Here is a 56,951-nt window from a genome sequence, read left to right as displayed (position 1 = left end):
GGAGAAAGCGCCGTGCAGGTCGCCGACGCGCCGCATCATCCGGTTGTCGGCATAGCGGCCGCTGGCGTTGAGGATGGGTTCCATCCGCTTGCCGATGCGCTCGAATTCGACGACGCTCGGGTACAGCACGCGGAACGACTGGCCGACCAGCACCTCGCGCGCGGTGCCGAACATCTCGCACACGCGTGCGTTGCAATCCACGATGATCCGGTGGCGTGAGAGCACCATGCCCACGGGGGCCTGCTCGAAGGCGAGGCGATAGTCGATGGCCGCGAGGTCGACTCGAGCGATGCCTGGTGTTTTGGCGGTGTCCGGTGTGTCCATTACGAAATACTACGTATGCGCATACGTAGTATCGTCGGGGTTTCCGAGCGGCCCTTAATCTTTCTTCTTTCACCCTTCACTTCAACCATCTCCGAACGAGGAACCATGGCGAACAAGATCTATCCCTCTGCCGACGCGGCGCTCAAAGGCGTCGTTGCCGATGGCCAGACGCTCGCGGTCGGCGGCTTCGGCCTCTGCGGCATTCCCGAAGCGCTGATCGACGCGCTGCGCGATTCGGGCGTCAAGAACCTCACTTGCATTTCCAACAACGCCGGCGTCGACGGCTTCGGCCTGGGCAAGTTGCTGGAAACGCGCCAGATCAAGAAGATGGTCGCCAGCTACGTGGGCGAGAACAAGGAGTTCGAGCGTCAGTTCCTGGCGAAGGAACTGGAGCTCGAATTCACCCCGCAAGGCACGCTGGCCGAAAAGCTGCGCGCGGGCGGCGCGGGCATTCCGGCGTTTTTCACCAAGACCGGTGTGGGCACGCAAGTGGCCGAAGGCAAGGAACTGCGCGAGTTCGGCGGCGAAACCTACGTGATGGAGCATTCGCTGGTGCCCGACGTGGCGCTGGTGAAGGCCGACGTGGCCGACAAGTCCGGCAACCTGCGCTTTCGGCTGACGGCCCGCAACTTCAACCCCGCCGCCGCCATGGCCGGAAAGATCTGCATCGTCGAAGTCGAGAAGATCGTCGAAGTGGGCGAACTGGCTCCGGACGACATTCATCTGCCGGGCATCTACGTGCACCGCATCGTGCTGAATTCGAAGCCCGAAAAGCGTATCGAGAAGCGCACGGTCAGCGCTGCTGCGCCGGTCGACGTGGCGGCCGCCAAGGTCGAGGCGCAGGCCGCGATCGCCCAGGCTGCTGCCGGCATCGAAGTGCCGGCACCCGTCAAGAACCAGACCAAAGGAGCCTGAGATGCCCTGGACCCAAGACCAGATGGCGGCGCGCGCCGCTCAAGAGCTGGAAGACGGCTTCTACGTGAACCTCGGCATCGGCATCCCGACGCTGGTGGCCAACTTCGTGGGCGACAAAGAGGTGTGGTTGCAAAGCGAAAACGGCATGCTCGGCATCGGCCCGTTCCCCACCGAAGACCAAGTTGACGCCGACCTGATCAATGCAGGCAAGCAGACCGTCACCACGCTGCCGGGCTCGGCCATCTTCGGAAGCCACGACAGCTTTGCCATGATCCGCGGCGGCAAGATCAATCTGTCGATTCTGGGCGCCATGCAGGTCAGCGAGAAGGGCGACCTGGCGAACTGGATGATCCCCGGCAAGATGGTCAAGGGCATGGGCGGCGCCATGGACCTCGTGGCCGGCGTCAAGCGCGTGATCGTTCTGATGGAACACGTGGCGCGCAAGAAGGACGGCACGGAGGATCTCAAGATCCTGGAGCAATGCACCTTGCCGCTGACGGGCGTGGGCGTTGTCGACCGGATCATCACCGACCTCGCGGTCATGGATGTGACGCCCGAGGGCTTGAAGGTCGTCGAACTGGCGGAGGGTGTCAGCTTCGAGCAGCTGCAGTCCAAGACCGGGGTCAAACTGGTGGCTTGAACGCCTTGCGCGGTCAAGCCCACGAGGCAGGTCCATGCGTGGGCCCGGCCTCGGGGCCCCCGACGGGGCCCCGTTGTTAGATGGGGTAGGCGATTGCCGAAACGAGCATCGACAGGGAGAAGCTGCAGGAGATGATCGCCATGCCCGTCAACAGAAGTTGAGTGCGGCGCGAGCGGCGATACCAAGTCCGGATGGCCCAGTAGGCGACTTGGCCCGCGACGTGAGAGAAAAACACAGCGATCCCGGTTTCGTTGGACGGAGGCGCTTCGAGCGGCTGGAGGGACGAAGGGTGGGTTTGCGCAGGTGCGGCGACGACCGGGCTCATGTTCAATTTCTCCGTTGAAAGCGCGTCGGGAATCGATTTGTTCCTCCGTACGCTTAAGAGAATTTTTCAATTTCAAGGCGGGCGACGCATCGACCAGAGGAGCCATCGCCGCGCCAGGCGATGGGCCAAGCCGATGGGCCACGCGGACCCGGCGCCTCAGGTCGGCAAGGTCACGGCGTGACAGGTGGCGTGAAACCCGTCACGAAACGCATTGGCTCCGCACCGATGTTGGAGATGCGGGCGTCGACGCCGGCCGGCAGCACCAGGCTGCAGGGCGCGTGAAAGCGCTGGGAGCCGGTGTCGGTGAGGAGCTTGCCGTGGCCGCTGAGCACCAGCAGGACGCGCGGACATTCGACCGGAAGGACATCCGCTGCCGCGTCGATCTCCAGAATCTCCATCCACAGCTCGAACGGCGCAAAGCCGAGGTTGGCGCGTGCCGCGGCAAAGCGCTGCAGGCCGGCCGAGTGAAGGCGTGGAAGCGTAGTGTGGTCGATGACGTGCATGGTTCCGGAGAGCGATGACCTGCGCTAGAGCCCCTGGCGCGGCGCTGCGTTGGGTTGTTGTTCTCGCGCCAGTGTTCACCGTGGCGTCCCCGTTGTGGGGGCAGCGAAGAGCCAACGACGGGCCAACACATCGGTCTACGCGAAAAAAATGCGTACGTTCGTGTTGGTGCCTTGGGCGGCGGGCAGTGCCTTTCGGCCGCGAGTAGGTGCCTGCCAGCACGAAGTCGCTGGCGGGTCCAAACTTGCTTACCACCGCCTGAACGTTGCGATACCGCTGCTGCCCTCGCGCGCAGGAACCCATTTTTTCATGCCGATCGTCAGCCGAGCCCTCGTCAAAATCCGGCGTCCACGCTTTCGCTCCGGTCTGATCCGTCGAAGTGGGCCGGAACCACAAACTGCTGCAGCCTTGCGGAAGCGCCGATTGGTTCTTCTAGTCGCGCCGGCCGGCTATGGCAAGACGATAGCGCTGGCCCGCGCGTTGGAGGGGCTCGAAGGCGAGGAGTCCTGCAGTGCGTGGGTGACGCTGGATGACGGGGATGACCTCCAGCGGCTGGTGGCTTACCTTATCGATGCGTTGGAGCCCTTCGATCCGCCTTGGCGCATGGCACCGGAAGTGTTGGTGGAGCGCGCCGCTGGCTCGGCGCTGCCAGAGGTGGCGTCGATCCTGCTTGCCGCGATCGAGGCCATCGGGCTCACGCATGGCGTGATCGCGCTGGACGACGTCCATGCAGTCGCAGATCACCGGGTCTTCGAGCTCACACAGCTGATGCTCGATGGCTTACCGGAGCGCTGGACCCGCCGGCGCAAGCGCAGCCTGAAGACATCGCGGCCGTCCGCGCGTGGGCCGCGACGGCGCGCGCTTGGCGCACTTGTGCTGAACAGGCGATGCAGCAGACGCAGGCGCCTGGCGTGCAGGTCGCAGCGCCGTTGACGGCTCGCAAGCTCGAAGTACTCGGTCTGATTGCCCAGGGCCAAAGCAACAAGCTGATCGCCCGGGCGCTGAATCTCAGTCCGCACACCGTCAAGCGGCACGTCACGCGAATCCTCGATGGTCTGGACCTGTCGTCGCGCCTCCAGGCATCCGCCTGGTTTGCCAAGTACGCCGCCTCAAACGTGCGCTGAGTTTCGAGCCTCGTCCGGCAGCAGCAGGCCCCGTTGCGCCTCGACGGTCGCGCGCAGAAACCCCCATACCGCCTGGATGCGCCCGAGGTGCTTGCTTTCCGCGGGCATCGACATCCAGAAGGTGCGCGTGAAGTTCGCCTCCTTCGGCAGCACGCGCCGCAGCGCCGGATCGCGCTCGGCGATGAAGGCCGGCAGCACGGCGATCCCGGCGCCGGCCACGGCCGCATGGTGTTGCGCCAGGATGCTGGTGCTTCGAAGGGCGAAGGCGTCGGGGCGGTATAGCTCGTCGAGGAACTGCAGCTCCTTGCTGAAGAGCAGATCGTCCACGTAGCTGATGAACACGTGGCCGCGCAACCCCTCGCGCGATGCGATGGGCGGGTGGGAGTCGAGGTAGTCGGCCGAGGCGTAGAGGCGCAACACGTAATCGGTCAGTTTGCTCACCACCACCGGGCCGCGCGCGGGGCGCTCCAGGGAAATCACGATGTCGGCCTCGCGCCGCGACAGATGCACGAGCCTCGGCATCGCGAGCAGGTCGATCACCAGGCGCGGATGCTGCTGCGCGAAGCGCGCGAGCTGCGGCGCGAGCACCACCGTGCCGAAGCCCTCGGTGGCGCCGATGCGCACCAAGCCCGACAACCCTTCGTGCGCTCCCGGCGATGCGCTCTCTATCGCGAGGAATGCGTTCTCCATCGCTTCCACTTGCGGCTGCAGCCGACGGCCCGCGTCGGTGAGCCGGTGGCCGCCGGCTTCGCGCGCGAAGAGGGTGGTGCCCATCTCCTTTTCGAGTGCCTGGATTCGCCGTGCCACGGTCGTGTGGTCCACCGCCAGCCGACGGGCCGCGCTCACCAGCGTGCCGGTGCGCGCGAGTTCGAGAAAGAAGCGCAGGTTGTCCCAGTCCATGCTTTGCAATTATGCAGATCGTGAATGCGTATTTGTCTATTGCTACGGCAAAAGTGCAAAGCTAGGATGGCTCCCAGAGCGATTCCTCATCGGATCCCGCACCCGGCCTTCAACAGGAGACAAGTTCATGGACGCCACCACCACGCCCGCCACCCAGGTCGCCACCGTCAAGCTGCTGATCGGCGGCCAGTTCGTCGAATCGAAGACGAGCGAATGGCGTGACATCGTCAACCCCGCCACGCAGGAGGTGCTCGCGCGCGTGCCCTTCGCGACGCAGGCCGAGGTCGATGCAGCCGTCGCCTCGGCCAAGGACGCCTTCAAGACCTGGCGCAAGACCGCCATCGGCGCCCGCGCACGCATCTTCCTCAAGTACCAGCAGCTGATTCGCGAGCACATGGGCGAGCTGGCCGCCATCCTCACGGCCGAGCAGGGCAAGACGCTGCCCGATGCCGAAGGCGACGTGTTCCGCGGCCTCGAGGTGGTCGAGCACGCCGCCGGCATCGGCAACCTGCAGCTGGGCGAGCTGGCCAACAACGTGGCCAACGGCGTCGACACGTACACATTGCTGCAGCCGCTGGGCGTGTGCGCAGGCATCACGCCCTTCAACTTCCCGGCCATGATCCCGCTGTGGATGTTCCCGATGGCCATCGTCACCGGCAACACCTTCGTTCTGAAGCCCTCCGAGCAGGACCCGATGGTGACGATGCGCCTGTGCGAGCTGGCGCTCGAAGCCGGCATCCCGCCGGGCGTGCTCAACGTCGTGCACGGCGGCGAGGCGGTGGTCAACGCCATCTGCGACCACCAGGACATCAAGGCGATCTCCTTCGTCGGCTCCACCAAGGTCGGCACGCACGTCTACAACCGTGCCACGCTGGCCGGCAAGCGCGTGCAATGCATGATGGGCGCGAAGAACCACGCCATCGTGATGCCCGACGCGCACAAGGAGCAATCGCTGAACGCGCTGCTGGGCGCGAGCTTCGGCGCGGCTGGCCAACGCTGCATGGCCGTGTCGGTCGCGGTGCTGGTGGGCGATGCCCGCAAGTGGATCCCCGACCTGGTCGAGAAGTCCAAGGGCCTCAAGGTGGGCGCAGGCATCGAGAAGGGCGTGGACGTGGGGCCGCTGGTTTCCTGCGCAGCCCACGACCGCGTCACTGGCCTCATCGACCGCGGCGTGGCCGAAGGCGCCAAGCTGGAGCTGGACGGGCGCAAGCACAGCGTGCCCGGGTACGAAAAGGGCAACTTCGTCGGCCCGACGATCTTCTCGGGCGTCAAGCCTGGCATGACGATCTACGACCAGGAAATTTTCGGCCCCGTGCTGTGCCTGGCCGGCGCTGACAGCATCGACGAGGCAATCGAGATGATCAACGCCAACCCGAACGGCAACGGCACGGCCATCTTCACGCAGTCCGGTGCGGCGGCGCGCCGCTTCCAGGAAGACATCGACGTGGGGCAGGTCGGCATCAACGTGCCGATCCCGGTGCCGGTGCCGATGTTCTCCTTCACCGGTTCGCGCGCCTCCAAGCTCGGCGATCTGGGGCCCTACGGCAAGCAGGTCGTGCTGTTCTACACGCAGACCAAGACCGTCACCGCGCGCTGGTTCGACGACGACACGGCGCACGGCCTCAACACCACCATCAGCCTGAAATAACCTCGGCTGCATGGACTTCGAACTTTCCGAAGAGCAGCGCGCCTTCGCCCACACGGCGCGCGAGTTCGCACTGGCCGAATTCGCGCCGCACGCTGCCCGCTGGGATGCGGAAGCCATCTTTCCCAAGGAGGCGATCGCCAAGGCCGGCGAGCTGGGGTTCTGCGGGCTCTATGCGCCCGAGCGCGTCGAGGGCCTCGCGCTCCCGCGCCTCGACGCCGCGCTGGTGTTCGAGGAGATGGCGGCCGTCGACCCGTCGACCACCGCCTTCATCACCATTCACAACATGGCGACCTGGATGCTCGGCACCTGGGGCACGCCGGCGGTGTGCGAGCGCTGGGGTGCCGACCTCACGAGCGGGCGCAAGTTGGCCTCGTACTGCCTGACCGAACCGGGCGCGGGTTCCGACGCGGGCTCGCTCAAGACGCGGGCCGAGCTGAAAGACGGCGAGTACGTCATCAACGGCAACAAGGCCTTCATTTCCGGCGCGGGCTCCACCGACGTGCTGGTGCTGATGGCGCGCACGGGCGGCGGCGGGGCGGGGGGCATCTCGGCCTTCGCGGTGCCGGCCGATGCGCCGGGTATCGCTTACGGCAAGAAAGAGCACAAGATGGGCTGGAACAGCCAGCCCACCCGTACCATCAGCTTCGACAACGTGCGCGTGCCCGCCGAAAACCTGCTGGGCAGCGAAGGCGAGGGCTTCCGCATCGCCATGAAGGGCCTGGACGGCGGGCGCATCAACATCGCGACCTGCTCGGTGGGCGCGGCGCAGGGCGCGTTCGATGCGGCCCGCCGCTACCTGCACGACCGCCAACAGTTCGGCAAGCCGCTCGCCAGCTTCCAGGCCCTGCAGTTCAAGCTGGCCGACATGGCGACGGAGCTGGTGGCAGCGCGCCAGATGGTGCGACTGGCGGCCAGCCGCCTCGACGCCGGCCATGCCGATGCCAGCACCTATTGCGCAATGGCCAAGCGCTTCGCCACCGATGCCGGCTTCAACGTCTGCAACGATGCGCTGCAACTGCATGGCGGCTACGGCTACCTGGGCGAATTCCCGCTCGAGCGGCTGGTGCGCGATACGCGCGTGCACCAGATCCTCGAAGGTACCAACGAGATCATGCGGGTGATCGTCTCGCGCAAACTGCTCGAAGGCGACAGCGACATCCGCTGAAGCACGAGCCTGCAAGCCTGTATCTTTGCCGTATGACCGACCCCGTAGTTCTCTTCGACTCCATCCCCTCCGCCAACGGCAAGCGCTTCGGCGTGGCCACCCTCAACTCGCCTGCGTCGCTCAACTCGCTGTCGATGGACATGGTTCGCCTGCTCACGCCGAAGCTGCGCGAATGGGCCCAGGACGCGTCCGTCGCAGGCGTGCTGCTGCAAGCCTCGGGTGAAAAGGCCTTCTGCGCCGGCGGCGACCTGCGCCAGCTCTACCAGACGCTGCGGGACTGCGGCCCGGCCCGCAACACCTACGCGGAAGACTTCTTTCGCGAAGAATACGAGCTCGATCACCTGATCCACACCTTTCCCAAGCCCGTGCTGTGCTGGGGGCACGGCATCGTGATGGGCGGCGGCGTGGGCCTGATGGCCGGCGCCTCGCACCGCGTGGTGACGCTGCAGAGCCGCGTCGCCATGCCCGAGATCAACATCGGCCTATATCCCGACGTGGGCGGCAGCTGGTTCCTGCGGCGCATGCCGGGGCGCGTCGGGCTTTTCCTGGCGTTCACCGCGGCACCTCTCAACGCGGCAGACACCATCTTCTGCGGCCTTGCGGACATCCTGGTGCCGCATGAGCGCAAGGCGCAGGTGCTCGAAGCGATCGCCGCTGCCCGGTGGCGGGGTGACAGCGCAGCCGATCGCGCCACGCTGTCGCGCCTGCTGGCCCGGGCCGGCGAGGGTGCGGAGCCGCCGGCTTCCAGGCTGCGCCAGCACTTCGACACCATCAACGCCCTGATGGCCGGCGACGACCTGCTGGAAATCGCCGGGCGCCTGCGCGCACTGACGTCCGACGACCCCTGGCTGCAGACCGCTGCCCAGACTTTCGCGAAGGGCGCGCCCAGCACGGCGGCCGTTTCCTTCGCGCTCTGGCAGCGCGTGACGCGCATGTCGCTCGCGGAGGTGTTTCGCCTGGAGTACCAGGCCTCGCTCGGCTTCTGCGCGAACAAGGACTTCGCCGAAGGCATCCGCGCGCTCCTCATCGAAAAAGACCGCAACCCGAAGTGGAGCCCGGCCACGCTGGAGGAGGTCACGTCCGCCTTCGTCGAGGACCACCTGCGCCCGCGCAGCGAGATGCCCGCCGAGCTGGCCCGCCTCGCCTGAACTCATTCAATCAACGAACAACGGAGACAACGACATGAAGATCGCTTTCATCGGCCTGGGCAACATGGGCGGCCCCATGGCGCTCAACCTGCACAAGGCCGGCCACGCGCTCAGCGCCTTCGACCTCTCGGTCGAAGCCTGCGGCAGGCTGGCTGCCGAGGGCGTGGCCATCGCCGCGTCGGCCGCCGACACCCTCGACGGCGCCGAGGTGGTGATCAGCATGCTGCCCGCCAGCCAGCACGTGGAATCGCTCTTCTTCGGAGGCGAAGGCCGGCCCGGCCTGCTGGATCGCATCACGCCTGGCACGCTCGTCATCGACAGCAGCACCATCGCCGCCGCCACTTCGCGCAAGGTGGCGCAGGCCGGTGCGAAGCGCGGCGTGGCAGTCATCGATGCGCCGGTGTCGGGCGGCACCGGCGGCGCGATCGCCGGCACGCTGACCTTCATGGTGGGCGGCGCCGCGGCCGACCTGGAGCGTGCGCGTCCGGTGCTCGAGAAGATGGGCGCCAACATCTTCCATGCCGGCGAGGCGGGTGCCGGCCAGACCGCCAAGATCTGCAACAACATGCTGCTCGGCATCTTGATGATCGGCACCTCCGAGGCGATCGCGCTGGGCGTGGCCAACGGCCTCGACCCGAAGGTGCTGTCGGAGATCATGCGCCGCAGTTCGGGCGGCAACTGGGCGCTCGAAAAATACAACCCGCTGCCGGGCGTCATGGAGAACGCGCCGGCCTCCAAGGGCTATGCGGGCGGCTTCGGCACCGACCTGATGCTCAAGGACCTGGGCCTGGCGCAAGAGAACGCCGCGTCCGTGCGGGCGGCCACGCCGCTGGGCGGGCTGGCGCGCAGCCTTTATGCAGCGCACAGCCTGGCGGGGCATGGTGCGCTGGACTTCTCGAGCGTGATCAAGCTGGTACAGAAGGCGGGGTGACCCGCATTCCGCCCGGCTCGAAGGGCGGGGGATTCGACGACCAAAGAGTTCCAAGGGGTGTCGGCACGGGCGCGCAGTAATGCACGGTCGAGGGCAGTTACCTGGCGTCGTGTAGGACAAGGCGCACAACGACGGCGTTCTTGGCCTAGCATCCGCGCCGCCCTGCCTGATTCCCATGAAGCAATTCCATCGATTCATCCGGTCGAAAACCAGTCGCCTCATCGTTGCCACGGCCCTTGGCGTGGCAATGCTCATCGCCATCTTCTTCGTCTACCAGCGCGACACGGCTCCCGAGCCATCGCTGGGCGGTGCCGCGCACGACATGCGGCAGTCACCCAAGGACTGGACCGGCGTCGAAAAAGACGGCTCCTCGCTGTTGCGCGACCTGCGCGACGGCCGCATCGAAGCGGTGGGCATGGCGCCCCACGCCCTGCTGGTGTCGGCGGCCGGCGGCGAGCGCTACTTCGTGGTCGATGGCCGCGGCTCCTTCGCCTCGCTGGTGGTGGCCGAAGCCAAGACGGCCGGGGCGCATCCCTTCCAGCTCTTCGTGCTGCCCGACAGCACCGTGGGCGCACCGGCCGACGACAAGCGCGCGCTTGCGACCGCCCGCGACCTGGCCGGCATCTTCTTACCCTTCTTTCTGCTCGCATTGATCGTCTACGCCATGCGCGACAGCATCGGCGGCGGCGCCAAGGTCGTCGAGAAGCCGGCCGGCATCGGCTTCGGCGACGTCATCGGCGCCGGCGAGGCCAAGCACGCGCTGCAGGACATCGTCGACTACCTGAAGGACTCCAGCCGCTACCGCGACATCGGCGCGCGCGCCCCGTGCGGCGTGCTGATGCTGGGCGGCCCCGGCGTGGGCAAGACCCTGCTCGCCAAGGCGCTCGCCGGCGAATGCGGCGCGCGTTTCATCGCGACCAACGGCAGCGAGTTCACGTCCAAGTTCTATGGCGTCGGCGTGCAGAAGGTCAAGAAGCTGTTCGAAACGGCCCGCAAGAACGCCCCCTGCATCCTGTTCATCGACGAGATCGACGGCATCGCCAAGCGCACGTCCTCCGGCGCCGGCCCGGCCGAATCGGAGAGCAACCGCATCATCAACCAGCTGCTGGTGGAGATGGATGGCTTCGAAGCCAACGAGGGCGTGATCGTCGTCGGCGCCACCAACCTCGCCGACAACCTCGACGAGGCGCTGCTGCGTGAAGGTCGCTTCGACCGCCGCGTTCACGTCAAGCTGCCGGACGTGCGCGACCGCGGGGCCATCTTCCGCCTGTACGCGGGCAAGCTGCGCACCGAGGGCGACATCGACCACGACCAGCTCGCCCGCCTGACCACCGGCCTGTCGCCCGCCACCATCGCGCACATCGTCAACCACGCCGCGCTGGTCGCCGCGCGCGCCGGCAGCCGCAGCGTGGCCATGGGCCACCTGATGGAAGCCATCGAGACCACGCGCATCGGCGAACTCAACGGCGCAGAGCGTGCCTTGCGCGAGCGCGAGCGCCGCTACATCGCCGTGCACGAAGCGGGGCATGCGCTGGTGTCCGCCGTGCTGGGCTACGGAAAAGTCGAGAAGGTCACCATCCTGCCGCGCGGCGGCGCGCTCGGCGTGACGCTGGTCACACAAGAGGAAGACCAGACCCTGGTGCTGCGCAGCGACATGGAAAAGCACATCCAGATGCTGCTGGGCGGGCGCAACGCCGAGCTGGCGGTGTTCGACGAGGCCTCCAGCGGCGCGAGCCAGGATCTTCAGCAGGCCTCCAAGCTGGCGCTCGACATGGTGGGCCGCTACGGTTTCGGCGAAGACGGCGCCTTGTTCAGCATCGGTGCCCTGCCGGCTCAGCACGCGTCGCGCCAGATCGCCGTGGCTGTGCGCCAGGCCAACCGCATGCTCGACGGCCTCAACTTGCAATGCCAGCAACTCATGCGCACGCACCGCGGCGCGCTGGACGCGATTGCCGATGAACTGCTGGCCAACGAGACGGTGTCCGGCGAGCGCGTGCAAGAACTGGTTGCCCAGCGCGCCCCGCTGGCGCTGGCCGCCTGAGGCCGGGGCGCGCGTCGTTTTGGGTCCGCTCGCCGACAGCGGCGGGTCGTCGGGCAGGGCGCTCCGGGACGTGGCGACGCCTGCTGCTCGGGGGCCGCAACTGACGTGCCGCGTGCTATCCTGTCTCGCCCCCCCCGACTAGCGTCTCTCGAACATGGCTTCACCCAGGGAAAAGCAGGCAGATCGCGTGCCCCGCGCGCGTGACGACAAGTTTGCCGAGCGCCGCGCCCAGCTCGGTGAAGCGGCGCTGCAGACGCTGGCCACCTTGGGCTACGCCCGCACCAGCCTTCGCGAGATCGCGCAGAACTCGGTGTTCTCCCACGGCGTACTGCACTACTACTTCAGCGACAAGGTCGACCTGATCGTCTGCAGCGTGCGCCAGTACAAGGCACGCTGCGTCACCCGCTACGACCGCGTCACCGCCGACGCGGCCAGCTACGGCGAGATGATGGACGGCTTCCTGCTGGCGCTCGGCGACACGCTGCGCAACGAGGCCCACATGCACCGCCTGTGGTACGACCTGCGCGCGCAGGCATTGTTCGAAGACGCCTTCCGCGCCGACGTGACGGCCATCGACAAGAGCCTGGAGAACATGGTCGTGCGCGTCCTGACCCGTTTCTCCGAACTCGCCGGCGTGCCGATGCCGCTGGCGCCTTCGGTGCTCTATGCGCTCTTCGACGGCCTGTTCCAGCAATATCTTCTGCGCCATCTGTCGGGCGACGAGCAGGCTGTCGACGCACTGCGCAACGATGCACGGGCGGCCATCGATTCGCTGTTCGGCATCACGGCGCCGGCCGGTTGAGCCGCTCGCCGGCCCATTGCTGCCCGGCGCCGCCTGGCGTCTAGTCTGCGTAGACTCGCGGCTTTTCCTGGCTGCGGACCCTTCGGTCCGCTGGAGCTTCCGATGAAACTTTCACTGTCCGTTCTTTCCCTCGGCCTTGCCTTCGCGTGCAGCCTGCCCGCCGCGGCCCAGACCCTCAAGAAGCCCGAACTCGACCGGCTGGTCGCGGCCCAGCAGGGCAAGCCTTCGCCGAACTTCCGCGCCTTTCTCGCGCAGGCCGCGAAGGCCGACCCGAAGCTCGCGCGCAGCGTCGCGGCCTACGGCAAGAAGGCGCCGCTCCAAGGTGACGACCTCACCAACATCGCGCGCCTGCTGGGCCTGTACAACCGCCTGCACAACCATGACGCCGTGATCGCGAGCATCGATGCCATGGTGGCCCTGCCCACCGTGCGCATCGACAAGGTGCCACAGCACGAGAGCAAGGCCATCGTCGAGTTCGGCCAGATGGTCGAGAAGATGTCGATCGACTTCGGCCTGCAGTTCCGCAACGTCGACAACCGCATCTTCGAAGTCAAGCTGCCGGGCCGCGGCAGCGAAGAATTCGGCATCCTGACCCATGCCGACGTGGTGCCCGCGGTGCTGGAGGAATGGGTGCTCGACGACGGCACCCGGCTCGACCCGTTCAAGATGACCCGCGTGGGCGACATGCTCTACGGGCGCGGCACCATCGACGACAAGGGCTCCATCGCAGCCGTGCTCTACGCGATGAAGACGGTACGCGAGAGCGGCCTGCCGCTCGCGCGCACCATCCGCCTGATGATCGAGACGACCGAGGAAACCGGTGGCGACGCGATGAAGTACTACCGCGACCGGACCACGCTGCCCGACTACAACATCGTGCTCGACAGCAAGTACCCGGCCGTGGTCGCCGAAAAAGGCTCGGGCGGGCTGCGCGTGCTGTTCCCGGTGCAGGCCGCGGATGGCGCGCAGACCGCCATCACCGCAATGGCCGGCTCCGCCGCGGCCAACGCGGTGCCGCAAACCGCCACGGCGACCCTGAAAGGCGGCGACCTCGCGCAGGCCGCGAGCCGGCTCGAGTCGGCGAAGGCAGCCTTCATCCAGAAGTACGAAACCCAAGGCGGCAAGTTCGGCATCGACATCGCCCGCGCCAACGATGCCATCGACATCAAGGTGACGGGCGTTTCGGCCCATGGCTCGCGGCCGGAGGAGGGCGTGAACCCGTTGCCCCGCCTGGCGCTCTTCCTGCAAGAGTCGGGCATCACGCTGGCCGACAACCACTACGCCAAGGCCATCCGCTACCTGAACGGCCTCTACGCCCTCGATTACCTCGGCGAGAAGATGGGCGTGGCCTACAAGGACGACTTCATGGGCCCGCTGACCATGTCGCCCAACCTCATTCGCGAAAAGGACGGCAAGCTCGAAGTCACGGCCAACGTCCGCATGCCGCGCGGCAACACGCCCGCCGAGCTCACGTCATCGATCAACGGCAAGATCAAGGCGTGGGCCGCCGCGAACCAGGTCGCCGTCGACATCGACTACCAGCAGGGCGACTGGATGGCCCGCGATCCCAAGGGCGCCTGGCTCTCGACCCTGCTCAACATCTACGGCGACACCACTGGTCTCGAAGCCAAGCCGGTGCCCACCGCCGGCAGCACCACCGCCAAGCTGATGCCCAACGCCATCAACTTCGGCCCGGCCATGCCCGGCAAGAAGTACACCGCGCACAACGCCAAGGAGTTCAAGGAGGTGGTCGATCTCGATGCCGACATGCAGATGTTCACCGAGATGCTGGTGCGCATCGGCAACCTGAAGACGATGCAGTGATGCCGCCAGCGACGCCGGCGCCACGAAGCGCCGCCGCTCAGTAGCCGAGCTGCAGCGGGTTGCGCCGGGCCACGTCGCGCCGCGTCTGCTCGCGCACCACGGCGCAGTGCGGGTGCTTGTAGAACTGCGGCTTCGCGCACTGGTTGGCCTCGCAGCGCGACGCGGCGATGAAGTGCAGGTGCGAGCAGCCGGGGCGCGGGTCCGATGCCGCCGCGCGATGCTCCGGCTCGGTCTGCCGAACGGCGGCCACCTTGCGCGGCTGCTGATCGACCCGCTCGACATAGACCTCGTTCTGAGGCACGCGCGTGGGCTGATGCATCGGCTGCATCGGCTGAATCGGCTGAATCGGTTGCATCGGCTGCGATGGCGGTGGCGCCTGTACCGGCTGCATCTGCCGCGTCGGGCCCAGCGCGACGATGCGTTCAGTCGGGTCCAGCGCCTCGGTCGCGCGCACCGGCTCGGGTGCGCCCACCTTGGGGGCGTCCAACGGCGCCAGGGGCTCCCTGGCCGCCGCGACGGACACCGGCGACGCCGCCTTGGCCAGGGCGGGAGGGGGTACGGGATTCACCGGCACCTTGCGTGTGACGTAGGCGTACCAGCTGACGAAGACGGCGGTGACCAGCACCGACAGCACCGCGAAACGCACCCAGAAAGATTTGGTCTCGATCGGCAACTGTCCCGCGGGCGGCAGGGCCGCCGCCACGGGCGCGGCACGGGCGCCGCGCAGCGACTTCATGCCTTCGAGCGCCGAGGGGCCGGTGGCGATGAAGGCCGGCAGCTTGGCTGCGCAGCCCTTGCAGAACTTGGCCGTCTCGCGGTTCTCCGTGCCGCACTGATCACAAACAATGGGCATCTCAGATCTCTCGGCCGAGCCCCCGTGCGCTCATCAGGGCCTTGAGGCGCCGCACCTCATGCTCCAGATCGAGGATCAGGGCGGCCGCGTCCAACCCCACACCGAAATCGCGCTCCAGCCGTCGCGCATCCAGCGCGCACTGCAGGTCGGCGCTATGGAAGCACCAGTCGTCGGGTCGCTCGGCAGGGGTGCGCACCTCGACGATGCCGACCTCGACCAGCTGGACGACCCAGCCGACTTCGGCCCCGCAGGCATGCGCCAGCTCGTGCGCGCGCAGCGGATGCGCGCTGCCCAGGGCGGTGCTGTCGTAAGAAGGGCGGGTCATGGCGTCTCAGACTCCCAGGTGGCGGCGTGGATCGAAGGGGGCTGCCTGAGCGAGCTGCTCGTAGGCCTTGCGGGCGGCGTCGGTGTCGGCGGGCGGCAGTGCGATCTCCAGCAGCAGGTAGAGGTTCCCCGGCGGCTTGCCGGGCAGGCCGCGTTCCTTGAGCCGCAGCTTCAGGCCGCTGCGGGCGTTGGGCGGCACCTTCACCTCGACCACGCTGCCGGCCGGCGTGGGTACCTGGACCTGGGCGCCCAGGGCCGCTTCGCTCGGTGTCACGGGCAGCGTCATGTAGAGATCACGGTCTTCGATGCGGTAGAGCTTGTGGGGTGCGATTCGCACCTCGAGGTACAGGTCGCCCGCCGGCTCGCCCCCATGGCCCGGCATGCCCTGGCCGGCCAGCCGGATGAACTGGCCCGGGTGCACGCCGGGCGGGATCTTCACGCTCAGGGTGCGGGCCTTCCATTCGGGCCGGCCCTGGTCGTCCAGCACTTGAGAGCGCAGGGCGATCTCGCGCTCGGCGCCATGCAGCGCATCTTCCAGGGCGATCTCGATGGCCGCGTGGTGGTCTTCGCCACGCGCCCGGTAGTGGCGGCGCTCGGCGCCACGGCGTTCGGCCGCCCCGAACATCGACGAGAAGAACTCGCTGAAGTCCGCATGGTCGGCCGGCCCCTGGCCCGGGCCGCGGTGGAATTCGAAGCCCTCGTCCCAGCCCGGCGGCGGCTGAAAGCCTTCGCCAGGTCGGCCGCCTGCATGGCGGCCCTGGGCGACTTGTTCGGCCAGGGCATCGTAGGCGGCGCGCTTCTCCTTGTCGCGCAGCACGTCGTTGGCCTCGTTGATCTCGCGCATGCGCTGGTCCGCGTCGGGCTCCTTGCTGACGTCGGGGTGGTACTTGCGCGCCAGCTTGCGGTAGGCCTTCCGGATGTCGTCTTCCGACGCGCTGCGTTCGACGCCGAGTGCCTGGTAATAGTCCTTGAAGTCCATGTGAAAGTGGGGCGGAAGGCGAAAGAGATGTGCGTGATGCAGCTCAGCCGCTATGAGTGGCGCCGGCCCCCGAATGTTGCAGGAGCGGCATCACGGTCGTTGTAGGACCGCTTCCACGGCGTGACAAATCGTGACCGACATCTCGTGTCGTCGTCATGCCGCGAGGTGCTCGCGATACCAGTTGGCCGCCTGGGCACGCGACGTCAGGTCGAGGCGTTCGAGGATGCGGGCCACGTGCCGTTTGACCGTGTGCGGGCTCAGATCAAGGCAGCGCGCGATGAGCTTGTTGCTCTGGCCTTCGGTCAGCAACGCGAGCACCTCCAGCTCGCGCGGGCTGAGGCCTGCGGTGTCGATCGCAAGATCCGCCTCGGCCCGTGGAGGTCCGGGCCGGCTGCGCACGGCGGCGTCGACCCATCGGCGCAGATCCGCCAGAAGCCCGGCGTTCGCGACATCGCCCCAGGCTGCGGCGGACAAATCCCGCAGGCCCTGCACGCCCGTGATGAGCAGCTCGCCGACGTTCCCGTGAATGGCCGCGCGTTCGAGAAGCGGTTGGAGTGCGCGCCAGGCCGCCCCGGGCGAACCATCGGCGAGTTCGGCGAGCGCCAGTCGCGTCCGTGCCATGGCTTCGACGTGGATGTACCTCGGCAGGTCCGGATTGGCGGCCAGTTCGCGCAGGATCGCCAGCGCCTCGCCGATCCGCCGTTCCTCCAGCGCCAGCGTGGCTTTGAAGATCAGAAGGTACTGGGACATCGAAGGATTCCCGCGCGCGGCATCGGCTTCGAGGCGGGGCAGGTGCATGCGCACGGTCGGCCAGTCCTCGATGGCGATGGAAGCGCGCAGCCCGAGGGCGACGTACGAGAGGTGCACGTCGCTGGAGGGATCGATCGATTCGATGTGCTCGAAGAGCTTGTCCCGTTTGATCCGCGCCGCATCGCGGTCATCGACGATCACGTCGCGGTTGAGCTGCTGGTTCAGCAGCATCAGCTGCAGGGCCACCGGCTGGCCCAGCCAGCGCGCGTCGTCCTCGACGCGCTGGAACGACTGCGACAGTTCCGCGGTGCGGCCCTGCCAAAGGAGGAGCCACCCCTCCGTCACGTTCGCGGCGGCCTGGAGCGCCCAGTGTGCGCCGCCCGCGGCCGCTCTGGCGCCATCGACCAGGCGCTGGAAATGCGCACTGACGCCCGGACGGTTGATGAACACGTTGATATGCGGCATGCAGCGCGCCCAGAACTCGGCACTGGCTCCGCGAAGCAGCAGGGCGACCACGTTGCCGAGGTGGCGACCCGGGCCTTCGAGCGAACCGACCCGACCCTCGATCCAGAAATCGAGCATTTCCACGAGCGTCTCGGTCTCCAGGTCCATCGGTCGTGCGCGCACGCGCTGGCCGAGACGGCGCGCCTCGTCGACGCGTCCACAAAACACGCTGCCGAGCGCTTGCATGGCACGGGCGCGCTGGGCTTCGTCGTGCCGCTGTAAGGCGTCGAACCCGGACGCGGCATGCTCCATGATCGCCGCGACCTGGGCGTGTTGCGATTGCGGCCAGGCGCACAGACCTCGGACGTAAGCGAGCACGGCCGACGTATCACGGATCTCGGATGGAAACTGGTCCACGATGCGAAGCACCTGGCCGACCCCGTCGCTCGTCAGCAGGTCCGGGGTTGCGTTGCCAAGACTCTCCTGCGCTGCGTCCCAGGCCCCGGCGCGCAGGTGCATCAGCGTGCGGCGCACCGGGTCGGGTTCACCCGCTGCGGCGACGCGCAGCAGCGCCGGTACCTCCAAGGGGAAAACCCGGCGCAGGCGCTCCTCGAGGAAGTCGCGAAAAAGGTCGTGCAGGCGCATCGTCAGCTCGTCGCCATTCAGCACCGACACGAACAGGCGCCGCCGTTCGATGTCTTCCAGCAACTCGTACGTGTGCGGACTGCCGCTGACCTCGCTGCATCGCGACAGGCTCAGTTCCGACAGCACGGAGCAGCGCAGCAGGAAGTCCTGCAACTCTTGCGGAAGGCCTGCGAGCACTTCGCTTGCCAGGAACTCGAAAAGATACCGGCGGTTCTGCAAAGCGCCCTTGGCGGCGGATGCTCCGAAGCGTTCGCGGGCTTCGAGGCTCAGGCAGAGCCCGGCGGCCCAGCCTTTGGTTCGGGACAGCAACTGCTCGGTCAGTGACGGATCGTCGCTTCCCATGGCGTGCCGGCAAAGCGCACCTACTTCGCTCCGGCTGAACTCCAGCGCTTGCTCGTCGAACTCGGTCATTTCACGGCGAACACGCCAACGCCTCAGCGTCAGGGGTGGCTCCGTGCGGGTCGCGATCGCCATCGTCCACCGTTGCGGCAGGTCGTCGAGCAAGTGATCCAGAAACTCGAACACGCGAGCATCGGCCACAGCGTGGAGGTCGTCGATCACGATGACGCCGCCCTCGGGGGCGTCCGTGGCGTGCAGGGTGCGCAGCAGCGCGGCTGCCGTCTCGCGCAGCCGCCCGCGCGCCACCAGATCGAACAAGGCTTCGGGCGCCAGGCGCCAGGGTGGATCGAGGGGTTCGAGCGCTTCGATCAGGTGGGAAAGAAAACGCTGCAGATCGTCGTCCTCGTCGGCGGTGAGCCAGGCGAAAACGCAGCCCGTCGGCAGGCGCTGCAGTTGGCGCGACAGCGCTGCCGTCTTGCCATAGCCCGCCGGAGCCACGAGCAGCACCAGGCGCTGGTGCGCCATCGCCTCACCCAGCCGCTGCTCGAGCCCGGTACGCTGGATCAAGCCGCTGCGGAAGTGCGGCACCTCGATCTTCGCCTTGACGAGGACGTGGGACTGCATGGGGTGGTGGACTGTTCAAGCGGGCCCGACCCGTGCCTGCTCAGGCCAGGGCCGACCCACCTCCATCCGCTTGCTGCAGCAGCGGCTTCACCGACCAGGCCCCGCCGTCGCGCTCGAAGCGCAACGGCTGTGCATTGCCCAGCACGGCCGCATCCGAGGGCACGTGCAGGGCGGCGGCCAGCACATGGAGTGATCCCCCGTGCGCCACGATCAGCACCGGCGCCGGATGCTCGAGCGCAGCCGCCAGCGCAGCGCGCTTGCGTGCGACGAATTGCGGCAGCGTCTCGCCGCCCTCAGGCTCGCAGGCCCAGTCCAGGTCGGCCGACGAGGTGCCGATCAGCGCGCCGAAATTGCGCTCGCGCAGGCCTTCGAAGTGCAGTGGCGTCAGGCCCAGCCCGGCCGCCACCGTGTGCGCGGTGTCGAAGGCGCGGCGCGCGTCGCTGCAGACCACGCTGCGGATCGGCTCGCCGGCCAGCCGCTCGGCGGCGCGCGTGGCCTGCTCCAGGCCCAGTTCGCTCAATTCGATGTCGACGCCCTGGAAGATGCGCTTCGCATTGCCTTCGGTCTGGCCGTGGCGCAAGAAGTAGAAGTGGTCGCAGGCCGGAGCCAGGGGCTCGGCGGCGGAGAGGCGGATCAGTTCGGCCAGACCGGGATGCATGGATTCCTTTGTGTTTCGCAGTGGGTTCGATTCAGTAGGCGAGCCGGAGCGGTGCGCCCACGCGCTGCGCCTCGACGTCGGCGCGGTGGAAGGGCAGCGGGTGCCATTGCTTGGCCGCGAACAGCGGCAGCTGGTCGTAGGCGCGGGGCGAGGCGGGGTCGCTGCTCTGTCCGTAGGTCAGGATAGCGTGCGCGACCGGCCCGCGCTCGTCGAAGCCCACCACCTGCATGTAGCTGCTGCCGTAGTTGATGCGGTAGCCCTGCGGGTCGATCAGCGACTGGCCCTGGCTCTCCACCTTGTTGAGCACGCCCTCGAACTCGTCGCCGCCGTGGATCGCGACCTTCTGGCCACGCACCAGGCGGGCCTGCACTTCGCCCAACGGCACGTCGGCCGCGAAGCCGGCGGTGCGCACGATGCCCACTGCCTCGCCCAACGCCTTGAACACCGCGTCGCGGGTGGCCGGCGTCGCCATGTCGAGCCCCGCCGGCGTGACCACCGGCCGCGCCGGGTCGAAGGGCACGCGCCAGACGCGCGGAATGTCCTTGGCCTTGCGCCAGAACTCGCGGAACAGCGGGGCGCCCTTCGAGGCGCTGTTGCTGGTGCGGTCCCAGGCCGCGAGCACGCGGCAGCCCAGTGCCTGGTCCTGCACCAGGGTGGCGGCGTTGGCGGCGCAGGCGGCGGCCAGGTCGTCCATCACCAGCATGCCGGCCAGGTTGCGGTCGCGGAAGATCACGCTGCGCAGGTCTGCCGCGCCCATGCGGTTGCCCGGCAGGCCGTCGGAGCCGCCCAGCCGCGATTCGATTTCCATGACGCCGCTGCGCGTGCGCAGCCGCTGTGGCGTACCGACCAGGCCGACCAGCGGCGAGATGTTCGGCGGCGGCGCCAGGCGCGGGTTGGAGAGCCAGTAGCTGTCGTTGCTGTTCTGCACCCAGTCCGGCGTCACCACCACCGGCATGCGGGCCGGCGGCGTCACGCCCGGCATGGCCGCGCCGGCGTCGCGCTGCCAGGCGCAGGCCGTGCGCGAGCCGTCGAGCACCGCCAGGCCGGCCGAGCGCCAGAGCGCCGCCGCATTGGCCGAGGGGGCGCAGCGCTGCAGCATGTCGGCCGGCACGTCGGGCACCACCGACAGGTCGGCATACATCGCGTTGCCTTCGCGGTCGGCCGCGATGGTGTTGATCCACGGCATGCCCTGGTTGCCCATGGCCGCCCGCAGCTCGGCCACGTTGCGCGCCACGGCCATCTGCATCCAGCTCTGGGCCGAGCGCACGTTGCCGGCATTGGCATCGCGAATCGCATAGGCCCGGCTCGTGGTCCAGCCCAGGCCGGCGCGGGGCAGCGAGATCACCGGGCCCCAGTCGGTGTAGTAGAAGGTGCGCGGCGGCAAGGCGGGGTCGACGCCGGGCACGACGACGGTGCGCGTGCTCATCTTGCGCGTCTGGCCGTCGACGACGTAGGCCGTGGGGTCCGACGGATCGAGCTGCAGCTCGTACAGCGTGAAGCGCTTGCCGGTCGACACCGTGTGGGTCCAGGCCACGTCCTTGTTGAAGCCGATCGCCACCACCGGGCTCAGCCCGCCGGTGGCACCCATCACGTCGAGCCTGCCCGGAATGGTCAGGTGCATCTCCCAGAAGCGGTTGGTGCCGGTCCAAGGGAAGTGCGGATTGCCCAGCACCAGGCCGCGGCCGTCCGGTGTGGCGTTGCGGCCGAAGGCCCAGCCGTTGGAGCCCAGCTCGCCACCTTCGGGGTTGGCATTGAAGCTGTGGCGGCCGATCTCTGCCACGGCCTGGTCCATCGGCACCGGCGCTTCGGCGGTGCGCGTGCCGGGCGCGGGCGGCGTGGCTGCCAGCACCGCGCCGGCCAATGCACCGAGGCCGCCCTGGATCATCGACATCTCGGTGGTGCGCGATAGGTCGGCCGCCGTCATGGGCCGCACCCACGACTTGTTGCGGCAGGCCTCGGGCAGGCCGCCCGGACCTGTGTCCTGCAGGTAGCGGTTGTAGCCGGCGACGTAGCCGCGCAGTGCGGCCTTCACCTGCTCGCTGGTGGTCGCGCCGGCGCGCGCCAGCGCGGCGTCGTCCATGTGCGCGCGCACGAACTGGTCGATCTGTGCATTGGGCAGTCGGCCCAGCCCCAGTTCGCCCAGGGCCTGGGGTCCCAGGAACTGCGAACGCTCGCCGCGCACGGTGAGCAGGTGCTCGGCGGTCTGGCAGACGTTGTCCTGCGCATGCGCGTAGGCCACGCCGTAGGCAATGCCTTCGTCGTCGGGGGCGGTGATGTGGGCGATGCCGTAGGTGGTGCGCTCGATGGTCACGCTGCGGCCACCGGGGGCCGGGGGTGTCGCGCATGCAGCGAGGAGGGCGACGGAGGCGAGCGCCAAGGCTTGGGGAGCGAATCGCAGAGAAGTCATGAGCCGGGTTGAACTGTGAACATGTTCAACATTGAAGCCGGCCCGGTGCGAGGGCGGGTAAGGGCTAACCCGGGGCAGGGTTGCCGGAGGACGTGACCTTGGCGCGGGCAAAGGACGGGCCAACGGTCGGCACGGGCGTCAGATGCCTGCCCCGAATCCATGCACGGCCCAGATGACACCAAGTAAGCGCAAGCCGCACAACATGTCGAACAGCCGTCGTTTCATGGGGCAACCGTATCGCGCGGTCGTTCGACGCACGTCATGGGGACGAGTAACGTGAAGCACGAGCCCTTTCCAAGAACGGATCGAACCTCTATCGCGTAACCAAGCCGATCCGCGAAGCGCTTGACGATGGCGAGGCCCAGTCCCGAGCCTTTTCGGGCGCTTCCGCTTTCGTCCTCTCGATGAAAGGCTTCAAAGATTCTTTGGTGTGCGTCCGCACGGATGCCCGGGCCTTGGTCCCAGACCTGAAGCGCCATGAATGAACTGCGTCGCCGCGCACAAACCAACACGCCTCCGCGCGTGAACTTCATGGCGTTCGAAACCAAGTTCTCGAGTATGCGCAACAGCATCGAAGGGTCGGTGCGAATGACAACGGACGTTCTGCGGAAGCGCAGGATGGCCCCATCCTCGATCGATGCATTCTCGAAGGTCAGGTCCAGGCTTTGGAACATCGATTGGATGGTCGTTCGTTCAGGTTGAGCCTTGGTGTCCAGCGCCTCGATGCGAGCGAAGTCGAGCACCTTGTCGATGTATTTCTGGAGTGCATTCAACTCCTGTCCCAGGCGCTCCAACGGCCGCGCTGCATCAGCGTCGCCCTTGCTGGCCGACATGGCCGAAGACACCCACAACTTGGCCGCGTGCAGTTGCTGTCGAAAGTCGTGACTCGCCTCGGAAAAAAAGACCGATCTTGTCTGGAGCGTGTTCCAGGCCGCGTTCTTCAACGCTTCAAGCTCTTGGTTGGAACGTTCAAGTTCGGCGAGAGCCTGGCCGCGCGCGAGTTGCGCATCAACTTGCCGGATCGAAACAAGCACGTTGAGCCAGATGATGGCCGTCACGCTCGCGTTCACAGCCATCAGGGCGGGCGCCGTCGCAGTCTTATTGACCCAGAAAGCGTAAGAGATCCCGGACCAGAGAAGCAGGTAGTAGCTCATCGACGTCACAGGCGTCACCGGCCACATACCCGTCATCGAGATCGAAATGCCAAGGAAGCCGATGAACAGCATGAGTTCGCGCAGAGAAAGCTCCGGCCCCACGAACAACTGCGTCGTCCATATCCAGAACGTGCAACCTACCAGGCCGCTGGCCAACGGCAGGCTCTTGAGCAGCGCAGACTTCTGCACGGCAGACGGTGGCAATCGTTGCAGCGGCGCCACCATTCCCATCCGCAACACCCAGCTGGCCAGGAAGACACCAACCCATTGCCAAAGCGAGGCGGGCGTCATGATCGGGTAGAAACGATGAACGGCGATGAGCCCCAAGACCGTCGTCCAGTTGACGACCTGCTGGATCGCAAATGCACGCATGGCGAGATGCTTGTGGGCCGGACTCACCGTCAGCAGCAGTCGACCACGCGGCCGCGCTCGCAGCTCGCCATCGCTCGTCGGCGTCTCATCCAGGCATGGCTGCGTATCGAGACGCGCATTCACGCGAGCACTCCGCGCAACGTCACCAAACCAAACCTGAGCGCGCGCTGCACAGCGTGGGCGCGCGAGTTCACATCGAGCGCGTCCATGGCCGAATCGATGTGGTAGTTGACGGTACCCATGTGCAGCTTGAGGATCTGCGCAATCTGCTTGGTCGACTTGCCTTCGCTGACCAGTTGCAAGCATTCGGTTTGCCTCGCAGTCAGGCGGGGCACACCTGCAGTTGTCGAGCAGGCAGCGGGAAACGACTTTTCCCCGGCGAGCACGGTATCGAGCGCGCGGACCAGGGGCTCGACCTCCATGGCCTTGAGGATGTAGCCAAGAAAGCCGGCGGCGCGGATCTGCGCGATGTAGTCCGGCCGCGGCGAGCCGGTGAGGATGCATGTGATCGGCGCCTTGCCTGCGCGTGCGATCTCGGTTGCGAGAGACAGGCCCACGGCGCCGGGCACGTCGAGGTCCAGGAGGATGAGGCCCCAGTGCGCCGGCTGTGAACTCAGCGCTTGAAGCGCCTGCTGCGCTGTATTGCAAACATGGATCGATGCCACGCGAGGGTTGCGGGAAACCTTGTCTGCTGTTGCTTCCGAGACGACCGGCTGGTCTTCGACCAATAGAACATTCATGTTGTTTGCTTCTCCCCGAACCGCATTGTGCAAGACGCCTGCGTGCGGCTCCGCGGCCGGATCATCCACGTCCTTGGCTTTTTGTCCCTGGTAATCCTCACTAGTTGCCAGAAGCCTGGCGATTCATAGATTCAGTTTTCGTTGCAATCACAACCAAGGAGTACTGAATGTTCGACGATCGCGAAGCCATGAATGGCTATGGACGCGCGCAGATGCTGGCCGAGGGCATCCTGATGGACATGAGCCGATGGGCGAGCAAGGCCGGCATCACGGTGCCTGTCGCGATGACGCGGAACGCGTGGACCGCATGCGTCGAGGGCATGGATATATCGGTCGAGAGCGATGCCGCTTGCAGGGCTTCCGATTTGCTGCTTTGGGCCACGTTGCTGATTGCCCACGCAGAGGCACTCCGGCAAGACGGGCCGACGGTTCAGTTCCCGCTGCATCGCAGAGTGCAAAGCGGACCGCGCCTGTCGCTGATCATGGAACGCCATGCCGGCGACGATGGGGAAGAGGTCATGACGATCATGCTGCCTTGGCAGGATTGAGAAGGCGATGGCCGCCATCGGCCATCCTCGCGGACAAGTGCTCCCGAGGACTGCAGAAGGGCGACGGTCCGCCCATTTCAGGTGCCGACGCGGGTGCGATACCAGTCGGCCGCCTGCACGCGCGAGGCCAGGTCCAGCCGGTTGAGGATGCGTGCGACATGGCGCTTGATGGTGTGCGGGCTCAGGTCCAGATCTCGCGCGATCAGCTTGTTGCTCCGTCCGTTGGCCAAGAGCGCAAGCACCTCGAGTTCACGTTCGCTGAGGCCGGCATGGTCTTTTGCCGATCCCGTGGCCGGCCTGGCTTCGGCGCCGACCTTCAAGCGTCGGGACGTGTCGACCCAGTTTCGCAGGATGGCCAGGCCATCGTCGGACGCTGCGCCCCGCCATGGGGCGGTGGCCAGCTCGGTCAAGGTCTTCGAGCCGGTGTACATGATCGGGCCGAGTTCGCCGCCCGCGCCGAAGCGCTCGATCAAGGGCGACAGCGCCTGCCACGCGGCGCTCGGTGAACCGACGGCCAGCTCGGCCCGTGCGAGGTGCACCCGCGCCATGACGCCGACGTAGGTCGCCTCGAGCAATCCCGCATTGGCGACCACCTCGCGCAGCGTGATCAGGGCGTCGTCGACGCGGTGCTCATGCAGCGCCAGCATCGACCGGGTGGTACGCAAGAGCAACTGCATGGGAGGCGCGTCGTGGCCGGGCTGCGCTTCGAGCGCGGCGATATGCGTGCGCACGGTCGGCCAGTCGCCGATGGCGGCGAAGGCGCGGAGGTTCATCGCCAGCGAAAGCGAGGCGAGGTCGCTGGAGCGGTCGAGGTCGGATGTCTGCTTGTAGACGACGGCGCCGGTGGTGCGCACGGCGTTCTCTTCGCCGCAGATGACCTGTGCCATCACCCGCAACATGAGCAACCAGGCGCGCAGGGTGGGGGGCTGGCCCAGCCAATGAGAGTCGCCCTCGATCCGTTCGAACGCCACTTCCAGTTCTTCCATTCGGCCTTGCCACAGAAGAAGCCAGGCTTCCGTGACGTTGACGTTGGCTTGCAGCGACCAGTGCCGGTCGCCGGCCACCGCCCGGACGGCGTGAATCAGGCGCTGGATCTGCGCCGCCACGCGGGGGCGGCCGATGAACAAGTTGACCCGCGGGATGAAGCGAGTCCACAACTCGGGCGTCGCGCCTCGCATCATCAGGTCGATCAAGCCCGACAGTCGGCGGCCCGGGCCGTCGATCGGGCCGTTGAGGTTTTCGTGCCAGAAGTCGAGCCACTCGCACAGTGTCTCGGTCTCGAGGTCCATGCGATGCGAGCGAAGCACCTGGCCCAACTGCCGCGCCTCCATCATCTGGCCGCAGAAGAGCATGGCGAGCGCCTGCATCGCCCGTGCGCGCTGCGCGTCGTCGTGCCGGCCCAGCGCATCGTGGCCCGCCGCGGCATGGGCCATGTCGGAACGGACCGTGCTGTACTTGTCGTGCCGCCAATTGCACAGGCCGCGGGCGTAGGCCAGCCAGGGCGACTGGGCTTGGATGTCTGCCGGAAACTGCTCCACGATTCGCATGACCTCGGCGCCTGCATCGTTGGCCAGCATGTCGCCGGCGGAGGCGCTGAGCGCGTGCTGCGCCTGGTCCCAGGCGCCCGCGCGCACATACATGAGGATGCGGCGCAGCGGGTCGGCTTCGCCTGCAGCGGCTTGGCGCAGCAACCCGGGCACCTCTTCCGGGTGAAGCCGTCGCAGGCGATCCTCCAGGAAGTCGCGAAAAAGATCATGAAGCCGCAAGGTCAGCTCTTCGCTGTCGAGCACCGAGACGAACAGGCGGCGCCGCTCGATGTCCTCCATCAACTCGACGACGCGCGCATGGCCGGTCATCTGTTCGCATCGCAGTGCCGTGAGCTCGGCGAGCAGGGAACAGCGCATGAGGAAGGTCTGCAGCTCGACCGGCAGGCCATCGAAGATTTCGCTGGCGAGGTAGTCGAACAGGTGCCGGCGGCTTTGCCAGACCCGTTTCGGTTCGCTGCCGGGCGCCGTTCTCGACGCTTCGAGGCTCAGGCACAGGCCGGCGGCCCAGCCGCGCGTCCGCTCGTGCAGCCGCTGGGCCTGCTCGGCGTCGTCCTGTCCGGTGGCGCTGTACCACAAGGCCTGCACCTCGTCGCGGGAAAAGCTGAGCGCCGTTTCGTCGAATGCCGACATTTCGCGCCGTGCCCGCCAGCGCGCCAGCGCCAGCGGCGGCTCCAGGCGCGTCGCCACCACCAGCGTCCAGTTCTGCGGCAGATGTTCGAGCAGTCGATCGAGGAACTCGAAGATGAGCGGGTCGACGACGGTATGCAGATCGTCCAGCACGATCACGCCGTGCGGCGTGTCCGTGGCCTCGAGCGTGGTGACCACGGCGCTCGCCGCCTCGCGCAGATGGCCCTGGGCCAGCAGGTCGAACAACGCTTCGGGTGCGACGCGCCACGGCGGATCGAGCGGGTCGAGCGCTTCGATGAGGTAGCCGAGCAAGCGCCGGAGGTCGTCTTCCTCGTCCACGGTGAGCCAGGCGACCCCGTAACCTTCAGGCAGGCGCTGCAACTGGCGAGACAGCGCTGCCGTCTTGCCGTAGCCCGCCGGCGCGACGAGCAGCACCAGGCGACGGCTCGTGATCGCTTCGCCGAGGCGGTGTTCCAGGTCCACGCGGTCGATCAAACCGCTGCGAAACAGGGGGGCCTGGATCTTGGCTCTGGCGATGTGACTGTTGGTGTGCATGCCCGGCGGACGACTATGCCAGGAATGGCCCAGAGATGCAGCGCGCGCTTCCGGCGTTCACCGCGGGGCGGGACTCGTAGGCGTACGGCCTCAGGTCCCGGTGGCGGGCATGTGGCCTGCGACGTGCTTGCTGTGCCATGCGGCGGCTTCGAGCCGCGACGACACGTCGAGCCGGTCGAGGATGCGTGCCACGTGGCGCTTGACCGTGTGCGGGCTCAGGTCCAGATGCCGCGCGATCAGCTTGTTGCTCTGCCCGGCAGCCAGCAGCGCGAGGACCTCGAGTTCGCGCGGGCTGAGGCCTGCATCGTCGGCCTCGGTGGACATCCGCCGTTCCTGCCTGCGCAGGGGCGCACTGGACTGCGCGACGGCCTCGATCCACCGGCGCAGGGCGGCCAGTTTGTCCGCGGGCGCGCTTCGATCCCAAGGGGCGCGCGACAGTTCGGTGAGCGCCTGGACCCCGGTGCCCAGCAACTCGCCCAGGTTGCCTTGGATCGTCACCCGGTCGATCAGCGGCTCCAGCGCCTGCCAGGCTGCACCTGGCGATCCGCCCGCCATCTCGGCGAGTGCAAGCCGCGTACGGACCATGGCGTCGAGGTAGGTGGTGTTGAGCTGTGCCGAGTGGGCGACCAGATCGCGCAGGTCCGCCAAGGCCTCGCCCACGCGGCCGTCGTGCAATGCCAGTTGCGCGGTGAAGGCGCGCATGAACATCTGCAGGCTGGGGTTCTCGCGGCCGGCGTCGAGTTCGAACCTGGGCAGATGCACGCGCAGGTGCGACCAGTCTTCGATCGCGACCGAGGCGCGCATGGCCACGGCAAGGTACGTCAACGGCAGGTCGCTGGAGGGATCGAGCGAGTTGGCATGCGCGACGAGAAGATCTCGGGCCTGGCGAACGGCACTCCGGTCGTCACGCAACACGTGATAGTTGAGCTTCTGCACGAGCAGCCGCGCCCGAAGATTCGCAGGCTGGCCCAGCCAGCGTGCGTCTTCCTCGATCCTCTGAAACAGGCTTTCCAGTTCGCCGATGCGGCCTTGCCACAGCAGCAGGTACGCCTCGGTCAGGCGCACGTTGGCCTGGAAAGACCAGTGCGCCTCGTCGACGGCCAGCTTGGCACTGTCCACCAGCCGCCGGATCTGCTGGCCGACGCCAGGGCGGCTGATGAACATGTTGACGTTGGTGATGCAGCGGGCCCACAACTCGGGGCTTCCGTTGCGCTGCAGCAGCGTGACGACCTTCGATAGGCGCTCGCCCGGCCCCTCGACGGGACCATGGTAGGCCTCGTACCAGAATTCGAGCAGTTCGCTGAGCGTTTCCGTCTCCAGATCCATCGGCCTCGCGCGGACCATCTCGGCCAGGCGCCGGGAGGCGTCCATCTGGCCGCAGAACAACACGGCCAGCGCCTGCGTCGCCTGTGCGCGCTGCGCCTCGTCGTGGCGTCCTTCGGCGGCGAATCCGGTTGCCGCGCGGTCCATGGCCGCGGCGACGGCGGTGTACTGGTCATGGGGCCAGGCGCACAGGCCGCGCAGATAGGCCAACATCGGCGAGCGTTCCTGGATGTCCGGAGGGAACTGCTCCACCAGGCGGATCACTCGTGCGCCTTCGTCGCTGGCCAGCATGTCGGGCGTGGCGTCGGCCAGGCTCCGCTGCGCCTCTTCCCACGCACCCGCGCGGAGGTAGGTCATGGTGCGGCGCACGGGATCGGCCTCGCCCGCGGCGGCACGGCGCAGCAGGGCCGGGACTTCGTCCGGATACTGGCGGCGCAGCCGTTCCTCGAGAAAGTCGCGAAACAGATCGTGCAGGCGAAGCGTCAATTCTTCGCCGTCGAGCACCGAGACGAACAGCCGGCGGCGTTCGAGCATTTCGAGCAGCTCGGCCGCGCGCGGATTGCCGCTGACCTGTTCGCAGCGTTCGACCGTGAGTTCCGCAAGCACCGAGCAGCGCAGCAGAAATTGCTGCAATTCCTCGGGCAGGTCTTCGAAGACTTCGCTGGTCAGGTAATCGAACAGGTCGCGGCGGTTGCGCCAGACGTTCATGGGTGCGTTGCCAGTCGAGCGCGAAGAGGCTTCGAGGCCCAGGCAAAGTCCGGCCGCCCAGCCCTGGGTGCGGTCCCGCAGGCGCTGTGCTTCTTCCGGTTCGTCGCGCCCCGTCGCATGGCGCCACAGGTCCTGCGCTTCGTGCGCCGAAAAGCTCAGCGCCGATACGTCGAACTCGGCCAGCTCGCGCCGTGCGCGCCAGCGCCACAGGCCCAGCGCGGCCGGCGGCTCCTCGCGCGATGCGATCACCAGCGCCCAGTTCTGCGGCAACCCTGCGAGCAGGCATTCGAGGAACTCGAAGACGCGGTGGTCGGCGACGGCGTGCATGTCGTCCAGCACGATCACGCCACCTTGCGGCGTCTCGGTGGCCTGGATCGCGTGGAGCATGGCCGTCGCGGTTTCTCGCAGGCGGCCGTGTGCGACCAGTTCGAACATGGCTTCCGGCGCCATGCGCCATGGCGGGTCGAGCGGTTCGAGCGCTTCGATCAGGTGCGACAGGAATCGATGGAGATCGTCTTCCTCGTCGGCGGCCAGCCAGACGACGGCACAACCTTCAGGCAGGCGCTGCAGTTGGCGCGACAGGGCGGCCGTCTTGCCGTAGCCGGCAGGTGCGATGAGGAGCACCAATCGGCGGCTTCGAATGGCGTCGCCGAATTGCTGCTCGAGTTCACTGCGTTCGATGAGACCGCGACGGAAACGGGGTGCCTGGATCTTGGCCCTGGCGATGCTGATGGACTGCATGAAGACGAACGAAACAAGTTGTGACGACTATAGCGACGCCGCAGCGTCCAGCCGAGCGTCACAGCAACCATTCGATCGGCAGCAATGAAAGAAAGTTGACCCAGATGCGCCGGAGTGCACCGGCGCCGGGTTCGGTGTCGTACACCGTCTCGCGCTGGGCGTCGCGTTCGACCCACACGATGTGGGGGCCTGGCTTCGCCAGGCGCACCTCGTAGGCATAGGCCGGCACGACCTTGTCGATTTCTTCGGCTAGCCGCTGCGCCAGCACCGGACTGTCGATGACCACGCCCATCTCGGTGTTGAGCCGCACCGATCGCGGGTCGAGGTTGAGCGAGCCCACGAAGATGCGTGCGCGGTCCACCCCGAAGGTCTTCGCATGCAGGCTGGCGGCCGAACTGCCGCCCGGGTTCCGGAGCCGCTCTTCGGCGGGGCGCGGCGGCGGCGCGGCACCGGGCTTGAGCTCGTAGATCACCGCGCCGGCCTCGAGCAGGGTCTGCCGGTAGCGGGCATAGCCGGAGTGCACCGCGCTGACGTCGGTGGCGGCGAGCGAATTGGTCAGCACGCGCACCTTCACGCCGCTGCGCGCCAGGGCCGCCAGTTCCTGCGTGCCGTCCTGGCCGGGCACGAAGTAGGGCGACACCAGGTCCAGCTCGCGCCGCGGTTCGCCCATGGCCTCCTTCAACAAGGGAAACATCAGGGTTGCCTCGCGGTCCGCATCGGGCTGCACCTTCGAGGGCAGGTCGCTGACGACACGGGCATCGGCCCATTCGAAGCGCACGCGGTGCTCGTTCACGTCCCGGATCAACGGCGTCTGGCGCACGGCTTCGAGGTAGCGCTGCGTCTCGGGCAACTGGTGCAGTTGCGTCCATTGGGCCAGCAGGCGCGCCCGGTCATCTGCCGTTGGCGGCGGCAGCAGGCTGGACGCCGGGTAGGCGGCTTCGCTGTTCCAGTAGAGATCGAATTCACGCGAAACCTCGCGCACCACCGGGCCCACGGCCGCCACATCGAGATCCTGGAAGCCGAGTCGCGAATTGGCGCCGTAGTACTCGTCGCCCACGTTGCGGCCGCCGACGATGGTGACCTGGTTGTCCGCGGTGAAGGACTTGTTGTGCATGCGCCGGTTGAGGCGCGCGAAGTCGAGCACGAAGGCACCCAGGCGAAAGCCTCGGTTGGCGAAGGGATTGAACAGCCGCACGTCGATGCGCGGATGCGCATCGAGCACGGCCAGCGTGCCGTCGAGCCCGGCGGTGTTGTTGTCGTCGACCAGGATGCGCACGCGCACGCCGCGCTCGGCAGCGTCCCATGCGGCCTCGAACAGCAACTGCCCGGTGGTGTCGTTGCGCCAGATGTAGTACTGCAGGTCGAGGCTGCGCTCGGCCGCCTTCGCCAGCGCCGCGCGGGCTGCGAAAGCTTCTTCGGCGTCGATCAGCGGCAGGATGCCGGAGCGCCCCGGATGCGCTGCCAGCTCGGGTGCCAGTTCGCGGCCGAGCGCTGTGTCGTCGGTGCTGGTGAAGGCGGTGGAAGGCTGGCGCTCCGGCGTCGCCGGGAGCATCGCGCAGCCAGGCAGCACGAGCAGCCAGGCGCCGAGCGCGACTGCCGAAAAGATGCGGAGCACGGATTGCATGGGGCGCGAGCGTAACCGAGCCATGCCGGTGCGCGAGACGGAATCGAGGCCGGCTCAGCCCGCGGTGCGCGCGCGGTACCAGCCGGCGGCCTCGACGCGCGAGGACAGGTCCAGGCGATCGAGGATGCGCGCGACGTGGCGTTTGACGGTGTGCGGGCTCAGGTCCAGCAATCGGGCGATGACCTTGTTGCTCTGTCCGCCGGCCAGCAGCGCCAGCACCTCGAGTTCGCGCGCCGTGAGGCCGGCCGGCGCGGCAGGTGGGCTGCCCGGGCCTGGCACCGTTTCGGCCTTGGCCTTGAACTGCCGCAGTGTCTCCGACCAGTCGCGCAGGGTTGCCAGCTGGCGCTCGGGCACGGCAGTGCTCCACGCCGTGCGCGACAGCGCCGCCAGCGTCGGCGTCCCTGATGTCAGGATCGGACCCGTGTCGTTGCTGGCCATCACGCGCTCGATCAAGGGTTGCAGTGCGCTCCACGCCGAATCCGGCGCGCCGCTCGCCAGCTCTGCGAGCGCAAGCCGGGTGCGGGCCATGACGGCGATATAGGCGGTGTCGTGGAGCTGGGTGCCCGCCACCTGGGGCCGCAGCATCTTCAGGGCATCGGCGACCCGCCCCTCGTGCAAGGCCAGCATCGCCTTGATCGTGTCGATCTGCATCCTGATCGGCCCCGTTTCATACCCGACGGCGGCCTCGAGCTTCGGCAGATCGGCGCGCACCGCGTCCCAGTCCTCGACCGCGGCGTAGGCCCGGACGGTGAGCGCGAGGGACATCGACGGCAGCTCGCTGGCCCGATCCAGCGTGGCGGCCAGCGCGGCGATCGCGTCGCCGGTCGCACGAACGGCGGCCCTGTCATCGTGGGCGACATGCACCATGATCTTCAGCAGCAGCAGGCGCACACGCAAGCTGGGAGGCTGGCCGAGCCAGTGAGCATCGGCTTCGATTCGGTCGAATGCGAGTTCCAGCTCGGCGATGCGGCCCTGCCACAACAGCAGCCACGCTTCCGTCATGTTGATGTTGGCTTGCAAGGACCAATGCGTTTCGCCGGCCGCGGCGCGGGCCCCGCGCACCAGGCGCTGGATCTGTCGGCTGACTCCGGGGCGGCCGATGAACAGGTTGACCCTCGGCATGCAGCGAGACCACAGCTCGGCGCTGTCCGAGCGGTTCAGCAGGTCCACGAGCCGCGCCAGCCGCAGGCCCGGACCTTCGACGGGCCCCCGGTGGCATTCGTACCAGAAATCGAGCAGCTCGCAGAGCGCCTCGGTCTCGATGCTCATGGCGCGGGCGCGTACCGCCTGCCCGAGCTGCCGGGCCTCGTCCATCTGGCCGCAGAAGTACATGGCCAGCGCCTGCATCGCCCGGGCGCGCTGTGCATCGTCATGCAAGTCCAGCGCCTCGAAGCCTTGCGCGGCACGCGTCATCGTCACATGCACTGCGGCGTATTGGTCGTGCCGCCAATCGTGCAACCCGCGGATATAGGCCAGGCTTGGCGACCGGGCCTGAACGTCTGCAGGAAACTGCTCGATCATGTGAATGACCCGCTGGTATTCATCGGACGCCAGCATGTCCGGCGCCGCGGATGACAGGCTCTGCTGCGCCTCGTCCCATGCGCCGGCGCGCAGGTAGGCGAGCGTGCGGCGAACGAGGTCGTGCTCGCCGGCGGCGGCGCGACGCAACAGACCGGGCACCTCGTGCGGATTCAGCCGCCGCAGCCGCTCCTCCAGAAAATCGCGGAAGAGGTCGTGCAAGCGCAGCGTCAGCTCTTCTTCGTCCAGCACCGAGACGAAGAGCCTTCTGCGTTCGAGCTCGTCCAGCAACCCTTCCACGTTCGATTGGCCTGTGACCAAGGCGCATCGCTCGGCAGTGAGTTCGGACAGCACGGAACAGCGCAGCAGAAATTGCTGCAGTTCAACCGGCAGTGCTTGGAAGATTTCGCTGGCCAGGTAGTCGAACAGGTGCCTGCGGCTCTGCCAGACGCGACGTGGTGCCGAGGCGGACGATTGCTCCGATGCCTCGAGGCCCAGGCAGAGGCCTGCGGCCCAGCCTTGGGTGCGCTCGAAAAGCCGCTTCGCCCGTTCGGGGTCGTCGCTGCCGTTGGCATGCCGCATGAGCGCCTGCACTTCATCCATCGAGAAGCTCAGCGACGACGTGTCGAATTCGGCGAGTTCCCGGCGCGCACGCCAACGCGCCAGGCCCAGTGTCGGCGGCGGCTCCTCCCGCGTTGCGATGGCGAGAGTCCAGCCCGCAGGAAGTCCCTCGAGCAGAAGGCGCAGGAACTCGAAGACGTGCAGGTCCGTGACGCAATGAACATCGTCGAGCACGAGCACGCCGCCGTTGGGCACGTCGGTGGCTTCGAGCGTCTGAAGCAGTGCGTCCGCCGCCTCGCGCAGCTTGCCTTGCGTCACCAGGTCGAGAAGGATCTCGGGTGCGACGCGCCAGGGCGGATCGAAAGGGTCCAGCGCCTGGATCAGGTAGGACAGCAATCGCTGGAGGTCATCTTCCTCGTCGACGGTGAGCCAGGCGACGGCCCGACCGGCGGAAACGTCTTCAAGCTGACGTGACAGCGCCGCGGTCTTTCCATAACCGGCCGGCGCGACCAGCAGCACTGCGCGATATCTCGCCAATGCATCGCCGAGTTGCCTTTCGAGCCGGTTGCGCGGGATCAAGCCGCTGCGGAAATGAGGGGCCTTGATCTCGGCCCTGGCGAGGTGGATCGATTGCATGGCTCGGTGGCCGCACTATAGCCATGCGAGCACCTTCAGGCCGGCGCGGCAATCCCGCGCACCCCTCAAAGCTTCGGAATGCGCAGCGTCTTGCTGATCATCAGCGTGCCCGACAACGCGAAGAGCAAGGTCAGCGGATGCAGCGCCCAGGGGCCGACCATCCATTGCCCGCCCCACACCGCATCGCCGACGCGGCCTTGCCAGGCAGCCCAGGCCAGCACGCCGACCAGCACCACGCTGGTGGGGATGGGTGTGCCCTCGAAGTACTTGACCTTGTCGCCGCCGCCCGAGAGCGACTCGGCCGTGACGTTGTAGCGTGCCAGCCGGCTGACGCCGCAGCAGACGAAATAGACCAGGATCACGCAGTCCCAGCCGCCGTCGAGGCCGGCGGCGAAGCCGAGCGCCGCGGGTGCCACGCCGAAGGAGATGACGTCGGCGAGCGAATCGAGTTCACGCCCGAGCGCGGACTGGGTCTGCCGCCAGCGCGCGATGCGGCCGTCGAACACGTCGAAGATGAAAGCGGCCGGCGCCAGCGCAGCGGCCCACAGGAAATGCGCGAGCGACTGGCTGCCGACGTAGGCCATGGCGAGAAACACCACGCCGACGCCGCAGGCGGCATTGCCCAGCGTGAACAAGTCGGCCAGGTGAAAGCCGCGGATCATCGAAAAGTGCTTGCGCGTCATCGCCGCGACCGGGGCAGTGGAGGGCATGGTCGACCTTCGCTTCGGTGATGGAATGGCCGCACCTTAGCGCACCTGTCGCGGCGGCCGTGTAGTCGCAGTCCGATGCCGCCCGTGCTCAGGCCGGCAGGGCGCAGGCCGTCTCATGCGCCTCGGTGATGGCCGCGAAGCGACGCAGCAGCGCGGTGGCTTCGGGGGTGGGTGCCACCTGGTCGCGCAGCGCCGACGGGTCGAAGCCGCGGGAGCGCAGCTCGCCGGCCGAGCGGTCGACGTAGACGCGCATCACCGCGTCGTCGAACTCGGGGTGGAACTGCAGGCCCCAGGCGCGTGGGCCCACGCGAAAAGCCTGGTGCGGCTCGAAAGCATTGCCGGCCAGATGCACCGCGTGTGGCGGCAAGCGCAGGGCGCTTTGCCAATGCACCACCTGCGCCTTGAAATGCGCAGGCAGCGCCTGCAGCAGCGGATCGCCGGCGGCCGCGGGCGTGAGCGCGACGTCGACGGTGCCGACCTCCGGGCCGCCCGGATGGTCGCCTGCCTCGCCGCCCAGTGCGTGGGCGAGCAGCTGGTGTCCGTAGCAGATGCCGAGCATCGGCGTGCCGTGCGCGACCAGCTGCGCGATCCATTCGGCGGTCGATTCGCTCCAGTCTTCGCGGTGCGACACCATGGCGTGCGAGCCGGTCACGATGGCGCCCGAGAGTCGATTCGGCGCGGGCAGCGTGTCGCCGCGGCGCGGGTCGAGCACCACCACCGGCAGGCCGACGGGGCCCAGGCGGTCGCCGACCCACTGTTCGAAATCGCCATGCGTTTCACGCAAGTGGCCGAAGGTATCGCCCACCTTGACGATGGCGAGCGGACGGGGGCTTGAGTCTTCCATGCGCCCGATCATGCCGCAGCCGGATGCTCGCCATCCGACGCCTCGACAGCGGCCGCGACGCGCTGCGCGAGGCGCAGCACCAGGTCGCGGCGCTGCGGCGCCTCGCGCCACCGGGCGCGGGCTGCGTTCTCCCAGTCGGGGTGGCCGCGCGCGGGTTGGGCCGCACGCACCAGTTCGGCCAGAGGGCGGCGCGCGGCTTCGGGCGCCTGCGCTGCGTCTTCAGCGGCGATGCGCTCGACCGCGGCATGGCCGCGCAATTCGAGCGCACGCAGCAGCTTCAGCTGCCAGGCCGCGACCACCAGCAGCACGCTGTCTTCGACGGTCAGCTCGTGCAGGTCACGCAGCCGGTTAACGAGCTTGCGGCCGAGCGGACCGAAGCCTTGCGACAGGGCACCGCCGATGGCGCCGCCCAGTGCGGCGCCGGCGCCGAGCGAGAGACCGGCCAGGGCCAAGTCGGCCACCACGCCGACCGCGGCACCCACCGCCACGCCCTTGCCGAGCAGCAGGCCCGCGTTCATCAATGCCTCGGGATGGAAGAAGTCCATGGTCCAACGGCCCGCCACCAGCGGCAGCGGCGACTCGTCGGCGTCGTTCTCGCGAAAGCCGTAGAGCGCCAGCAGGTCCGAGGCGCAGCGCTGGGCTTGGTCGACCACCGATTTCTGCAGCGCCGCGACCAGGCGCGCGCGGCTGCTGTCGATGTCGAATTCGACCCTGGACACGGTGCGCCGCGTGGCGGCCGCCTCGACCATCAGCTCGGCGATGCGCTCGCATGCCGCGTGGCGGCGCCGCGCGAATTCCTCGTCGAGGAAGACCGCGATGCGGTCGAGCTGGGTGCGCCGGTCGCGCAGCAGCGTGGAAAGGTCGCGGTACAGTTCGCGCTCGGCGCCGACGAAGGGCGCGGCGGCATCGAAGCGCACCACCACGTGCAGGCCGTAGGCCGAGAGCAGCTCCTTCCAGGCGCTCTCGCGGCTGCCGGCCTCGCGCAGGAAGTTGAGCACCGGCAGCAGTGGCCGCGCGCAGGCGGCGAGCAGTTCGATCTCGGCGCGGAACTTGGGCAGCACCGGCTCGCGCGCGTCGATGACCAGAAAAGCGGCATCGACGTCGAGCAGCGCGCGCAGCACCTTGGCCTCTTGCTCGAACACGCCGTGCGCCTCGGGGCCGGCCAGGAAGCGGCGGATGCGTTCGGGCGGAGTCAGCTCGCGCCCGGCTGCTTCGGAGGGAGATCGCGCCGCAGCCGACGACGGAGGTGTCGCGGTCGCTTCGGCGCCAACGGCGGCGTCGATGTGCTCGCGCAGCGCGACCGCATCTTCGAGGCCGGGCGTGTCGAGGAACCGCACCGTGGCGCGGCCGTCCACCTGCAACTCGATCGCCTCGACGTGGCGCGTGGTGCCGGGCTGGCGCGACACCTCGCCGAAGTCGATCCGGCGCGTCAGCGTGCGTAGCAGCGAGGTCTTGCCGGCGTTGGTGTGGCCGACCACGGCGATGCGGATGGGGGTGGTACCGGTGGCGCTCATGTCGATGCGTGCCATGCGGCGACAGGCGAGGCGATCGCTTCGAAGCGCGACAGGCCGGTGGCGCTCAACCACGCGTGCCAGCGGCTGCGTGCATCCGGCGAAGCAGTATTTCCGAGCAGCCACAGGCGGCATTCGCCGCTGTGCGACGCCAGCTCGCGCAGGAAGCGCTCGGTGCCGCGGTCGGGGCTGGCCGCGGCGTGGCAGGCCACCAGCAGTCGGCGCGGGCGAAGCTGCATCGACAGGTCCAGCGCCTCGCGGCGCGCGGCAGCGCTGCCGTCCACGCGCAGCGCACGTGTGCTTGCTTCATCGAGCTCGGGCGGTGGCCAGTGCAGTTCGTCGGGCAGTTCGAAGCCGATGGCCAGCAGCATGTCTGTGGTTTCGCCGGGGGCCAGGGCCGCGGGCGAGTCGTGCTGCGCACTGCCCGGATCGACATCGACGATCTGGCGCGGTGCCAGCGCATCGAAGCGCGCGAGCAGGCGACGGTAGTAGGGCTGCGAAAGGTCGGGTGCCAGCGCCGAGCGCCGGCGCTTCCAGACCAGCGCGCACAGCAGGGCGAAGAAGATTCGCGGCAGCAGGCCATAGGCGACGATGCAGCCGGTGAGCCACAGCGCCCAGTCGCGCTGGCCGCCGGCCGCGGCGGCGCGCGGGTCGAGCACGGTCTGCGCATCGGGCACCGGAAAGCCCATCCAGCCCGGCACGCGCCCCAGCAGTTCGACCAGGCGGACGAAGAAAGCCGGGTCGAGGATCGTGGTTTCCCAGGTCAGTGTGTAGCTGCGAAAAGCCAATGCGAAGAGCAGGGCGGCCAGCACCACCGCGAACGACAGCGACCAGATCGCGTGGCTGACGAAGCCCAGCACCCAGGGCAGCAACCGTGCACGCGCCAGCAGGCGGGTGGCGGCGCCGAGCAGCAGCGGGGCCTGTCCATGACGACCGCCGGCCACGCGGGCCGTCAGGGCCAGCCAGAGCCAGCCCAGCGACAGATTGATCGAACCGATCGGCAGCACGAGCCCGGCCAGCCACACGAGCAGCGTGAGCAGGTGCAGGCCCAGCAGCCCGGCCAGCGCGACCACGACGTTGATGCTGCGGCCTTCGCCCGTCACGTTGCCGGCGAGGCCCAAGCCCGCCAGCACGATCGCGGCGACCAGCGCCAGAAACAGCCAGGGAGAGGCGGCGCGCGCCCGCGCGATTTCGTGTTGCAGACCGATGCGCTGGCCCAGCCTGCGGGCGCGCTCGAGAACACGTGTCATGCCTTGTGTGGCATGCAGAGCATCGGTGCCCGCAGCCGGGCTCGACGCTATCGCTTCGCGCACGGCCTGCGCATCGTCGAGCGGCCCGGCCTGTTCGACCTGCTGCACGGCCTCGGCGATGACCGCATCTTGTAGTGAGAAGTGGGGCGCTCCGGGATTCAACGGCTTCCTTCGACGGGAGCGCGAAATTATGCCCGGCAGCCCCGTGCCGAACGAACCACGAAAAAGCGGGGCCGCGAACGGCCCCGCGATCGGGGGAGAGGTGGGATCAGCGCAGGCCGAAGAACGAAAGTACGGCGACGACGACCACGACCAGACCGACGATGTAGATGATGGAATTCACGGTGCAAGCTCCTCTTCGTTAAGCGAGAACCCAGTGTCTCCACACCGGCGGTTTCAGGCTGTAGTCGCCGTGCGCCGGGAACTGTAGGACGCCCCGGAAGCTGCAGGCAAGTCAGGCGGCATGCGAGGCGGTGGCTTCTTCCTCGTCCTCGCCGGCTTCTTCGCCCAGGAAGCCGCCGCTCTGGTGCGCCCAGAGGCGCGCGTACAGCCCGCCGCGGGCCAGCAGCGATTTGTGGTCGCCCTGTTCGACCACGCGTCCATGGTCGAGCACCACGAGCCGGTCCATGGCGGCGATGGTCGACAGCCGGTGCGCGATTGCGATCACCGTCTTGCCTTCCATCAGCCGGTAGAGGCTGGCCTGGATCGCGGCCTCGACCTCGGAGTCGAGCGCGCTGGTGGCTTCGTCGAGCAGCAGGATCGGCGCGTCTTTCAGCATGACGCGAGCAATCGCGATGCGCTGGCGCTGGCCGCCCGAGAGCTTGACGCCGCGCTCGCCCACGTGGGCCTCGTAGCCGCGGCGGCCGTTCGGATCGCCGAGCGTCTGGATGAAGTCGTGGGCCTCGGCGCGCTCGGCGGCGGCGCGGATCTGCGCGGCGCCGGCATCGGGCTTGCCGTAGGCGATGTTGTCGGCCACCGAGCGATGCAACAGCGAGGTGTCTTGCGTGACCATGCCGACGTGGGCGCGCAGCGAGTCCTGCGTGACCAGCGCGATGTCTTGCCCGTCGACCAGGATGCGGCCGCTTTCGAGGTCGTGGAAGCGCAGCAGCAGATTGACCAGCGTCGACTTGCCCGCGCCGGAGCGGCCGACCAGCCCGATCTTTTCGCCGGGCGCGACGGTGAGCGTCAGGTCGTCGATCACGCGCCGGGCGCCGTCGGCATAGCGGAAGCTCGTGTGCTCGAAGCGCACCTCGCCGCGCGGCACGTCGAGCGTGCGGGCCTGGGGTGCGTCGAGCACGGTGCGCGGGCGCGACAGGGTCTTCATGCCGTCCTGCATCGTGCCGATGCTTTCGAACAGGCCGGTCATCTCCCACATGATCCAGTGCGACATGCCCTGCAACCGCAGCGCCATCGCGGTGGCCGCCGCCACGGCGCCGACGCCGACCGCGCCCTGCGACCAGAGCCACAGTCCCATGCCGGCCATGCCGGCGGTCAGGCCCATGCTCAGCGTGTGGTTCGCGATTTCGAAGGCGCTCACCAGGCGCATCTGGCCGTAGCCGGTCAACATGAAGTCCTGCATTGCGGCGCGTGCGAAGCCGGCCTCGCGGTGCGAATGCGAGAACAGCTTGACGGTGGCGATGTTGGTGTACGCGTCGGTGATGCGGCCGGTCATCATCGCGCGCGCATCGGCTTGCGCCTTGCCGATCTTGCCCAGCCGCGGCACGAAGAAGAACATGGTGCAGATGTAGAGCACCAGCCAGACCGCGAAGGGCAGCATGAGCTGCGGGTCGAGCACCGCGGCCAGCACGATCATGGTGCCGACGTACACACCCATCGCGACCAGCACGTCGGCCAGCACGAACACGGTGTCGCGCACGGCCAGCGCGGTCTGCATCACCTTGGCCGTGATGCGGCCGGCGAACTCGTCCTGGTAGAAGGCCATGCTCTGGCCCAGCATCAGGCGGTGGAAGTTCCAGCGCAGGCGCATCGGCAGGTTCACCGCCAGCGTCTGGTGCTTGACGATGGTCTGCAGCGCCACCACCACGATGCTCGCGACCAGCGCGATGCCGAGCCATATCAATGTGGTGCCGCGGTCCGCCCACAGACGCTCGGGCGCCTGGACGCCGAGCCAGTCGACCACGCGGCCGAGCATGGCGAACAGCAGCGCCTCGAAGGCGGCCATGACGGCGGTGAGCAGCGCCATCGCGAAGATCTTGCCGCGCAGCCCCTCGGTGCAGGCCCAGAGAAAGGCGAAGAAGCCTTGCGGGGGCAGGGTGGGTTCGGCGTCGGGATAGGGGTTGAGTCGTTTTTCGAAGTAGCTGAACAAGGCGACGGCCTCCGGGCAAGGGCGTCACTGTAGCCGTGCGGCATAAGCTCATGCCCCGAAAGGGCATGTGGAAAGGCTTCCATGCCCGGACCCCGGTGCGGCCGCGCCAAAGTGCCTAGACTGGCGGCCCATGACCTCACGAACACTCCCCGTCTACTTCATCTCCCACGGTGGCGGCCCGTGGCCCTGGATGAAAGAGCAGAGCGGCCGCAACTACGCGAAGCTCGAGGCCGCGCTGGCCGACATGCCGCGGCAGATCGGCCGCACGCCCGACGCCATCCTCATGATCTCGGCGCACTGGGAAGAGCCCGCCTTCACCGTCATGGGCAACCCGAAGCCGCCGATGATCTACGACTACGGCGGCTTTCCCGAGCACACCTACCACGTGCACTACGACGCCCCCGGCTCGCCCGCGCTGGCCCAGCGCGTGCAGGGCCTGATCGCGGCGGCAGGCCTGCCCGCGGCCATCGACCCGGAGCGCGGCTTCGACCACGGCACGTTTTCGCCCATGGTCGCCATCTACCCGAAGGCCGAGGTGCCGACGGTGCAACTGTCGCTGAAGCGAGGGCTCGACCCTGCCGAGCACGTCGCGCTGGGCCGTGCGCTGGCGCCCCTGCGCGACGAGAACGTGCTGATCGTCGGCAGCGGCCTGAGCTACCACAACCTGCGCAACTTCGGCCCCCAGGCGCGCGACGTGTCCAAGGCCTTCGACGACTGGCTGGGCGAGTCCGTCGAAGCGGCGCCCGCGCAGCGCGTCGAGCGCCTGCTGGCCTGGTCGCAGGCACCGGCCGCGCGCATGGCCCATCCGCGCGAGGAGCACCTGATCCCGCTGATGGTGGCGGCCGGCGCCGCGGGCGACGAGAAGGGCGTGCGCATCTACCACGAGGATGCGTTCATGGGCGGCATCTCGGTGTCCAACTATCGCTTCGGCCCGGCCGCCGGCGATGCCTGACGCGCTGCACAATGGGTCGGTGCTCGACCACGCTGCCCTCTTCGACCCTGCCGCCGATGCCAACGCGCACCGGCTGATCGCGCGCCTCGACGCGCTGTCCACTCACCACGACGTCGTGCACGACGGTGTGCGCGTGCGCTGGCGCCGCTTCGGCCAGGCCAACGACCAGCGGCCGCCGCTGGTGCTGCTGCACGGCGGGCACGGCAGCTGGATGCACTGGCTGCGCAACATCGAGCCGCTGTGCGCCGCACGCACCCTGTGGCTGCCTGACATGCCGGGCTTTCACGATTCCGACACGCCGCCGGCGCCCGTCACGGGGCAGGCGCCGCTGGAGCCGGCACTCGATGCACTGGCCGGATCGCTGGCCAGCCTGGTCGGTCCGCAGACGCCGATCGACCTGGCAGGCTTTTCCTTCGGCGGCTTCGTCGCCTCGCAACTGGCCGTGAAGCGCGGGCACGTGCGTCGCATGGCCCTGCTGGGCAGCGGCGGACACGGCACCGTTCGCCGCATGACGGTGCAGATGATCAACTGGCGCGAGGCCCACGACCGGCTCGACGAGCGCTCGGCGCTCTTGCACAACCTGCGCGCGCTGATGCTGCACGACCCGGCGGCCATCGACGCGACGGCTTTCGTGATCCACGACCTGGCCTGCCATGCCACGCGCTTCCGCAGCAAGGAGGTGTCGCTGGCGGGCGGGCTGCAGGCCGCACTCGATGCCTTTGCCGGCAACCTGCTGCTGCTGTGGGGCGAGCACGACGTGACGGCCGATTCGCGGCCGCTGGTGGCGCAGCTCACGGCCGGCCATGCCCGGCGCGAGGGCGCCGTGATCGAGGGCGCGGGGCATTGGGTTCAGTACGAGCGGGCGGTCGAAGTCAACGCGCTGCTCCTGCGCTTCTTCGCATAACTGGGTCTCCCCCAGGCTTCCCCACTTCGTGTGGTCCGCCAACCCCCTTCCGGGGGCAACACCAGCGGCCCGGCAAAGCCGGTTCCGCGATGTTCGCTGGCTGAAAGACCCCCCAATTAGAGGTTTAGGGTGCGGATGTGCTGCGCCCAGAACGTGGCATCGGGCAGGTCGCCCGTGGCTGCCGCCAAGTTGCTGGCCATGTGCTCCGGCCGGCTTGTACCGGGGATGGCGCAGGTGACGGCCGGGTGGCTCAGCACGAACTTCAGCAGCAGCTGCGGCCAACTCGTGCAGGCGATGTCGCCGGCCCAGGCGGGGAGGGGCTGGGGCCCAAGCCGGCGCAGCAGACCGCCGCCGCCGAAGGGCATGTTGGCGATCACCGCCACGCCCCGCTCGGCGGCCAGCGGCAGCAGGCGCTGCTCGGCCTCGCGTGCATGAGCCGAGTAGTTGATCTGCAGAAAATCCAATGGCTCGGCCGCCAGCACCGCCTCCACCTCGGCATAGGCCGAAGCGGTGTAGTGGCTGATGCCGATGTAGCGCACCCGGCCTTGCGCCTTCCATTGCCGCAGGGTGGGCAGGTGGGTGCGCCAGTCGACCAAGTTGTGCACCTGCATCAGGTCGATGCGATCGGTGCGTAGCCGTTCAAAGGACTGCTCCATCTGCGCGATGCCGGCCTCGCGGCCGGTGGTCCAGACCTTGGTGGCCAGAAAGGCCTTGTCGCGCTGCCCGCTCGAAGCCAGCAACTCGCCCACCACCGACTCGGCGCGGCCGTACATCGGTGAGCTGTCGATCAGCCGTCCGCCGGCAGCGAACAGCGCGTCGACGACGCCGGGCAGGCGCTCCCGCTCGGGCGTGCCGGGGCTCGCATCGAAGCCGAGCCACGTGCCGCAGCCGATCGGCGGCAGGGCTTCGCCGGTGGAGGGGATGGGGCGGGTGGTCATTTGGCGGCCTCGACCATGGGCATTTGTCAGGCCATCGCCAGCATCAGATGTCCCGTTGCAGCGGCAGTCGGCTTCACCTTGATCTCGATGTCGTAGCCGAGCCGGTTGAGGCAGTCCATCAACTTGCGCTCGGAGACATTCGAGAACTCGCCCCGCATCAGCGCCGAGACCTTGGGCTGCGAGATGCCCATGCGCTTGGCGGCCTCGCTCTGGGTGAGCTGAAGGCGGCGTATGGCGCGGTTGATCTCGATGGCCAGGCCGGACTTGATCTTGAGCTTGTCTGCGTCGGGCAGTTCGAGGTCGGCAAAGACGTTGCCTGAGCTTTCCATCACTTCGAGGTCTTCAACGATCTGCTTTTTCATTGCGCCATTCCTTGATCAGCGCCTCGACGGTCTTCAGCCGAGAGCGAACGATGTCCATGTCTTGTTTCGGTGTGGCGATGCCGCTCTTGCTCTTCTTCTGGAAGCAGTGCAGGACGAACACCGCTTCGGCGAATTTGACCGTGTAGACGGCCCGATACGTCCCGGCCACATCGTCCTCGACGATCTCCAGCACGCCCGCGCCTGCGAATCCCTTGAGAACCTTGGCAGATACATGCTGTTCGCCATGCTGGGCGAAGTCGAGTGCATGGCCAAAGAACTTTCGGACTTCGACGGGCAGGGTGAGCAGATCTTTCTTGCTGCTGCCGAGCCAGAACAGGGGTTTTTCTTTTGAAACAGGCATGCAATTTATCCCATTAATGGGATGAGCGGGAAGAACCCCGAGCGCCGTGCCGGGGCTTGCAAAAACAGTGGCGCGCAGCCAAGGATACTGTATGAAAATACAGTTAAATAAGACACCATGGCCCTCCCTTCCTTCGACACTTTCTCAGCCGCCGCGCGCCACAAGTTGTGGAGCGGGGATGCGCTGGGCCGGGCGGATGGGCAGGTGATCGGCACCGGGCATGCGGCGCTCGATGCGGAGCTGCCCGGCGGCGGCTGGCCGGTGGGGGCGATGACGGAGCTGCTGCAGGCCGAGCCGGAGGCCCATGCCTGGCAGCTGCTGCTGCCGGCCTTGGCACGTGCGGTGGAGGAGCGTTCGGGGCCGGTGGTGCTGGTCGGTGCGCCGCAGGAGCCTTTTGGCCCGGCGCTGGCTTCGCAAGGACTGCCGGTGGAATCGCTGCTATGGGTGCGTTGTGAAGCTGCGTCGGCCAGGCTGTGGGCTTGCGAACAAGCCCTGCGCTGCGCCGACGTGACGGCCGTGCTCGCCTGGCTTCCTCAAGCCCGGGTGGGCGAGCTGCGGCGGCTGCAGCTGGCCGCTGCGCAGCACGAGGCGCTGCTCTTCGTGCTGCGGCCCGACACGATGGCCCAGGCGAGTTCGCCGGCGCGGCTGCGCTTGCAACTTCAGCGCTGCGAGGAAGACGCGACGCAGCTCGACGTGCATGTGCTCAAGCGCCGCGGCCCGCCGCTGGCCAAGCCGCTGCAGCTGCCGGCCCGCCATGCACGCATGAATGCGCTGCTCGCGGCCGGCCGGCTGCGGCGCCAATGGCAGCGGCAGCAGGACGTGGCGGCAGAGCTTCCGGTGGGGCGCGGTGCGACCGTCGTGCGCCTGAGCCCTCGGCAGCCGAGCCCGCCCAACGGGGAGAAAGGCCATGCACTGGATCGCGCTGCGCTGGCCGCCTGAAACCGTTGCCGCCCAGGAGGCGCCGATGCCGTCGATCGAGGCGCTCGGCTGGTGGGCGCTGCAGTTCACGCCGCACGTTGCCTGGGTCGACGAGGCGCTGCTGCTCGAAGTCTCGGCCTGCGAGCGGCTGTGGGGCGGCCGGCTGGGACTGATGCGCGAGCTGGCGGGGCTCAATCCCATGCCCGACGTGCCCGTGCAGCGCGTGCAGGGCGCCACCAGCTTGGTCGCGCTGGCGCGGCTGCGCATGTTCGCGCGCGGCGAACCGCCGCCACGCGATCTGCCCGGCGGCCTGCCGCTCGATACCCTGAGCGCGGCACGCGATCACCTGGGCGTGCTGTCTCATCTGGGATGCCGAACCTGGGGCGATGTCGAAAAGCTGCCACGCGGCGGCCTGGTGCGCCGTTTCGGCCCGGCCCTGCGTGCTGCGCTGGACGTGGCGCACGGCCGCCTGCCCGACAGCCACGAGTGGCTCACGCTGCCCGACGTGTTCGAGCTGAAGCTGGAACTGCCCGCGTTGGCAGAGGGCGCGCCCGAGCTGATGTGGTCGGCTAACCGCCTGCTGGCGGCGCTGCAGATCTGGCTGCGGGCGCGGCAGCGCGGCGCGCTGGCGCTGGAACTGCAATGGACGCTCGACCTGAAGCGGCTGAACGGCATCGATCTGCCGACGCACCAGCAGGTGACGGTGCGCACCGCCACGCCCACGCAGGACATGGCGCACCTGCGGCGCCTGCTGTCGGAGCGGCTCGCGCTCACCACGCTGTCGGCGCCCGCGAGCTGGCTGCGCCTGCGCTCGGTCGAAACCGCGCCCTGGTCCGGCGCCAGCACCAGCTTTCTGCCCGAGGACAACCGCCCGGGCGACCGGCTGCATGAACTGGTCGAGCGCCTGAGCGCGCGGCTCGGGCCGCAGCAGGTGCTGCGCGCGGTGGCGCAGGCCGACCACCGTCCCGAGAAAAGACAGGCCTGGCGGCCCGCGCTGCAGGGCGATCCGCCCGCGGCCCCGGCCGCCGCCACCCAGCCCGATGCGCTGTACCCGCCCTGGCTGCTGCGCGAACCGTTGCGGCTCGACGTGCGCGACGGCCGCCCCTGCTACCGCGGCGTGCTGCGCCGGCTGGCAGGGCCGCAGCGATTGGAGGCCGGCTGGTGGGGCGCGCCGGGGCAGGGCGCCGAGCGTGAGGAGCGTGGGCATCCGGCGGTGCGCGACTACTTCATCGCCGAAAGCCCCGAGGCCGGGCTGGTGTGGATCTTCCGCGAACGGTCTTCGGATTTCCTGGCCGAGGATGCCCCGCGCTGGTTCCTCCAAGGCCTCTACGCCTGAAGCAGCGCCATGCCCGAACTGAGCGATAAGCAGATCCTGAAGCGCCGGCGCGCGGAAGCCGCCGCGAACGCCCCGCCGTCGCAGGCGAAGCCGGGCCCGCCGGGCCTGCCGGCCTACGCCGAACTGCACTGCCTCACCAACTTCAGCTTCCAGCGCGGCGCCTCGCATCCGCAGGAGATGGTGGCGCGCGCCTACGACCTGGGCTACGAGGCGCTCGCGATCACCGACGAATGCTCCGTGGGCGGCGTGGTGCGGGCCTGGGAGGGACTGCAGGAGCACCTGGAGACCCTGGAGCCGTCGCAGCAGCATCCCTTCCGGCTGCTGTTCGGCAGCGAGTTCCGCTTCGCGCGCTTCCGGCTCGTGGCGATCGCGCACGACCTCGAAGGCTGGGGCAACCTCTGCGAGTTCATCACCGCGGCGCGCAACACCAGCGCGCCCAAGGGCGAGTACCGGGTCGACTGGGACACGGGCGACGTGGCCTCGCTGCAGCACTGCGAAATGCTTTTCGTGCCCGAGCGCGTGCCGGGCGGCCTGCCCGACGCCGACGTGCTGTGCGCCGACCTGCAGGAGGCCCGGCGCCGCTTCGGCGAGCACCTGTGGCTCGCGGTCGAGCTGCGCAACGAACTCGACGACGACCTCTGGCTCTGGACTTTGCGCGAGGCCGGCGAGCGCAGCGGCGTGCCGCTGGTGGCCGCCGGCGACGTTCACATGCATGCGCGCTCGCGCAAGCCGCTGCAGGACGTGATCACCGCCGTGCGCGAAGGCCGCAGCGTGGCCGAGTGCGGCTTCGCGCTGCAGGCCAATGCCGAGCGGCACCTGCGTTCGCGGCTGCGGCTGGCGGGGCTGTATCCGGCCGAACTGCTGGTCAACACGCTGGCTGCGATGGAACGCTGCCGCTTCGACCTGGGCGTGATCCGCGAGCACTACAAGTACCCGCTGGAGAACGTGGGCGGCGGCGAGACCCCGGCCCAGACGCTGGAGCGCAAGACCTGGGAGGGCGCACGCATGCGCTACCCCGATGGCATGCCACCCCGAGTGCAGGCCCAGGTGAGGCACGAGCTCGAACTGATCATCGACCTGCACTACGAGATGTTCTTCCTCACGGTCGAAGACATCGTGCGCTTCGCCCGGGAGAAGAAGATCCTGTGCCAGGGCCGCGGCTCCTCGGCCAACTCCGCCGTGTGCTACTGCCTCGGCATCACCGCCATCAACCCCGAGACCGGCAACCTGCTGTTCGAGCGTTTCCTGAGCCGCCAGCGCCACGAGCCGCCCGACATCGACGTCGACTTCGAGCACCAGCGGCGCGAGGAGGTGATCCAGTACATCTACGACAAGTACGGCCGCGACCGCGCCGCCATCGCCGCGGTGGTCATCTGCTACCGCTCGCGCAGCGCGTTGCGCGACGTGGGCAAGGCCCTCGGCATCGACGCGCGCCTGGTCGACGAGTTCGCGAAAGACCACTACTGGTTCGACGACGGCGTGATCCTCGACCAGCGCCTGCAGGAGGCGGTGGAGCGCGCCGGCGTGCAGGCCGACATGCGGCAGCTGCTGCAGTGGATCGAGCTCACGCAGCAGCTGCGCGGCTTTCCGCGCCACCTGAGCCAGCACGTGGGCGGCTTCGTGCTCACGCAGAGCAAGCTCACGCGGCTGGTTCCGGTCGAAAAAGCTTCGATGAAAGACCGCTCCGTCATCCAGTGGGAGAAGGACGATCTCGAGGCCATGGGCATGCTCAAGGTCGACGTGCTGGCGCTCGGCATGCTCAGTGCGATCCGCCGCACGCTGTCGTTTCTCAACGGCTGGCGCGGCACGGCCCTCGAGATGCACCAGGTGCCCAACGACGACGCGGCCATGTTCGACATGCTCTGCGATGCCGACACCGTGGGCGTGTTCCAGATCGAGAGCCGCGCGCAGATGTCGATGCTGCCGCGCCTGAAGCCGCGCTGCTACTACGACCTGGTGATCGAGGTCGCCATCGTGCGGCCCGGGCCAATCCAGGGCGGCATGGTGCATCCGTACCTCAAGAACCGCGAGAAGGTGCGCAACAAGATTCCCATCGTCTATGCGAAGGACGACCTGCGCCCCGCGCTCGAACGCACGCTGGGCGTGCCCATCTTCCAGGAGCAGGTGATGCAGATCGCGATGATCGCCGCTGGCTTCACGCCCGACCGGGCCGACCGCCTGCGCCGCGCCATGGCGGCTTGGAAGCGCAAGGGCGGCATCGACAAGTTTCGCGGCGAGTTGATCGAAGGCATGGTCGAGCGCGACTACGACCGCGCCTTCGCCGAATCCATCTTCAAGCAGATGGAGGGCTTCGGCGAATACGGCTTTCCCGAGAGCCACGCCGCCAGCTTCGCGCTGCTGGTGGTGGTGAGCTGCTGGCTCAAGCTGCACGAACCGGCCTGCTTCCTGGCCGCGATGCTCGATTCGCAGCCGATGGGCTTCTATTCCCCTTCGCAGTTGGTGCAGGACGCGCGGCGCCACGGCGTCGAGGTGCGGCCGGTTGACGTGACGATGAGCGCGCTCGACTGCACCCTGGAGCCCAAGGATGCGCCTCCTTCCTCCCATCCACCGCCACCCATCGCCCCCCGCTTCGCCACCCGCCCGGGCCGCCCCGACCAGCCCGCCGTGCGCCTCGGCCTGCGCCGCATCGGCGGCCTGAGCGAGGCCGGCGCCGAGCGCCTGGTCAAAGCCCGCGACATCGCCGCCTTCACCAGCACGGAAGACCTCGCCCTGCGCGCCGAACTCGACGCGAAGGACATGGCCGCGCTGGCCGCCGCCGATGCGCTGCTGCCGCTGTCGGGCCACCGGCGACAGCAGGTCTGGGACGCCACCGCCCAGCGCCGCGCGCCGGCGCTGCTCAAGGGCGTGCCCATTCACGAGGCCGCCCTGCAACTGCCGCTCGCGCCCGAAGGCGAGGAGATCGTGGGTGACTACAACGCGCTCGGCTTCACGCTGCGCCGCCATCCGCTCGCACTGCTGCGCGCCCGGCTCGATCGAAGGGGTCTCGCCAGCGCCGAGGAATTGCGCAACCTGCCCAGCGGCCGCACCGTGCGGGCCTGCGGCCTGGTCATCGGCCGCCAGCGCCCGCAGACCGCCAACGACACCATGTTCGTCACGCTCGAAGACGAGACCGGCAACGTCAACGTCATCGTCTGGAAGCACGTGGTCGAGGCCTGGCGCGAGCCGCTGCTCAAGTCGCAGCTGCTGGCGGTGCAGGGCACCTGGCAGCGCGACATGGACAGCGGCGGCGAAGTGCGGCACATCGTGGCCACCGGTTTCGAAGACCTGACCCCACTGCTCGGGCGCCTGGCCAGCTCCACCCGCAGCAGAGATTTCCACTGAACCGCAGAGCGCCGATGTGCGCACGCCGATGGCGCATCGGTGCCGCCTCCCGGTGCAAACCCGGTGGCAAAACGCACCGAAATTAAGTAGTCTCTACACAAAATTGTAGAAACGGCTCACCAAATCGCTGGCACGCTTTCTGCGAAGTCTGCTGCGGCAAGACCCCACGCACGAAGGCCACCGGCCCCACGAAGGAACACTGCATGACCGCTTACGCCTACAACGCCTGGTACCCGCTCGCCTGGTCGCGCGACATCGGCCAGGGCATCAGCGCCCGCCGCGTGCTCGAAGAGGACCTGGCCGTCTACCGCGGCGAAGACGGCACCGTCGCCGCACTCGAAGACGCGTGTCCGCATCGGCTGGCGCCGCTGTCGCTGGGCCGGCTGCGCGGCAACGCCATCGAATGCGGCTACCACGGGCTCACCTTCGACTGCAGCGGCAAATGCACGGTGGCGCCCGGCATGGCCCGCCCGCCGGAGAGCTTTCGCGTGCGCAGCTATCCGGTGGCCGAGAGCATGGGCATGGTCTGGGTGTGGATGGGCGACCCCGACAAGGCCGACCGCAGCCAGGTCTTCCACCTGCCGCAGTACGACGACCCGGCCTACAGCGTGGTCGAAGGCGACGCGCTGCCGGTGCAGGCCAACTACCTGAGCCTCGCCGACAACCTGTGCGACCCGACGCACGTCGTCTACGTGCACCAGACCACGCTGGCCAGCGCCGGCCGCGAAGAGACGCGGGTGCAGCACGAACGCCAGGGCAACAAGGTCGTCACCTGGCGCTGGGTCATCGACGGCCCGCTGATTCCCGTCTTCGAAGGGCTCAAGGACTTCGGCGGCAACGTCGACCGCTGGCACTACTACCACTACCACGCGCCCAGCGTCGCGGTCATCGATTTCGGCTCGGCCAAGACCGGCACCGGCGCGCCCGAAGGCAACCGCGACGACTGCATCCAGATGTACGCCTGCCACTTCATCACGCCGGTCGACCAGCGCACCTGCGTGCAGCACTGGCTGTGCCTGCGCAACTCGCCGGCCGACCCGGTCGTCGACGAGCGCCTGCGCAGCAACTTGCGCATGGCCTTCGACGAAGACAAGCGCGTGCTCGAAGCCATCCAGCGCAACGAAGACAAGCCCAAGCAGTGGCACCGCATCCACCTCGGCCTCGACGGCTCCTCGATCAAGATGCGCCGCATCGTCGAGGAGATGGCTTCGACCAACGGTTGATCACCCCGCACTTTCCCCGACTCGTCCCCCAGCCACCGCCAGAAAGGACTCCCGCCATGAATCGCGTGTTCTCCGTCTCCACCCGCCTGCTGGCGGCCAGCCTGTGCATCGCCGGCGCTGCCGGCGCGGCCGCCCAGGGCACCATCAAGATCGGCGAGATCAACAGCTACAAGGCGCTGCCGCAGAACCTGGTGCCCTACAAGCAGGGCTGGATGCTGGCCCAGGAAGAGATCAACGCCGCCGGCGGCGTCAACGGCAAGAAGCTCGAGACCATCTTCCGCGACGACAACGCCAACCCCGGCGACGCGGTTCGCATGGCCGAAGAACTGGTCGCGCGCGAGAACGTCGACATCCTGTCGGGCGTCACGCTCTCGCACGTCGGCCTGGCGCTGACCGACTTCGCCAAGCAGAAGAAGATGTTCTTCCTCGCCTCCGGCCCGCTCTCCGACAAGGTGGTGTGGGACCAGGGCAACCGCTACACCTACCGGCTGCGCTCGGGCACCTATGCGCTGTCGGCCTCGGTCATCGCCGAGGCGGTCAAGCTCAAGAAGAAGCGCTGGGCGCTGATCTACCCCAACTACGAATACGGCCAGGCCGCGGTCGCCGCCTTCAAGGAGAACATGAAGAAGGCCCAGCCCGACATCGAGTTCGTGGCGGAGCAGTCGCCGCCGCTCGGCAAGATCGACGCCGGCGCCGTGTCGCAGGCCATCGCCGACGCCAAGCCCGACGCGATCTTCAACGTGATGTTCGGCAGCGACCTGACCAAGCTGGCGCGCGAAGGCAAGACCCGCGGGCTCTTCGAAGGCCGCGAAGTGGTGAGCCTGCTGACCGGCGAGCCCGAGTACCTCGACCCGCTCAAGGCCGATTCGCCCGCCGGCTGGATCGTGACCGGCTATCCCTACGCCAACATCGACACGCCCGAGCACAAGGCCTTTCTCGCCGCGTATCAGAAGAAGTACAACGACTACCCGCGCCTGAACTCGGTGGTGGGCTACGCCACCGTGAAAGCCATCGCCGCTGGCGTGCAGAAGGCCGGCTCGACCGACACCGAGAAGCTCATCGCCGCCTTCAAGGGCCTGCAGTTCAGCTCGCCCTTCGGCCCGGTGGTGTTCCGCCCGCAGGACAACCAGTCGACGCTGGGCATCTTCGTCGGCCGCACCACGGTGCAGGACGGCAAGGGCGTGATGCCCTCGGGCACCTACATCGACGGCGCCAAGCTGCAACCGGCCGAGGAGCAGATCCGCAAGCTGCGCAATCCCTCATGAGCGAGGCGACCCCGACCCTGCCGCCCATCGGCTGCAATGGCCGCGGCGCGCAGGCCTCGTCGCTCGATGCCCCGGTGTCGCTGACCGAGGCGCCGATCGAGGAGCAGTTCCGACTGGTGCGCGAAGCCGGCGCCTTCGACTACTTCGACCGGCTGCCGATGCCGGGCCAGGTCGACACCTACCTGCGCTGCATCGAACGCTACGGCCTGCCGGTGCACACCGCGAGCTGGTTCTACGCGCTGGGCCGCGACGAGCCGCTGCTCGCCGACAAGCTGCGCCTGGCGGCCGAGGTCGGCGCGCGCACGCACAACATCATGCTGTACTGGCACGACGCCACCGGCCGGCCGATCGGCGACGACGAGGTGGCCGACTTCTACCTGCGCGCCTACGACGAAGGCATGGCCCGCGGCGTCGAGCCGGCCTTCGAGCTGCACGTCAACATGTGGAGCGAAGACCCGCGCCGCGTCGCGCCCGTGGCCGCGGCCGTCATGCGCCGCGGCATACCGTTTCACTTCACGCTCGACTACAGCCACGGCATCTTCAAGATGGGCAACGCGCAGGAACTCGCGATCTGCGGGCTCACCGACGATGTTGCCGCTGGCCGCGCGGTGCTCGACCCGTTCCAGCCCGGCAACTTCGTCGACCAGTGGCTCGACATGGGCATCGTGCGTTGGCTGCAGGTGCGCAGCGTGGCGCCGAACGGCCCGCGCAACCGCTGGTCGACAGGCGATGGCAGCGAGGCCGTGGCAGCCGTGCCCGAGCATTCGATCTTTCCTTACCAGGCCGGCGAGCCGGGCCGCGGCATCCTGTACCCGTTCGCCGAGCCGGCGCCCGGCGAATGGCATTCCGACTGGGACGCGCGCGCGCTGGACTGCACGAAAGAGGTGGTGCGCAAGGTGCTGGCCTGGCACCGCACGCATGCCGATTCGCCGCTGCGCTGGATCACCACCGAGATGATCAACCTGCCCGACTATGCGCACAACGCGCGCTTCTCGCTGATCGGGCAGAACGCCGCCATCGCGCGCTTCGTGCGCGAGACCTGGGCCGCGTCGGGCCCGGCCTGATCAGGCCGCTTTCTTCTTCGCGGCGGCCGGCTTGCGGCGGGCCGCGGTCTTCTTCACCTTCGCCTCCATGCCCGGCTCGACCAGCATGGCGAGCACCGTCTCGCAGATGTGCTCGCCCCAGGCCGTACGCCGCGCACGCGCCATGAGGTCGTGGCCCAGCCAGGCCGAGCAGGTGTATTGGTTGGACACGTAGAAGAAGCCCAGCGACATGATCGTCATCAGCACGTGCTCGGACGACAGGTCGCGCCGGAACACGCCCTCGGCCTGGCCGCTCGTCAGCAGCGTCTCGACCGTCTGCACCAGGGGCAGGGTGGTGCGCTCCAGGTCGACCGACTCGCGCACGTGCCGGCCGCGCAGCAGGTTCTCGTTCATCAGCAGGCGCACGAGGTTCGGGTGCGAGTGGTAGTGGTCCCACGAATGCAGCACCAACTGGCGCATGCCCTCCACCGGGTCGTCGGGCATCACGAACTCGCGCTGCGCGCCGATCATGTCTTCGTAGATCTTGGCCAGCACCGCCTGATACAGGCGCTCCTTGTTGCCGTAGTAGTAGTACAGCATGCGGTCCACCGTGTTGGCTGCCGCGCTCACGCGTTCGATGCGCGCGCCGGCGAAGCCGTGCTCGGCGAATTCTTCGATGGCCGCGTCGAGGATGCGGTTCTCCAGCAGGTCCGAGGTCTCGCGCCGCAGGCGCCGCCGCGTGGGGCCGCCTTCGACCGGTGCGGGGCCGTCGGCGCGTCCGGCGCTGCGCGTGCCGCGGGCGCCGCGGACGGCGGAAGAAGATCGTTCTGACACTCTGGATTCGCTCCTGGTTCTGGGGGCGCTCCGGGCGCTCGGGGCACGCGGTGGCGACGGGCCATTGTCATGCATGGTGCACGCGCGCAGGGCCGCGAACGCCCTCGACATCATCACTGGATCGTGACGGGCTCGGCCCGTGCCTGCGCTTCCCGGGTCTGCGTGCGCATGAGCCGATCGCCGTCGCGGTAGAAGTACCAGCAGCCGCTGTCGGGGCTGCGCGCGTCGCTGAGCCGGCCGGGCGGTGCGGGGTTGAAGCGGGCGCACAGGCTGCCGTCGTCCTTGAACTCGTAGCGGCCCGAGCCGCGGACCGACACGTTGCCCGCGCCGAGGCTGTGGAAGTACACGGTGCCGCCGCTGCGCAGGTCCAACTGGACGAGGCCGCCGCCGTCCTTGACGCCATGGGTCTTGCCCACCAGCAGTTGCTGCAGTTCGTCGCGCGCGAGGAAGTCGCGCGACGACGATGGCGCCAGGGACTGCGGTGGCGAGGCCGGCGGCGAGGCGGGGGGCAGGGGTGCCGCTGCGGGCGGTGGCGCTTGCGCGGCGGAAGGCAATGTCGCGGCGATTTGCGCTTCGCGCTCGCGCTGCGGCCGCGGTTGCGGTTGTGGCTGAGCCGGCGCTTGCGATGGCGCTTGCGATTGATATCGAGATTGCGCCTGCGCCTGCGACAACAGCGTGTCGATGTCCTTCGGCCGACTGTCGCGCCCAGGCGTGGCGCCGGCACCCGGTGCAGGCCCGGCCGCAAGCGGCGGCGCAGCGGCGGCCGCGGGCGGTGCCGCAGCCGCGGCCGGGCTCGTATTCGGATTGAAGCTGAAGTTCGAAGTCAGCGACGTGTTGACCCACGGCAGCTGCCGCTCGCGCGTGGCGCGCAGCACCTTCACGCGGACGTTCTTGAACATCTGCTCCACCTCGAGGCCCGGCACCATGATCTCCTCGGCCAGCGCCTTGGTGTAGACGCTGTTGCTGCCGCCGGGCCCGTCTTCGGCCGGTGCGCCGGGCGCCGAGGCGAAGGCGATCAGCGTGCCGCGCGCGCCCATCTCGGCCAGGCCGCCGGCCGAGCGGACGTTGCGGGTCTTCGCGGCGAAGGGGTTGTCGCGGCAGGCGTCGAGGATCACGATGCGCGGGTGCGAGCCGGCCTTGTCGATGCGGCTCAGGAACAGCTCGTCGATGTCCACCGACTCGTCCTTCACCTCTTCCTGGTCGCGCAGGTTGATGTCCACCGGCAGCAGGTAGTTGCGGCCATCGATCTGCACGCCGTGCCCGGCGTAGTACAGCACGGCCGTCGCATCGTCCTGCGCCACCTGGCGCGCGAAATCGCGCAGCGCGCGCCGGAACAGCAGCACGTTCACGTTGAGCTGCAGGTTGACCTCGAAGCCCAGCCTGCGCAGGTTCGCGGCCATGAGCCGCGCGTCGTTCTCGGGGTTGGCCAGCGGCACCTTGGGGTATTGCGCATTGCCGATCACCAGGGCGATGCGCTTGTCGGCAGCGCGCCCCTGTGCGTGGGCCGGCGCAGGGAGCACCAAGGCCAGCATCAGCGCAAGGCCTAGCACCCACGCCAGGACTTCCGCCAGCGCTTTCGCCGGCGCAAAGCTCGAAGCATGGGCGCAGCGTGCATCCATGGCCCGGACTATCCACCCGTCCGCCTCCGCCCGCAACGAGGAATTGCCGGGGGCATGCTGGCTGCGCGCCTGCTTTTCGCTAACCTAGCGCCATGATCGCCTTCGCCATGCCACAAGCCCCGCTAGCGCCGCCAGCGTCACTGGCACCACATGCCGGCGCGCCCATCGGCCCGCCGCCGCCTGCGCCCGACCTGCCCGTGCCCCCGTCGCCTTCGCCCGCGCCCACACCGCCGCCCGCGGTCGACCCGCCGGCCACCGACCCGCCCATG

47 protein-coding genes (1 of these 47 running past the window's edge) are annotated in these 56,951 nt (G+C 68.2%); 21 read left to right on the top strand and 26 right to left on the bottom strand.

Going from position 1 to position 56,951, the window contains the following annotated elements; genetic code table 11:
* Positions 1-324, bottom strand: partial view of a PAS and helix-turn-helix domain-containing protein gene (locus B0W80_RS03195; RefSeq protein WP_076997664.1) — the 5' portion only. 291 nt of this gene lie to the left of the window's left edge; the window shows 324 of its 615 coding nt (coding positions 1-324); it begins with the start codon at positions 322-324; its stop codon lies beyond the left edge, outside the window.
* A gap of 105 nt (positions 325-429) precedes the next feature.
* Between B0W80_RS03195 and B0W80_RS03190 the strand changes: the two genes are divergently transcribed.
* Both B0W80_RS03190 and B0W80_RS03185 read left to right on the top strand, forming a co-directional pair.
* Positions 430-1,239, top strand: coding sequence for a CoA transferase subunit A (locus B0W80_RS03190; RefSeq protein WP_076997663.1), 810 nt, complete (start codon positions 430-432; stop codon positions 1,237-1,239).
* Between the two features lies 1 nt (position 1,240).
* Entirely contained in the window at positions 1,241-1,879 is a 639-nt protein-coding gene (locus B0W80_RS03185; protein ID WP_076997662.1) for a 3-oxoacid CoA-transferase subunit B, read from the top strand.
* A gap of 76 nt (positions 1,880-1,955) precedes the next feature.
* Here B0W80_RS03185 and B0W80_RS03180 read toward each other — a convergent pair whose 3' ends face one another.
* Together B0W80_RS03180 and B0W80_RS03170 are read right to left on the bottom strand one after the other, a co-directional pair.
* Entirely contained in the window at positions 1,956-2,204 is a 249-nt protein-coding gene (locus tag B0W80_RS03180) for a hypothetical protein (RefSeq protein WP_076997661.1), read from the bottom strand.
* A gap of 170 nt (positions 2,205-2,374) precedes the next feature.
* Positions 2,375-2,707, bottom strand: coding sequence for a hypothetical protein (locus B0W80_RS03170; protein WP_076997659.1), 333 nt, complete (start codon positions 2,705-2,707; stop codon positions 2,375-2,377).
* 307 nt (positions 2,708-3,014) lie between these two features.
* Between B0W80_RS03170 and B0W80_RS03165 the strand changes: the two genes are divergently transcribed.
* Positions 3,015-3,638 (top strand): hypothetical protein, encoded by a 624-nt coding sequence (locus B0W80_RS03165; RefSeq protein ID WP_143684456.1) that lies wholly within the window; start codon positions 3,015-3,017, stop codon positions 3,636-3,638.
* Positions 3,593-3,829: a response regulator transcription factor gene (locus B0W80_RS03160; protein WP_076997657.1), complete on the top strand. Its 237-nt coding sequence runs from the start codon at positions 3,593-3,595 to the stop codon at positions 3,827-3,829. Before B0W80_RS03165 ends, B0W80_RS03160 begins: the two co-directional genes overlap by 46 nt.
* Here B0W80_RS03160 and B0W80_RS03155 read toward each other — a convergent pair.
* Complete coding sequence (locus B0W80_RS03155) at positions 3,815-4,729, bottom strand: LysR family transcriptional regulator (protein ID WP_076997656.1); 915 nt, start codon at positions 4,727-4,729, stop codon at positions 3,815-3,817. The genes B0W80_RS03160 and B0W80_RS03155 overlap by 15 nt on opposite strands.
* 127 nt (positions 4,730-4,856) lie before the next feature.
* Between B0W80_RS03155 and B0W80_RS03150 the strand changes: the two genes are divergently transcribed.
* The 7 genes from B0W80_RS03150 (at position 4,857) to B0W80_RS03120 (ending at position 14,288) form a co-directional block, all read left to right on the top strand.
* Positions 4,857-6,377 (top strand): CoA-acylating methylmalonate-semialdehyde dehydrogenase, encoded by a 1,521-nt coding sequence (locus tag B0W80_RS03150; RefSeq protein WP_076997655.1) that lies wholly within the window; start codon positions 4,857-4,859, stop codon positions 6,375-6,377.
* A gap of 10 nt (positions 6,378-6,387) precedes the next feature.
* Positions 6,388-7,542, top strand: a complete 1,155-nt coding sequence (locus B0W80_RS03145) for an acyl-CoA dehydrogenase family protein (protein WP_076997654.1) — start codon at positions 6,388-6,390, stop codon at positions 7,540-7,542.
* 32 nt (positions 7,543-7,574) lie between these two features.
* Complete coding sequence (locus B0W80_RS03140) at positions 7,575-8,690, top strand: enoyl-CoA hydratase/isomerase family protein (RefSeq protein WP_076997653.1); 1,116 nt, start codon at positions 7,575-7,577, stop codon at positions 8,688-8,690.
* A 34-nt stretch (positions 8,691-8,724) separates the two neighbouring features.
* On the top strand, positions 8,725-9,621 hold the full coding sequence (gene mmsB, locus B0W80_RS03135; RefSeq protein WP_076997652.1) for a 3-hydroxyisobutyrate dehydrogenase: 897 nt from the start codon (positions 8,725-8,727) through the stop codon (positions 9,619-9,621).
* 247 nt (positions 9,622-9,868) lie between these two features.
* Positions 9,869-11,662, top strand: coding sequence for an AAA family ATPase (locus tag B0W80_RS03130; protein ID WP_256856464.1), 1,794 nt, complete (start codon positions 9,869-9,871; stop codon positions 11,660-11,662).
* A gap of 187 nt (positions 11,663-11,849) precedes the next feature.
* Entirely contained in the window at positions 11,850-12,464 is a 615-nt protein-coding gene (locus tag B0W80_RS03125; RefSeq protein WP_256856463.1) for a TetR/AcrR family transcriptional regulator, read from the top strand.
* A 102-nt stretch (positions 12,465-12,566) separates the two neighbouring features.
* On the top strand, positions 12,567-14,288 hold the full coding sequence (locus B0W80_RS03120; RefSeq protein WP_179106818.1) for a dipeptidase: 1,722 nt from the start codon (positions 12,567-12,569) through the stop codon (positions 14,286-14,288).
* A gap of 37 nt (positions 14,289-14,325) precedes the next feature.
* Here B0W80_RS03120 and B0W80_RS03115 read toward each other — a convergent pair whose 3' ends face one another.
* The 8 genes from B0W80_RS03115 to B0W80_RS03080 all read right to left on the bottom strand — a co-directional run bounded on the left by B0W80_RS03115 (position 14,326) and on the right by B0W80_RS03080 (position 24,577).
* Positions 14,326-15,141 (bottom strand): zinc ribbon domain-containing protein, encoded by an 816-nt coding sequence (locus tag B0W80_RS03115; protein WP_076997648.1) that lies wholly within the window; start codon positions 15,139-15,141, stop codon positions 14,326-14,328.
* A 1-nt stretch (position 15,142) separates the two neighbouring features.
* Positions 15,143-15,466, bottom strand: a complete 324-nt coding sequence (locus B0W80_RS03110; RefSeq protein WP_076997647.1) for a chaperone modulator CbpM — start codon at positions 15,464-15,466, stop codon at positions 15,143-15,145.
* A gap of 6 nt (positions 15,467-15,472) precedes the next feature.
* The gene (locus B0W80_RS03105) at positions 15,473-16,444 is read right to left on the bottom strand and encodes a DnaJ C-terminal domain-containing protein (RefSeq protein WP_076997646.1); all 972 of its coding nucleotides are present in this window, start codon (positions 16,442-16,444) and stop codon (positions 15,473-15,475) included.
* Positions 16,445-16,597: 153 nt separating this feature from the next.
* Positions 16,598-19,246 carry a LuxR C-terminal-related transcriptional regulator gene (locus B0W80_RS03100; protein WP_076997645.1) on the bottom strand — a complete coding sequence of 883 codons (2,649 nt, stop codon included), beginning with the start codon at positions 19,244-19,246 and terminating at the stop codon, positions 16,598-16,600.
* Positions 19,247-19,286: 40 nt separating this feature from the next.
* Positions 19,287-19,904 (bottom strand): histidine phosphatase family protein, encoded by a 618-nt coding sequence (locus tag B0W80_RS03095; RefSeq protein ID WP_076997644.1) that lies wholly within the window; start codon positions 19,902-19,904, stop codon positions 19,287-19,289.
* A 31-nt stretch (positions 19,905-19,935) separates the two neighbouring features.
* On the bottom strand, positions 19,936-22,311 hold the full coding sequence (locus tag B0W80_RS03090) for a penicillin acylase family protein (RefSeq protein WP_076997643.1): 2,376 nt from the start codon (positions 22,309-22,311) through the stop codon (positions 19,936-19,938).
* Positions 22,312-22,532: 221 nt separating this feature from the next.
* Positions 22,533-23,960 carry a sensor histidine kinase KdpD gene (locus B0W80_RS03085; protein ID WP_143684455.1) on the bottom strand — a complete coding sequence of 476 codons (1,428 nt, stop codon included), beginning with the start codon at positions 23,958-23,960 and terminating at the stop codon, positions 22,533-22,535.
* Positions 23,957-24,577 (bottom strand): response regulator transcription factor, encoded by a 621-nt coding sequence (locus tag B0W80_RS03080; RefSeq protein ID WP_083745150.1) that lies wholly within the window; start codon positions 24,575-24,577, stop codon positions 23,957-23,959. Before B0W80_RS03080 ends, B0W80_RS03085 begins: the two co-directional genes overlap by 4 nt.
* A 167-nt stretch (positions 24,578-24,744) precedes the next feature.
* Between B0W80_RS03080 and B0W80_RS03075 the strand changes: the two genes are divergently transcribed.
* Positions 24,745-25,125 carry a DUF6573 family protein gene (locus B0W80_RS03075; protein ID WP_076997640.1) on the top strand — a complete coding sequence of 127 codons (381 nt, stop codon included), beginning with the start codon at positions 24,745-24,747 and terminating at the stop codon, positions 25,123-25,125.
* A gap of 77 nt (positions 25,126-25,202) precedes the next feature.
* Here B0W80_RS03075 and B0W80_RS03070 read toward each other — a convergent pair whose 3' ends face one another.
* The 8 genes from B0W80_RS03070 to B0W80_RS03035 all read right to left on the bottom strand — a co-directional run bounded on the left by B0W80_RS03070 (position 25,203) and on the right by B0W80_RS03035 (position 39,280).
* Positions 25,203-27,854, bottom strand: coding sequence for a LuxR C-terminal-related transcriptional regulator (locus B0W80_RS03070; protein WP_076997639.1), 2,652 nt, complete (start codon positions 27,852-27,854; stop codon positions 25,203-25,205).
* Positions 27,855-27,944: 90 nt separating this feature from the next.
* Entirely contained in the window at positions 27,945-30,626 is a 2,682-nt protein-coding gene (locus tag B0W80_RS03065) for a LuxR C-terminal-related transcriptional regulator (protein WP_076997638.1), read from the bottom strand.
* Between the two features lie 58 nt (positions 30,627-30,684).
* On the bottom strand, positions 30,685-32,250 hold the full coding sequence (locus B0W80_RS03060) for a phospholipase D family protein (protein ID WP_076997637.1): 1,566 nt from the start codon (positions 32,248-32,250) through the stop codon (positions 30,685-30,687).
* A 54-nt stretch (positions 32,251-32,304) separates the two neighbouring features.
* Positions 32,305-34,965, bottom strand: coding sequence for a LuxR C-terminal-related transcriptional regulator (locus tag B0W80_RS03055; RefSeq protein ID WP_076997636.1), 2,661 nt, complete (start codon positions 34,963-34,965; stop codon positions 32,305-32,307).
* Positions 34,966-35,030: 65 nt separating this feature from the next.
* Positions 35,031-35,675: a phosphatidylcholine/phosphatidylserine synthase gene (locus tag B0W80_RS03050; protein WP_256856461.1), complete on the bottom strand. Its 645-nt coding sequence runs from the start codon at positions 35,673-35,675 to the stop codon at positions 35,031-35,033.
* An 88-nt stretch (positions 35,676-35,763) separates the two neighbouring features.
* Positions 35,764-36,519 (bottom strand): glutamine amidotransferase, encoded by a 756-nt coding sequence (locus tag B0W80_RS03045; protein WP_076997748.1) that lies wholly within the window; start codon positions 36,517-36,519, stop codon positions 35,764-35,766.
* 8 nt (positions 36,520-36,527) lie between these two features.
* Positions 36,528-38,048: a GTPase/DUF3482 domain-containing protein gene (locus B0W80_RS03040; protein WP_256856460.1), complete on the bottom strand. Its 1,521-nt coding sequence runs from the start codon at positions 38,046-38,048 to the stop codon at positions 36,528-36,530.
* Positions 38,030-39,280, bottom strand: coding sequence for a DUF2868 domain-containing protein (locus B0W80_RS03035; RefSeq protein ID WP_256856459.1), 1,251 nt, complete (start codon positions 39,278-39,280; stop codon positions 38,030-38,032). The genes B0W80_RS03040 and B0W80_RS03035 overlap by 19 nt, the downstream gene beginning before the upstream one ends.
* Positions 39,281-39,292: 12 nt before the next feature.
* Here B0W80_RS03035 and B0W80_RS36125 point away from each other — a divergent pair, with 12 nt between their 5' ends.
* The gene (locus B0W80_RS36125) at positions 39,293-39,415 is read left to right on the top strand and encodes a hypothetical protein (RefSeq protein ID WP_256856458.1); all 123 of its coding nucleotides are present in this window, start codon (positions 39,293-39,295) and stop codon (positions 39,413-39,415) included.
* Between the two features lie 319 nt (positions 39,416-39,734).
* On the opposite strand, the gene B0W80_RS03030 is transcribed toward B0W80_RS36125, so the two are convergent.
* A complete protein-coding gene (locus B0W80_RS03030; RefSeq protein ID WP_076997633.1) occupies positions 39,735-41,606 on the bottom strand; it encodes an ABC transporter ATP-binding protein in 1,872 nt (623 codons plus the stop codon).
* A gap of 130 nt (positions 41,607-41,736) precedes the next feature.
* On the opposite strand from B0W80_RS03030, the gene B0W80_RS03025 reads away from it, so the two are divergent.
* Together B0W80_RS03025 and B0W80_RS03020 are read left to right on the top strand one after the other, a co-directional pair.
* Positions 41,737-42,558: a class III extradiol ring-cleavage dioxygenase gene (locus B0W80_RS03025; RefSeq protein WP_076997632.1), complete on the top strand. Its 822-nt coding sequence runs from the start codon at positions 41,737-41,739 to the stop codon at positions 42,556-42,558.
* Positions 42,551-43,462: an alpha/beta fold hydrolase gene (locus B0W80_RS03020; RefSeq protein WP_076997631.1), complete on the top strand. Its 912-nt coding sequence runs from the start codon at positions 42,551-42,553 to the stop codon at positions 43,460-43,462. Before B0W80_RS03025 ends, B0W80_RS03020 begins: the two co-directional genes overlap by 8 nt.
* Before the next feature lie 116 nt (positions 43,463-43,578).
* Here the strand turns inward: B0W80_RS03020 and B0W80_RS03015 are convergent, their stop codons facing one another.
* Genes B0W80_RS03015 through B0W80_RS03005 form a run of 3 tightly spaced genes read right to left on the bottom strand, consistent with a single transcriptional unit; the run spans position 43,579 to position 45,123 of the window.
* The gene (locus tag B0W80_RS03015) at positions 43,579-44,400 is read right to left on the bottom strand and encodes an aldo/keto reductase (protein ID WP_076997630.1); all 822 of its coding nucleotides are present in this window, start codon (positions 44,398-44,400) and stop codon (positions 43,579-43,581) included.
* A gap of 26 nt (positions 44,401-44,426) precedes the next feature.
* Positions 44,427-44,762: a helix-turn-helix domain-containing protein gene (locus B0W80_RS03010; RefSeq protein ID WP_076997629.1), complete on the bottom strand. Its 336-nt coding sequence runs from the start codon at positions 44,760-44,762 to the stop codon at positions 44,427-44,429.
* Complete coding sequence (locus B0W80_RS03005) at positions 44,743-45,123, bottom strand: type II toxin-antitoxin system RelE/ParE family toxin (RefSeq protein WP_076997628.1); 381 nt, start codon at positions 45,121-45,123, stop codon at positions 44,743-44,745. Before B0W80_RS03005 ends, B0W80_RS03010 begins: the two co-directional genes overlap by 20 nt.
* A gap of 117 nt (positions 45,124-45,240) precedes the next feature.
* Between B0W80_RS03005 and imuA the strand changes: the two genes are divergently transcribed.
* The 6 genes from imuA (at position 45,241) to B0W80_RS02975 (ending at position 54,271) form a co-directional block, all read left to right on the top strand.
* On the top strand, positions 45,241-46,062 hold the full coding sequence (imuA, locus tag B0W80_RS03000; RefSeq protein ID WP_076997627.1) for a translesion DNA synthesis-associated protein ImuA: 822 nt from the start codon (positions 45,241-45,243) through the stop codon (positions 46,060-46,062).
* Entirely contained in the window at positions 46,031-47,377 is a 1,347-nt protein-coding gene (locus tag B0W80_RS02995; protein WP_076997626.1) for a hypothetical protein, read from the top strand. The genes imuA and B0W80_RS02995 overlap by 32 nt, the downstream gene beginning before the upstream one ends.
* A 9-nt stretch (positions 47,378-47,386) precedes the next feature.
* Positions 47,387-50,719: an error-prone DNA polymerase gene (locus B0W80_RS02990; RefSeq protein WP_076997625.1), complete on the top strand. Its 3,333-nt coding sequence runs from the start codon at positions 47,387-47,389 to the stop codon at positions 50,717-50,719.
* Positions 50,720-50,922: 203 nt separating this feature from the next.
* Positions 50,923-51,942 (top strand): aromatic ring-hydroxylating dioxygenase subunit alpha, encoded by a 1,020-nt coding sequence (locus B0W80_RS02985; RefSeq protein WP_076997624.1) that lies wholly within the window; start codon positions 50,923-50,925, stop codon positions 51,940-51,942.
* Positions 51,943-51,998: 56 nt separating this feature from the next.
* Entirely contained in the window at positions 51,999-53,207 is a 1,209-nt protein-coding gene (locus tag B0W80_RS02980; RefSeq protein WP_076997623.1) for an ABC transporter substrate-binding protein, read from the top strand.
* Positions 53,204-54,271 carry a xylose isomerase gene (locus B0W80_RS02975; RefSeq protein WP_076997622.1) on the top strand — a complete coding sequence of 356 codons (1,068 nt, stop codon included), beginning with the start codon at positions 53,204-53,206 and terminating at the stop codon, positions 54,269-54,271. The genes B0W80_RS02980 and B0W80_RS02975 overlap by 4 nt, the downstream gene beginning before the upstream one ends.
* Here B0W80_RS02975 and B0W80_RS02970 read toward each other — a convergent pair whose 3' ends face one another.
* Together B0W80_RS02970 and B0W80_RS02965 are read right to left on the bottom strand one after the other, a co-directional pair.
* Positions 54,272-55,063, bottom strand: a complete 792-nt coding sequence (locus B0W80_RS02970) for a TetR/AcrR family transcriptional regulator (protein WP_076997621.1) — start codon at positions 55,061-55,063, stop codon at positions 54,272-54,274.
* A gap of 113 nt (positions 55,064-55,176) precedes the next feature.
* Positions 55,177-56,682: a caspase family protein gene (locus B0W80_RS02965; protein ID WP_076997620.1), complete on the bottom strand. Its 1,506-nt coding sequence runs from the start codon at positions 56,680-56,682 to the stop codon at positions 55,177-55,179.
* Positions 56,683-56,951 lie beyond the last annotated feature (269 nt).

The organism is Variovorax sp. KK3, from assembly GCF_001984055.1.
Classification (GTDB): domain Bacteria; phylum Pseudomonadota; class Gammaproteobacteria; order Burkholderiales; family Burkholderiaceae_C; genus Variovorax.
The sequence above is the reverse complement of the archived record's forward strand: the minus strand, read 5'-3'. Positions and strand labels throughout refer to the sequence as shown.

Bases quoted from the DNA above. Each gene is read 5' to 3' on its own strand.
- B0W80_RS03190 (WP_076997663.1), top strand. From the start codon at position 430: ATGGCGAACAAGATCTATCCCTCTGCCGACGCGGCGCTCAAAGGCGTC.
- B0W80_RS03185 (WP_076997662.1), top strand. From the start codon at position 1,241: ATGCCCTGGACCCAAGACCAGATGGCGGCGCGCGCCGCTCAAGAGCTG.
- B0W80_RS03180 (WP_076997661.1), bottom strand. From the start codon at position 2,204: ATGAGCCCGGTCGTCGCCGCACCTGCGCAAACCCACCCTTCGTCCCTC.
- B0W80_RS03170 (WP_076997659.1), bottom strand. From the start codon at position 2,707: ATGCACGTCATCGACCACACTACGCTTCCACGCCTTCACTCGGCCGGC.
- B0W80_RS03165 (WP_143684456.1), top strand. From the start codon at position 3,015: ATGCCGATCGTCAGCCGAGCCCTCGTCAAAATCCGGCGTCCACGCTTT.
- B0W80_RS03160 (WP_076997657.1), top strand. From the start codon at position 3,593: ATGCAGCAGACGCAGGCGCCTGGCGTGCAGGTCGCAGCGCCGTTGACG.
- B0W80_RS03155 (WP_076997656.1), bottom strand. From the start codon at position 4,729: ATGGACTGGGACAACCTGCGCTTCTTTCTCGAACTCGCGCGCACCGGC.
- B0W80_RS03150 (WP_076997655.1), top strand. From the start codon at position 4,857: ATGGACGCCACCACCACGCCCGCCACCCAGGTCGCCACCGTCAAGCTG.
- B0W80_RS03145 (WP_076997654.1), top strand. From the start codon at position 6,388: ATGGACTTCGAACTTTCCGAAGAGCAGCGCGCCTTCGCCCACACGGCG.
- B0W80_RS03140 (WP_076997653.1), top strand. From the start codon at position 7,575: ATGACCGACCCCGTAGTTCTCTTCGACTCCATCCCCTCCGCCAACGGC.
- mmsB (WP_076997652.1), top strand. From the start codon at position 8,725: ATGAAGATCGCTTTCATCGGCCTGGGCAACATGGGCGGCCCCATGGCG.
- B0W80_RS03130 (WP_256856464.1), top strand. From the start codon at position 9,869: ATGCTCATCGCCATCTTCTTCGTCTACCAGCGCGACACGGCTCCCGAG.
- B0W80_RS03120 (WP_179106818.1), top strand. From the start codon at position 12,567: ATGAAACTTTCACTGTCCGTTCTTTCCCTCGGCCTTGCCTTCGCGTGC.
- B0W80_RS03115 (WP_076997648.1), bottom strand. From the start codon at position 15,141: ATGCCCATTGTTTGTGATCAGTGCGGCACGGAGAACCGCGAGACGGCC.
- B0W80_RS03110 (WP_076997647.1), bottom strand. From the start codon at position 15,466: ATGACCCGCCCTTCTTACGACAGCACCGCCCTGGGCAGCGCGCATCCG.
- B0W80_RS03105 (WP_076997646.1), bottom strand. From the start codon at position 16,444: ATGGACTTCAAGGACTATTACCAGGCACTCGGCGTCGAACGCAGCGCG.
- B0W80_RS03100 (WP_076997645.1), bottom strand. From the start codon at position 19,246: ATGCAGTCCCACGTCCTCGTCAAGGCGAAGATCGAGGTGCCGCACTTC.
- B0W80_RS03095 (WP_076997644.1), bottom strand. From the start codon at position 19,904: ATGCATCCCGGTCTGGCCGAACTGATCCGCCTCTCCGCCGCCGAGCCC.
- B0W80_RS03090 (WP_076997643.1), bottom strand. From the start codon at position 22,311: ATGACTTCTCTGCGATTCGCTCCCCAAGCCTTGGCGCTCGCCTCCGTC.
- B0W80_RS03080 (WP_083745150.1), bottom strand. From the start codon at position 24,577: ATGAATGTTCTATTGGTCGAAGACCAGCCGGTCGTCTCGGAAGCAACA.
- B0W80_RS03075 (WP_076997640.1), top strand. From the start codon at position 24,745: ATGTTCGACGATCGCGAAGCCATGAATGGCTATGGACGCGCGCAGATG.
- B0W80_RS03070 (WP_076997639.1), bottom strand. From the start codon at position 27,854: ATGCACACCAACAGTCACATCGCCAGAGCCAAGATCCAGGCCCCCCTG.
- B0W80_RS03065 (WP_076997638.1), bottom strand. From the start codon at position 30,626: ATGCAGTCCATCAGCATCGCCAGGGCCAAGATCCAGGCACCCCGTTTC.
- B0W80_RS03060 (WP_076997637.1), bottom strand. From the start codon at position 32,250: ATGCAATCCGTGCTCCGCATCTTTTCGGCAGTCGCGCTCGGCGCCTGG.
- B0W80_RS03055 (WP_076997636.1), bottom strand. From the start codon at position 34,965: ATGCAATCGATCCACCTCGCCAGGGCCGAGATCAAGGCCCCTCATTTC.
- B0W80_RS03050 (WP_256856461.1), bottom strand. From the start codon at position 35,675: ATGCCCTCCACTGCCCCGGTCGCGGCGATGACGCGCAAGCACTTTTCG.
- B0W80_RS03045 (WP_076997748.1), bottom strand. From the start codon at position 36,519: ATGGAAGACTCAAGCCCCCGTCCGCTCGCCATCGTCAAGGTGGGCGAT.
- B0W80_RS03040 (WP_256856460.1), bottom strand. From the start codon at position 38,048: ATGGCACGCATCGACATGAGCGCCACCGGTACCACCCCCATCCGCATC.
- B0W80_RS03035 (WP_256856459.1), bottom strand. From the start codon at position 39,280: ATGACACGTGTTCTCGAGCGCGCCCGCAGGCTGGGCCAGCGCATCGGT.
- B0W80_RS36125 (WP_256856458.1), top strand. From the start codon at position 39,293: ATGCAGAGCATCGGTGCCCGCAGCCGGGCTCGACGCTATCGCTTCGCG.
- B0W80_RS03025 (WP_076997632.1), top strand. From the start codon at position 41,737: ATGACCTCACGAACACTCCCCGTCTACTTCATCTCCCACGGTGGCGGC.
- B0W80_RS03020 (WP_076997631.1), top strand. From the start codon at position 42,551: ATGCCTGACGCGCTGCACAATGGGTCGGTGCTCGACCACGCTGCCCTC.
- B0W80_RS03015 (WP_076997630.1), bottom strand. From the start codon at position 44,400: ATGACCACCCGCCCCATCCCCTCCACCGGCGAAGCCCTGCCGCCGATC.
- B0W80_RS03010 (WP_076997629.1), bottom strand. From the start codon at position 44,762: ATGAAAAAGCAGATCGTTGAAGACCTCGAAGTGATGGAAAGCTCAGGC.
- B0W80_RS03005 (WP_076997628.1), bottom strand. From the start codon at position 45,123: ATGCCTGTTTCAAAAGAAAAACCCCTGTTCTGGCTCGGCAGCAGCAAG.
- imuA (WP_076997627.1), top strand. From the start codon at position 45,241: ATGGCCCTCCCTTCCTTCGACACTTTCTCAGCCGCCGCGCGCCACAAG.
- B0W80_RS02995 (WP_076997626.1), top strand. From the start codon at position 46,031: ATGCACTGGATCGCGCTGCGCTGGCCGCCTGAAACCGTTGCCGCCCAG.
- B0W80_RS02990 (WP_076997625.1), top strand. From the start codon at position 47,387: ATGCCCGAACTGAGCGATAAGCAGATCCTGAAGCGCCGGCGCGCGGAA.
- B0W80_RS02985 (WP_076997624.1), top strand. From the start codon at position 50,923: ATGACCGCTTACGCCTACAACGCCTGGTACCCGCTCGCCTGGTCGCGC.
- B0W80_RS02980 (WP_076997623.1), top strand. From the start codon at position 51,999: ATGAATCGCGTGTTCTCCGTCTCCACCCGCCTGCTGGCGGCCAGCCTG.
- B0W80_RS02975 (WP_076997622.1), top strand. From the start codon at position 53,204: ATGAGCGAGGCGACCCCGACCCTGCCGCCCATCGGCTGCAATGGCCGC.
- B0W80_RS02965 (WP_076997620.1), bottom strand. From the start codon at position 56,682: ATGGATGCACGCTGCGCCCATGCTTCGAGCTTTGCGCCGGCGAAAGCG.